General features: G+C 66.0%; 56 protein-coding genes and 3 tRNA genes (2 of these 59 only partly in view). 34 read left to right on the top strand and 25 right to left on the bottom strand.

Annotated features, from left to right (window positions below; all coding sequences use genetic code 11):
* A protein-coding gene (locus H8F24_RS13310; protein ID WP_197153730.1) for an IS5 family transposase crosses the window boundary here: on the bottom strand, positions 1 to 1,132 show its 5' portion. 5 nt of this gene lie to the left of the window's left edge; 1,132 of the gene's 1,137 nt are visible here — the first part of the coding sequence; it begins with the start codon at positions 1,130 to 1,132; its stop codon lies beyond the left edge, outside the window.
* Positions 1,133 to 1,189: 57 nt separating this feature from the next.
* Positions 1,190 to 1,852, bottom strand: a complete 663-nt coding sequence (locus H8F24_RS13305) for a nucleoside triphosphate pyrophosphatase (RefSeq protein WP_197154540.1) — start codon at positions 1,850 to 1,852, stop codon at positions 1,190 to 1,192.
* 157 nt (positions 1,853 to 2,009) lie between these two features.
* Here H8F24_RS13305 and H8F24_RS13300 point away from each other — a divergent pair, with 157 nt between their 5' ends.
* Both H8F24_RS13300 and H8F24_RS13295 read left to right on the top strand, forming a co-directional pair.
* The gene (locus H8F24_RS13300) at positions 2,010 to 2,420 is read left to right on the top strand and encodes an Npun_F0494 family protein (RefSeq protein ID WP_197169924.1); all 411 of its coding nucleotides are present in this window, start codon (positions 2,010 to 2,012) and stop codon (positions 2,418 to 2,420) included.
* Between the two features lie 59 nt (positions 2,421 to 2,479).
* Positions 2,480 to 3,991: a cobyric acid synthase gene (locus H8F24_RS13295; protein ID WP_197169923.1), complete on the top strand. Its 1,512-nt coding sequence runs from the start codon at positions 2,480 to 2,482 to the stop codon at positions 3,989 to 3,991.
* On the opposite strand, the gene H8F24_RS13290 is transcribed toward H8F24_RS13295, so the two are convergent.
* Positions 3,907 to 5,529, bottom strand: a complete 1,623-nt coding sequence (locus H8F24_RS13290) for an apolipoprotein N-acyltransferase (protein WP_197169922.1) — start codon at positions 5,527 to 5,529, stop codon at positions 3,907 to 3,909. The two genes, H8F24_RS13295 and H8F24_RS13290, sit on opposite strands and share 85 nt — an antisense overlap.
* A 54-nt stretch (positions 5,530 to 5,583) precedes the next feature.
* On the opposite strand from H8F24_RS13290, the gene H8F24_RS13285 reads away from it, so the two are divergent.
* From H8F24_RS13285 to H8F24_RS13275, 3 genes are all read left to right on the top strand, one after another.
* The gene (locus H8F24_RS13285) at positions 5,584 to 5,925 is read left to right on the top strand and encodes a phasin family protein (RefSeq protein ID WP_197154534.1); all 342 of its coding nucleotides are present in this window, start codon (positions 5,584 to 5,586) and stop codon (positions 5,923 to 5,925) included.
* Between the two features lie 78 nt (positions 5,926 to 6,003).
* A complete protein-coding gene (locus H8F24_RS13280; RefSeq protein ID WP_197154532.1) occupies positions 6,004 to 6,717 on the top strand; it encodes an FKBP-type peptidyl-prolyl cis-trans isomerase in 714 nt (237 codons plus the stop codon).
* A 199-nt stretch (positions 6,718 to 6,916) separates the two neighbouring features.
* Entirely contained in the window at positions 6,917 to 7,516 is a 600-nt protein-coding gene (locus H8F24_RS13275; protein WP_197154530.1) for a superoxide dismutase, read from the top strand.
* Between the two features lie 248 nt (positions 7,517 to 7,764).
* On the opposite strand, the gene queA is transcribed toward H8F24_RS13275, so the two are convergent.
* The 6 genes from queA to lipB all read right to left on the bottom strand — a co-directional run bounded on the left by queA (position 7,765) and on the right by lipB (position 15,484).
* Entirely contained in the window at positions 7,765 to 8,856 is a 1,092-nt protein-coding gene (queA, locus tag H8F24_RS13270) for a tRNA preQ1(34) S-adenosylmethionine ribosyltransferase-isomerase QueA (protein WP_197172344.1), read from the bottom strand.
* 50 nt (positions 8,857 to 8,906) lie between these two features.
* Positions 8,907 to 10,754: an APC family permease gene (locus H8F24_RS13265; protein WP_197169921.1), complete on the bottom strand. Its 1,848-nt coding sequence runs from the start codon at positions 10,752 to 10,754 to the stop codon at positions 8,907 to 8,909.
* 11 nt (positions 10,755 to 10,765) lie between these two features.
* Positions 10,766 to 12,169 (bottom strand): dihydrolipoamide acetyltransferase family protein, encoded by a 1,404-nt coding sequence (locus tag H8F24_RS13260; RefSeq protein WP_197169920.1) that lies wholly within the window; start codon positions 12,167 to 12,169, stop codon positions 10,766 to 10,768.
* Positions 12,170 to 12,220: 51 nt separating this feature from the next.
* The gene (locus tag H8F24_RS13255) at positions 12,221 to 12,664 is read right to left on the bottom strand and encodes a YlqD family protein (protein ID WP_197154524.1); all 444 of its coding nucleotides are present in this window, start codon (positions 12,662 to 12,664) and stop codon (positions 12,221 to 12,223) included.
* A gap of 102 nt (positions 12,665 to 12,766) precedes the next feature.
* The gene (locus tag H8F24_RS13250) at positions 12,767 to 14,758 is read right to left on the bottom strand and encodes an AMP-binding protein (RefSeq protein WP_197169919.1); all 1,992 of its coding nucleotides are present in this window, start codon (positions 14,756 to 14,758) and stop codon (positions 12,767 to 12,769) included.
* A 30-nt stretch (positions 14,759 to 14,788) separates the two neighbouring features.
* Positions 14,789 to 15,484: a lipoyl(octanoyl) transferase LipB gene (gene lipB, locus H8F24_RS13245; protein WP_231597829.1), complete on the bottom strand. Its 696-nt coding sequence runs from the start codon at positions 15,482 to 15,484 to the stop codon at positions 14,789 to 14,791.
* Positions 15,485 to 15,535: 51 nt separating this feature from the next.
* On the opposite strand from lipB, the gene hpf reads away from it, so the two are divergent.
* From hpf to H8F24_RS13215, 5 genes are all read left to right on the top strand, one after another.
* Positions 15,536 to 16,126, top strand: coding sequence for a ribosome hibernation-promoting factor, HPF/YfiA family (hpf, locus tag H8F24_RS13240; protein ID WP_197154518.1), 591 nt, complete (start codon positions 15,536 to 15,538; stop codon positions 16,124 to 16,126).
* A gap of 80 nt (positions 16,127 to 16,206) precedes the next feature.
* Positions 16,207 to 16,896, top strand: a complete 690-nt coding sequence (gene deoC / locus H8F24_RS13235) for a deoxyribose-phosphate aldolase (RefSeq protein WP_197169917.1) — start codon at positions 16,207 to 16,209, stop codon at positions 16,894 to 16,896.
* Positions 16,877 to 17,671, top strand: coding sequence for a DNA repair protein RecO (recO, locus tag H8F24_RS13230; protein ID WP_197169916.1), 795 nt, complete (start codon positions 16,877 to 16,879; stop codon positions 17,669 to 17,671). Before deoC ends, recO begins: the two co-directional genes overlap by 20 nt.
* Positions 17,668 to 19,062: an MFS transporter gene (locus H8F24_RS13225; RefSeq protein WP_197169915.1), complete on the top strand. Its 1,395-nt coding sequence runs from the start codon at positions 17,668 to 17,670 to the stop codon at positions 19,060 to 19,062. The genes recO and H8F24_RS13225 overlap by 4 nt, the downstream gene beginning before the upstream one ends.
* A gap of 82 nt (positions 19,063 to 19,144) precedes the next feature.
* Positions 19,145 to 20,437, top strand: a complete 1,293-nt coding sequence (locus H8F24_RS13215) for a glycosyltransferase family 4 protein (protein ID WP_231597828.1) — start codon at positions 19,145 to 19,147, stop codon at positions 20,435 to 20,437.
* A 74-nt stretch (positions 20,438 to 20,511) separates the two neighbouring features.
* Here H8F24_RS13215 and H8F24_RS13210 read toward each other — a convergent pair.
* Positions 20,512 to 20,583 (bottom strand) — tRNA-Thr (locus H8F24_RS13210).
* Positions 20,584 to 20,593: 10 nt separating this feature from the next.
* Positions 20,594 to 20,675 (bottom strand) — tRNA-Tyr (locus tag H8F24_RS13205).
* 109 nt (positions 20,676 to 20,784) lie between these two features.
* On the opposite strand from H8F24_RS13205, the gene aroQ reads away from it, so the two are divergent.
* The 3 genes from aroQ to H8F24_RS13190 all read left to right on the top strand — a co-directional run bounded on the left by aroQ (position 20,785) and on the right by H8F24_RS13190 (position 23,259).
* Positions 20,785 to 21,228, top strand: coding sequence for a type II 3-dehydroquinate dehydratase (gene aroQ, locus H8F24_RS13200; protein WP_197154497.1), 444 nt, complete (start codon positions 20,785 to 20,787; stop codon positions 21,226 to 21,228).
* Positions 21,225 to 21,923 (top strand): tRNA-(ms[2]io[6]A)-hydroxylase, encoded by a 699-nt coding sequence (locus tag H8F24_RS13195; protein WP_197169914.1) that lies wholly within the window; start codon positions 21,225 to 21,227, stop codon positions 21,921 to 21,923. The genes aroQ and H8F24_RS13195 overlap by 4 nt, the downstream gene beginning before the upstream one ends.
* 454 nt (positions 21,924 to 22,377) lie before the next feature.
* On the top strand, positions 22,378 to 23,259 hold the full coding sequence (locus H8F24_RS13190) for an HEXXH motif-containing putative peptide modification protein (protein WP_197169913.1): 882 nt from the start codon (positions 22,378 to 22,380) through the stop codon (positions 23,257 to 23,259).
* On the opposite strand, the gene H8F24_RS13185 is transcribed toward H8F24_RS13190, so the two are convergent.
* Together H8F24_RS13185 and H8F24_RS13180 are read right to left on the bottom strand one after the other, a co-directional pair.
* A complete protein-coding gene (locus H8F24_RS13185; RefSeq protein ID WP_197169912.1) occupies positions 23,233 to 25,101 on the bottom strand; it encodes a hypothetical protein in 1,869 nt (622 codons plus the stop codon). The genes H8F24_RS13190 and H8F24_RS13185 overlap by 27 nt on opposite strands.
* A 1,217-nt stretch (positions 25,102 to 26,318) precedes the next feature.
* A complete protein-coding gene (locus H8F24_RS13180) occupies positions 26,319 to 26,939 on the bottom strand; it encodes an acireductone dioxygenase (RefSeq protein WP_231597827.1) in 621 nt (206 codons plus the stop codon).
* A gap of 130 nt (positions 26,940 to 27,069) precedes the next feature.
* Here H8F24_RS13180 and H8F24_RS13175 point away from each other — a divergent pair, with 130 nt between their 5' ends.
* Positions 27,070 to 27,792, top strand: coding sequence for a precorrin-2 C(20)-methyltransferase (locus H8F24_RS13175; protein WP_231598293.1), 723 nt, complete (start codon positions 27,070 to 27,072; stop codon positions 27,790 to 27,792).
* Here H8F24_RS13175 and dusB read toward each other — a convergent pair.
* Positions 27,789 to 28,805, bottom strand: a complete 1,017-nt coding sequence (gene dusB, locus H8F24_RS13170) for a tRNA dihydrouridine synthase DusB (RefSeq protein WP_197169910.1) — start codon at positions 28,803 to 28,805, stop codon at positions 27,789 to 27,791. The genes H8F24_RS13175 and dusB overlap by 4 nt on opposite strands.
* Before the next feature lie 28 nt (positions 28,806 to 28,833).
* Here dusB and H8F24_RS13165 point away from each other — a divergent pair, with 28 nt between their 5' ends.
* Complete coding sequence (locus H8F24_RS13165) at positions 28,834 to 29,313, top strand: DUF1823 family protein (RefSeq protein ID WP_197154485.1); 480 nt, start codon at positions 28,834 to 28,836, stop codon at positions 29,311 to 29,313.
* A gap of 54 nt (positions 29,314 to 29,367) precedes the next feature.
* Here the strand turns inward: H8F24_RS13165 and H8F24_RS13160 are convergent, their stop codons facing one another.
* The gene (locus H8F24_RS13160) at positions 29,368 to 29,682 is read right to left on the bottom strand and encodes a linear amide C-N hydrolase (protein WP_231597826.1); all 315 of its coding nucleotides are present in this window, start codon (positions 29,680 to 29,682) and stop codon (positions 29,368 to 29,370) included.
* Positions 29,683 to 29,886: 204 nt separating this feature from the next.
* Between H8F24_RS13160 and alsS the strand changes: the two genes are divergently transcribed.
* From alsS to H8F24_RS13135, 5 genes are all read left to right on the top strand, one after another.
* Positions 29,887 to 31,530 carry an acetolactate synthase AlsS gene (gene alsS, locus H8F24_RS13155; protein WP_197169909.1) on the top strand — a complete coding sequence of 548 codons (1,644 nt, stop codon included), beginning with the start codon at positions 29,887 to 29,889 and terminating at the stop codon, positions 31,528 to 31,530.
* 13 nt (positions 31,531 to 31,543) lie between these two features.
* Positions 31,544 to 32,398 (top strand): acetolactate decarboxylase, encoded by an 855-nt coding sequence (gene budA, locus H8F24_RS13150; RefSeq protein ID WP_197169908.1) that lies wholly within the window; start codon positions 31,544 to 31,546, stop codon positions 32,396 to 32,398.
* Positions 32,399 to 32,581: 183 nt separating this feature from the next.
* The gene (locus tag H8F24_RS13145; protein WP_197169907.1) at positions 32,582 to 34,276 is read left to right on the top strand and encodes an amidohydrolase; all 1,695 of its coding nucleotides are present in this window, start codon (positions 32,582 to 32,584) and stop codon (positions 34,274 to 34,276) included.
* On the top strand, positions 34,273 to 35,199 hold the full coding sequence (locus tag H8F24_RS13140) for a GTP-binding protein (RefSeq protein ID WP_197169906.1): 927 nt from the start codon (positions 34,273 to 34,275) through the stop codon (positions 35,197 to 35,199). The genes H8F24_RS13145 and H8F24_RS13140 overlap by 4 nt, the downstream gene beginning before the upstream one ends.
* Positions 35,196 to 36,713, top strand: coding sequence for an MFS transporter (locus H8F24_RS13135; protein ID WP_197169905.1), 1,518 nt, complete (start codon positions 35,196 to 35,198; stop codon positions 36,711 to 36,713). The genes H8F24_RS13140 and H8F24_RS13135 overlap by 4 nt, the downstream gene beginning before the upstream one ends.
* Positions 36,714 to 36,733: 20 nt before the next feature.
* On the opposite strand, the gene H8F24_RS13130 is transcribed toward H8F24_RS13135, so the two are convergent.
* Positions 36,734 to 37,117: a L,D-transpeptidase gene (locus H8F24_RS13130; RefSeq protein ID WP_197154467.1), complete on the bottom strand. Its 384-nt coding sequence runs from the start codon at positions 37,115 to 37,117 to the stop codon at positions 36,734 to 36,736.
* Between the two features lie 118 nt (positions 37,118 to 37,235).
* Between H8F24_RS13130 and der the strand changes: the two genes are divergently transcribed.
* The 6 genes from der (at position 37,236) to proC (ending at position 42,021) form a co-directional block, all read left to right on the top strand.
* The gene (gene der, locus H8F24_RS13125; protein ID WP_197154465.1) at positions 37,236 to 38,600 is read left to right on the top strand and encodes a ribosome biogenesis GTPase Der; all 1,365 of its coding nucleotides are present in this window, start codon (positions 37,236 to 37,238) and stop codon (positions 38,598 to 38,600) included.
* Complete coding sequence (locus H8F24_RS13120) at positions 38,601 to 39,557, top strand: energy-coupling factor transporter transmembrane protein EcfT (protein ID WP_197154457.1); 957 nt, start codon at positions 38,601 to 38,603, stop codon at positions 39,555 to 39,557.
* Between the two features lie 22 nt (positions 39,558 to 39,579).
* Entirely contained in the window at positions 39,580 to 39,846 is a 267-nt protein-coding gene (locus H8F24_RS13115; RefSeq protein WP_197154455.1) for a PipX family protein, read from the top strand.
* Positions 39,847 to 39,858: 12 nt separating this feature from the next.
* Entirely contained in the window at positions 39,859 to 40,518 is a 660-nt protein-coding gene (locus tag H8F24_RS13110) for a YggS family pyridoxal phosphate-dependent enzyme (RefSeq protein WP_197154453.1), read from the top strand.
* Between the two features lie 70 nt (positions 40,519 to 40,588).
* Positions 40,589 to 41,161 carry a cell division protein SepF gene (locus tag H8F24_RS13105; protein ID WP_197154444.1) on the top strand — a complete coding sequence of 191 codons (573 nt, stop codon included), beginning with the start codon at positions 40,589 to 40,591 and terminating at the stop codon, positions 41,159 to 41,161.
* Positions 41,162 to 41,223: 62 nt separating this feature from the next.
* Positions 41,224 to 42,021 (top strand): pyrroline-5-carboxylate reductase, encoded by a 798-nt coding sequence (gene proC / locus H8F24_RS13100; RefSeq protein WP_197159195.1) that lies wholly within the window; start codon positions 41,224 to 41,226, stop codon positions 42,019 to 42,021.
* Between the two features lie 65 nt (positions 42,022 to 42,086).
* Here the strand turns inward: proC and plsY are convergent, their stop codons facing one another.
* The 5 genes from plsY to H8F24_RS13075 all read right to left on the bottom strand — a co-directional run bounded on the left by plsY (position 42,087) and on the right by H8F24_RS13075 (position 46,534).
* Positions 42,087 to 42,743: a glycerol-3-phosphate 1-O-acyltransferase PlsY gene (gene plsY / locus H8F24_RS13095; RefSeq protein ID WP_197154442.1), complete on the bottom strand. Its 657-nt coding sequence runs from the start codon at positions 42,741 to 42,743 to the stop codon at positions 42,087 to 42,089.
* Between the two features lie 95 nt (positions 42,744 to 42,838).
* The gene (locus H8F24_RS13090; protein ID WP_370594748.1) at positions 42,839 to 43,885 is read right to left on the bottom strand and encodes a DUF3086 domain-containing protein; all 1,047 of its coding nucleotides are present in this window, start codon (positions 43,883 to 43,885) and stop codon (positions 42,839 to 42,841) included.
* A gap of 68 nt (positions 43,886 to 43,953) precedes the next feature.
* Positions 43,954 to 44,394 (bottom strand): DUF3119 family protein, encoded by a 441-nt coding sequence (locus tag H8F24_RS13085; protein ID WP_231597825.1) that lies wholly within the window; start codon positions 44,392 to 44,394, stop codon positions 43,954 to 43,956.
* A 32-nt stretch (positions 44,395 to 44,426) separates the two neighbouring features.
* A complete protein-coding gene (locus H8F24_RS13080) occupies positions 44,427 to 45,131 on the bottom strand; it encodes an ABC transporter permease (protein WP_231597824.1) in 705 nt (234 codons plus the stop codon).
* A gap of 59 nt (positions 45,132 to 45,190) precedes the next feature.
* Entirely contained in the window at positions 45,191 to 46,534 is a 1,344-nt protein-coding gene (locus H8F24_RS13075) for an MFS transporter (protein ID WP_197172341.1), read from the bottom strand.
* 293 nt (positions 46,535 to 46,827) lie between these two features.
* Here H8F24_RS13075 and H8F24_RS13070 point away from each other — a divergent pair.
* Positions 46,828 to 46,898, top strand: a tRNA-Gly gene (locus H8F24_RS13070).
* A 289-nt stretch (positions 46,899 to 47,187) separates the two neighbouring features.
* On the opposite strand, the gene H8F24_RS13065 is transcribed toward H8F24_RS13070, so the two are convergent.
* Entirely contained in the window at positions 47,188 to 47,472 is a 285-nt protein-coding gene (locus tag H8F24_RS13065) for a hypothetical protein (RefSeq protein ID WP_231597823.1), read from the bottom strand.
* Positions 47,473 to 47,958: 486 nt separating this feature from the next.
* Complete coding sequence (locus H8F24_RS13060; RefSeq protein ID WP_197169902.1) at positions 47,959 to 48,558, bottom strand: hypothetical protein; 600 nt, start codon at positions 48,556 to 48,558, stop codon at positions 47,959 to 47,961.
* A 66-nt stretch (positions 48,559 to 48,624) separates the two neighbouring features.
* Here H8F24_RS13060 and H8F24_RS13055 point away from each other — a divergent pair, with 66 nt between their 5' ends.
* On the top strand, positions 48,625 to 48,915 hold the full coding sequence (locus tag H8F24_RS13055; RefSeq protein WP_197169901.1) for a hypothetical protein: 291 nt from the start codon (positions 48,625 to 48,627) through the stop codon (positions 48,913 to 48,915).
* A gap of 8 nt (positions 48,916 to 48,923) precedes the next feature.
* On the opposite strand, the gene H8F24_RS13050 is transcribed toward H8F24_RS13055, so the two are convergent.
* Positions 48,924 to 49,274, bottom strand: a complete 351-nt coding sequence (locus H8F24_RS13050) for a hypothetical protein (protein ID WP_197169900.1) — start codon at positions 49,272 to 49,274, stop codon at positions 48,924 to 48,926.
* Positions 49,275 to 49,358: 84 nt separating this feature from the next.
* On the opposite strand from H8F24_RS13050, the gene H8F24_RS13045 reads away from it, so the two are divergent.
* The 4 genes from H8F24_RS13045 (at position 49,359) to H8F24_RS13035 (ending at position 53,091) form a co-directional block, all read left to right on the top strand.
* A complete protein-coding gene (locus H8F24_RS13045) occupies positions 49,359 to 49,904 on the top strand; it encodes a hypothetical protein (RefSeq protein WP_231597822.1) in 546 nt (181 codons plus the stop codon).
* 179 nt (positions 49,905 to 50,083) lie between these two features.
* On the top strand, positions 50,084 to 51,427 hold the full coding sequence (locus tag H8F24_RS13040) for an IS110 family transposase (protein WP_231597702.1): 1,344 nt from the start codon (positions 50,084 to 50,086) through the stop codon (positions 51,425 to 51,427).
* Positions 51,428 to 51,526: 99 nt separating this feature from the next.
* Positions 51,527 to 52,036, top strand: coding sequence for a transposase (locus tag H8F24_RS19555; RefSeq protein WP_197157219.1), 510 nt, complete (start codon positions 51,527 to 51,529; stop codon positions 52,034 to 52,036).
* Positions 52,033 to 53,091: an IS3 family transposase gene (locus tag H8F24_RS13035; RefSeq protein WP_231597781.1), complete on the top strand. Its 1,059-nt coding sequence runs from the start codon at positions 52,033 to 52,035 to the stop codon at positions 53,089 to 53,091. Before H8F24_RS19555 ends, H8F24_RS13035 begins: the two co-directional genes overlap by 4 nt.
* A 105-nt stretch (positions 53,092 to 53,196) precedes the next feature.
* On the opposite strand, the gene H8F24_RS13030 is transcribed toward H8F24_RS13035, so the two are convergent.
* Positions 53,197 to 54,438 (bottom strand): IS5 family transposase, encoded by a 1,242-nt coding sequence (locus H8F24_RS13030; RefSeq protein ID WP_231597821.1) that lies wholly within the window; start codon positions 54,436 to 54,438, stop codon positions 53,197 to 53,199.
* A 225-nt stretch (positions 54,439 to 54,663) separates the two neighbouring features.
* Between H8F24_RS13030 and H8F24_RS13020 the strand changes: the two genes are divergently transcribed.
* Entirely contained in the window at positions 54,664 to 54,876 is a 213-nt protein-coding gene (locus H8F24_RS13020) for a DUF3955 domain-containing protein (RefSeq protein WP_197169898.1), read from the top strand.
* Positions 54,877 to 55,131: 255 nt separating this feature from the next.
* Positions 55,132 to 55,593, top strand: partial view of an FAD-dependent oxidoreductase gene (locus H8F24_RS13015; RefSeq protein WP_197169897.1) — the 5' end (the start) only. Its footprint extends 1,161 nt past the window's final position; only the first 462 of its 1,623 coding nucleotides appear in the window; the start codon lies at positions 55,132 to 55,134; its stop codon lies beyond the right edge, outside the window.

Here is a 55,593-nt window from a genome sequence, read left to right as displayed (position 1 = left end):
CCGCCTCCATCGCGGGCTTGAGCAGGTTGCCCAGGCGGATCAGGTTGTAGGCGATCACATGCAGGCCAAACACGGCGCCGACCTTCTCGGTACCGCGCAGTTTGAACTGGCGCAGCCCTCCGAACGCCTTGATCCAACCAAACACCTTTTCGATCCCCCGGCGGGCGTTGATCGATTTGGAGTAGCCCACGTGACGGGTGGTGCGGCCATCAATGGCTGAGCCACCGCTGCGGGCCGTGTTCTGGGCCACGTGGGGCGTGACACCGATCCGCCGCATCTCAGCGACAAACCCTTTGGTGTCGTAGTTCTTGTCGGCGCCGACGGTCTTCTGGTGGGCACCGGTGAGGTCTGCTGCCATCTCTTTGGCGGCATCCCGCTCACCGGTGCCCGTGGCCTGGGTGACGCGGCAATCGACGATCAGGTCGTGGCGGTTGTCCATGAGGACATGGCCCCGATAGCTCAGCTGCGCTGGATGGGCATTCGATTTCCGGGCCAGCCGTGCCTCAGGATCGGTGCTGGAGCGGTGGGTCTCGTTGCTGAGCTTGATGCCGCGAAAGTCCCCTTTGGCGCGCTTCTTTCCCTCTTTGGGAGCACCGAATCCTTCGCCAGGACCTGTGGGCGGAGGCGGAGGATCCTCCTGGCCATCGATCCGCTCCAAGGAAGCGTGTGACGCCCAGGCCTGGAGCAACGTGCCGTCCACCGAAAAGTGCTCGTCACTGAGCAGCGGTTTGACCTCGGGTGCTCCCATCAGCTTCTCCAGGAACAGCCCCATGACGTCGTCAGTGAGGAGCCGATCACGATTCTTGGTGAATGTGGTCGGATGCCAGATCGCATCGTCAGGGCTCAAGCCCACAAACCAGCGGAACAGCAGGTTGTAGTGGACCTGCTCCAGCAGCAGCCTCTCGGAGCGGATGCCGTAGAACGCCTGCAACAACGAGGCCAGCAGCAGCTGCTCTGGCGGCACCGATGGTCTCCCTTCTGAGGCATACAACCTGCAGAAGGTGGGATTGAGTCGATCGAGGGCCTGATCCGCCAGCTTGCGAATCCGCCTGAGTGGATGGCTGGTCGGGATCCGCTCCTCGATCGAGACGTAGGAGAACAAGGAGCCGCTGCGCTCCTGCTGACCTCGCATCAAACCTGGGGCAGTTGCCCTATTTTCGCAGAGGCGGCGGGGTTTTTCAGCAAACTCCTAAGGACGCCTCAGCCAGTTGTTCAGCAGCGGCAGGCTCAGACCGATCACGTTGCTGAAGCAGCCTTGGATCTGCTCCACCAACAGCCCGCCACGACCCTCCAAGGCAAAGCCACCGGCACAACGCAGCGGTTCGCCGGTGGCGACATAGGCGGCGATCTCCGCCTCGTTCAAGCAGGCAAACTTCACGCGAGTGGTGACGGTGGCCAGCTGCACAGCCGCTGCCAGCACTGACGGTGGGGAAACGCAGGAATCAGTCGGAGGGTCAACGGGCTGGCTGGCCCCGCTGAGCCGAATCAGGCAATGGCCTGTATGCAACTCAGCCCAACCTCCGGCCATGCGGCGCCAGCGTTGGCAGGCCTCGTCTGCATCGACAGGCTTGCCATAGACGTCGCCATCCATGCTGAGCACGGAGTCGCAGCCCAGCACCGCCGAGGTCTTCATGGCCTCCGTTGCCTCCAGCACCGACGCAGGGTTGCGTGCATCTGGCAACTGAGCCAGCACCGCCTCGGCTTTCGCCTGGGCCAGCCTCTGGACCAGCTGTTCGGGATTGGGGTGATGAATCGCCTCCTCATCCACCCCACTCACCTGGACCCGATGGGGAATACAGGCCTGCTCCAGGAGGCGGCGGCGGGCAGGAGAGGCGGAGGCCAGCAACAACATGGGGCGCGGCGGAAAGGGCAGTGAGGATCAATCCGGTGCAGGCGATTCCGGTGCCGCGGCCAGGCGCGGGATCTCCAGGACGTCGTCCAATTGAATCAAAGACCCTGCGGATTCAAGGGTGTGGTCTGTGGGGAGGACAAGCGGCCACAATCGCCTGATGCATCCACAGCCGACGAACCACACGGCTCCTCAAGGAGACGACGAGGAACGCGACCAGCGCTCCTGGAAGCGAGCCGAGCGGGCCGTCTGCTCCCTCCCCTACCGGCATACGTTCTATGGCTTGGTCAGCGACCAGGCGATCAGCAGCGCCGGCTTCTGCCAGCGGACCGACCTCGATCGCCTCTTCCGGGGCAGGGTTGCTGCGCCCGACTCGGTCGAGAACGACTGGATCTGGTTGATCCGGCTCGGCGTCCTGCGGCGCGAGGTGGATGGGCAGGGCCTGACGGAGCGGGTCCGGCTGACCCCGATGGGACGCCAGCTGCTGGCCACCTGGACCGGAGAGATCCCGACAGCCACTCCCCTGCAACGCCTCCGGCACTGGGTCAGCCGGTACCGGCCACGGCGATGACCGAATGCGTCGATCCACGATCCAGCTGCCAACCTCCGTCAGCCTCCCTGCCGCCGCTGATGGTGCTGGGCACCAGCAGCGGGGCCGGCAAGTCGCTGATGACCGCCGCCCTCTGCCGGGTACTGAAGCGTCGCGGTGAAACGCCCGTGCCCTTCAAGGGGCAGAACATGAGCAACAACGCCTGGGTGGATCCGGCCGGCGGCGAGATGGCCTACTCCCAGGCCCTGCAGTCCTGGGCCGCGGGGCTGGAGCCCCTGGCGGCCATGAACCCGGTGTTGCTCAAGCCGCGGGGCGACAGCACCAGCGAGGTGATCCACCTGGGCCGCTCGGTGGGCACCGCCCGGGCCGAGCACTACTACCGCGATTGGTTCCGGCCCGGTTGGCGGGCGATCCGCCAGGGCCTGGCGGAGCTTCAGCAGCAGCACCCTGGCGGCCGGCTGGTGCTGGAGGGAGCCGGCAGCCCGGTGGAAGTGAACCTGCAGGCCCGCGATCTCACCAACCTGCGCCTGGCCCAGTTCCTGCGGGCCCGTTGCCTGCTGGTGGCCGACATCGAGCGTGGTGGTGTCTTCGCCCAGATCGTCGGCACCCTGGCATTGCTGCGTCCGGTGGAGCGCCCGCTGATCCGGGGTCTGTTGATCAATCGCTTCCGGGGACGCCGGGAGCTGTTCGATGCCGGTCGGAGCTGGCTGGAGGCCCAGACCGGGGTGCCCGTGCTGGGGGTGATGCCCTGGCTGGAGGAGCTGTTTCCACCGGAAGACTCGCTCGATCTGCTGGAGCGGCGCGGCCGCAAGAGCGGTGCCGAGCTGGAGATCGCCGTGCTGCGGCTGCCATCGCTGAGCAACTTCTCCGATCTCGATCCGCTCGAAGCCGAACCCAGCGTGCAGCTGCGCTGGGTTCGGCCCGGCGAGGCGCTCGGCCGGCCCGATGCCCTGATCCTGCCGGGCAGCAAGCAGACCCTGCGCGATCTGGCCGGCCTGCAGGCGGCTGGCCTGAGCGAGGAGATCGCCGCCTACCTGGCCGGCGGCGGCCAGGTGTTCGGCCTCTGCGGCGGGCTGCAGATGCTGGGCCAGCGGCTGCAGGATCCCGAGGGTCTCGAAGGCGCCACGCCAGGGGTCTCGACCAGCACACTGCCAGGCCTCGGCCTGTTGCCGCTGGCCACCACGTTCAGCCCCGCCAAGACCCTGCGCCAGCGCCTCAGCACCGCCCTCTGGCCACCGGGAGACCCGCTGCAGCTGGAGGGCTTCGAGCTGCACCACGGCCGCACGGAACTCCTGCAATCGGGCCCTGGCCCTGGCCCCTGCGCCCCCCTGGCGGCGGAGGCAGGGCTGGGCTGGTGGCGTTCGGCTGGTGAGCAGGGCGGCGAAGTGGCGGGCACCTACCTGCACGGCGTCTTCGAGAACGGACCCTGGCGGCGGCGCTGGCTGAACCAGCTGCGCCGGCGCCGCGGTCTTCCCCCCCTGAGCGAGCACCAGCCCCACCACGGCCGTCAGCGCGACGCGCTGCTGGATCGCCTCGCCGATGCCTTCGAAGCCCACGTGGACCTGGACCCGTTGCTCGGAACCACCCGGTAGCCAAGCGTGCCCCAGGCCCCTCCAGCCAGGGCGAGCCCCAGCAACGGCAGCTCCCCGAACCGGTCATAGGGGGTCATGGCGTCACGCGGCTCCAGGCCGAGCACCGTCGTGACCGGCCTGCCCGGGGGGAGGGCGGCGCGCAGACGACCGGAGCTGTCGACCACCAGGCTGGGTCCGGTGTTGGCCGCACTCACCAGCCAGCGACCTGTTTCCAGGGCCCGCAGCTGGGCCAGGGCCTGGAACTGGCCCTGGAGCTGGGCGGGGTAGGGGTCGAGATTGGCGCTGGCCAGCAGCCACTGTGCCCCGGCGGCCACCGCGGCTCGCTGACCGACACCGTCGGCGATCTCGTAGCAGATCGCCACCCCGATCGCCCCGCCGGGCCTCTCCAGCAGCCGCGACGGCGCCCCCGGTGTGATCCCCCCCACGGCCGAGAGGCCACTCCAGCGCCACAGGTGGGCCAGGGGGACCCATTCCCCCAGCGGCACGACCCGGGCCTTATCGATCCAGCCGCTGGGCCGAGCCTGATCGCCAGGCGCAAAGCGCAGCACGCTGCTGCGCACCTCCGCGTCCTGGCGACGAAAGCCGCCGCTGAGCACTTCGCTCGGTGCTGGATCAGGCAGGGGCTGATCCAGCGGCAGGGCACCCTCGGGCAACAGCAGCGCATCGATCGGCTCCCAGGCTGCCCCTGCCGCCACGGCCAGCTGTTGTGCTGCCGCCAGCCTCTGCAGCAGCTGCTGCTGCTGGGCTGCTTCGAATTTCTGCCGGGTGGGAATCGCCGGCTGGACCACCAGAAGCCGCTGACCATGGGCCGGTGCCGGCAATGCCGATGGGGACTGGGTGGCATTCGCTGCCTGGGCAGCTGGGGCCTGCTCGGAAGCCCGCAGCAGGGCGGCTCCCACACCATGCAGCAGAAGGACGGCCAGGAGCCAGCTCAGCAGCGCAGCGATCCCTTCAGACCAAAGGCGGCGGACCAACAGCAGCAGAACGCGCCACAGCAGCCAGGCGATCAGGAGCTGCAACGCCGCCACCAGGCCGGCGCCGCCGAGGCTCGCCCAGGCCGCCAGGGCGCGATCACCCGGCAGGGCTGAAGCCCCCAGGCCGATCCAGAAGAGCGGGCCGCGGGCCAGTTGCACCTCGGCCAGTCCCCACAGCGCCGCGGCGGTGATCGCGGCCGCGAGACCACCGGCTCCCCACCAGCCCTCCAGACGCATCAAGACAGCCAGCCACAGGGCCACCAGCAGGGCCCCAGCCAGGCCGCACAACCCCCAGAGCAGCAGGCTGAGGGGCAGGCTGAGGGGCACGGGCACCCCCACCCAGTCGAGGGGATGGAGCCAGAGCAGCCAGCGGTGGCTCACCAGCACCGCCGCCGCGCCCCAGGCCCAGCCGCCGCGCCAGCCAAGCGGCGAACGCGGCAGGGCCCAGAGCAGCGCCAGGGCCGGCCACAGCAGCCAGGGAGCTCCCCAGGGCGGCAGAGCCAACCCTGCCCCGGCACCGGCGACAGCCGCTCCGATCCACCAGCGACACCGGTCTGCTCCCATGGCGGTGGAGCCTAGGAACGGCCAATCTGTTCAGAACAAGAAAGCAGCCGATCCATGGACCAGGGCAACCTGCTGCAGATGCTGCTGTTGCGCGGCCTCGGCACCACATCGCTGGTGGGAGACCGGCTGCGCCTGGTGAGTCAGGACTGGGTCCGCAGCGGTCGGCTCGATCCCGGCCAGGCCTCCGCGTTGGTGGAGGACGTGCTCAAGGCCCTGCGCGGCGAAACTCCGGAGCTGGAGCAACAGGCGGAGCGGCAGCTGGAGCGCAACCGCGATCAATTGCTTGAGGATCTGGGCCTGGCACGGCAGCGGGAGCTGGATGAGCTGCGGGGACGCATCGACCGGCTGGAGCAGGCCCTGCGGCAGCGCCAGATCAGTGCCGACACCCCAGACTGAGCCAGCCGGCACCGCCCGGGGGCGAACGGTTCAGGAGGCAGAATCGGCGCAGCCCACCTGTTCCTTGCCAGCTGCCCCATGCGCGACATCCTGATCAGCTCGGCGGTGTTCGTGGCCTGCCTGATGGTGGCCTTCGTGAGCCAGCTGGTGGCCCCCTCCACCGTGATCGGCGCGGCCAGTGCCGAGTCTTCCGTGGCCGAAGCATCAGCCAGTCCGGCAGTGGCCGTGACCAACGCGGCAGCAGCCAGCACCGGTCTGGCGGCTCAGGCCCTCAACGCCCCAGAGGTGAGCCGGACCGCTCGGGCCGTTGTGCAGGCACCGCTGGAACTCGACCCCAACGATCCCAACCCCACCCTGTTTGCCATGGCTTCTGATTCGCCGATCTCCAGCTCCTCCGATGCGGCCCTGGCCCAGGGAGCGTCTTCCCTCGGAGGTCCCATGGACGCTGCCAAGGAGCGGGTCACCCCCAGTGGCCTGCGCATCACCGACCTGGTGATCGGTGATGGCCCCGAGGCTCAGAGCGGTCAGACGGTCGTGGTCAACTACCGCGGCACCCTGGAAAGCGGCAAGGAGTTCGACTCCAGCTACGGTCGCGGCCCCTTCTCCTTTCCCCTCGGCGCCGGCCGGGTGATCCGCGGCTGGGACGAAGGCGTGGCCGGCATGCAGGTGGGTGGCAAGCGCAAGCTGGTGATTCCCGCTGATCTGGCCTACGGCGAACGGGGCGCCGGTGGTGTGATTCCCCCCAACGCCACCCTGATCTTCGAGGTGGAACTGCTGCGGATCGGCAGCTGAGGCCTTGGTTGCTGGACACTGAACGCCAAGGCCTTTGCCGGAGAGGCGCCTGACATCGAAAACCTGTAGCAATCGTTAGGATGCCTCTGACAAGGCTCCATCGAGCCTGAATCCCGTCCTGCCCTGGCGGCACCGAGCCCACAACTGACCGGCCCGGCCCTCCTGCGGCAGGCTTTTCCCAAGCCCTTTCCCTTCCCCCATGGCTCACACGCTGCCCGCGCTGCCCTATGGACTCGATGCGCTCGAGCCCCATATCAGCAGCCGGACCCTGGAGTTTCACCACGGCAAGCACCACAATGCCTACGTCACCAACCTCAACAACCTGGTGGCCGGCACTGATCTGGAAGGCAAGAGCCTGGACGACGTGATCACGGCCGTGGCCGGTGATGCCAGCAAGGCCGGTGTGTTCAACAACGCCGCCCAGGTGTGGAACCACAGCTTCTACTGGCAGTGCATGAAGCCCGGCGGTGGCGGTGCTCCCAGCGGCGCCCTGGCCGACAAGATCGCCGCTGATTTCGGCAGCTTCGAGGCCTTTGTCGAGGCCTTCAAGGCTGCCGGCGCCACCCAGTTCGGCAGTGGCTGGGCCTGGCTGGTGCTGGATGGCGGCACCCTCAAGGTGACCAAGACCGCCAATGCCGATCTGCCCCTGGCCCACGGTCAGAAGGCGCTGCTGACCATGGACGTGTGGGAGCACGCCTACTACCTCGATTATCAGAACCGTCGCCCTGATTACATCACCACCTTCCTCGACAAGCTGGTGAATTGGGACTTCGTGGCGGCCAACCTGGCAGCGGCCTGATCCCTCTTCCCGAGAAAACTTGGCCGAAGGAAATTCAGCGAAAGTTTTCCCGACTCAAGACTATTTTGCTAAAACGATTGCTGCGAAAGCAGTCTTCAGTGAGCCCCCGAGTCTTTCGGGGGCTTTTTTGTTGGCTCAGTCTGTTTTCAGTTCAGTCTCTGCCTTGATCCAACCAAGCTGTGTTGGCTGTGCCTCAAGGCTTTCCATGTCTTGATTCGTCGTGCGTCTGACCTTGAGTGCCGCCTCGATCAGACCTTGAGCACCGCCTCCGGCGGAATCCACATGGCGTCGCCATAGGAAAAGAAGCGATAGTTCTGTTCAATCGCCTCGCCATACAGATCCAGCAACCGCTGCCGGCCGATCAAGGCACTCACCAGCAGCAGCAGCGAACTCCTGGGCAGATGGAAATTGGTGAGCAGACCCTCCACCACCGCGAAGCGGAAACCGGGTTGGATCACCAGGTTCACCGGGCCGGCATGGGGACGGAGCTCGCCGCCATGCAGGGCGGCCACCCCCTCGAGGCTGCGCACGCTGGTGGTGCCCACGGCGATCACCCGCCCGCCGCGCTCGCGGCAGGCCCGCACCGCCTCCACCAATTCCGGGCTCACCTCCACCCATTCGCTGTGCAGTTCCAGCTGGCTGAGGTCTTCGTCTTCCAGGGGCCGGAAGGTGCCCAGCCCCACATGCAGGGTCACGGTGGCTCGCTGCACGCCGCGGCTCTCCAATGCAGCCAGCAACTCATCGCTGAGGTGCAGACCCGCCGTTGGGGCCGCCACGGCACCGGGCCGTGCCGCGTAGCGGGTCTGGTAGCGCTCGTTATCGCTGGCGTCGTGTTCGTGGATGTAGGGCGGCAGTGGGATCGCGCCGTAGGCCAGCAGCAGCGGCTCGAGGCCGGCGGCATCGGTGCACTCCGGCGGAAACTGCACGATGCGGCCACCGGTGTCGGGATCGCTGTCCAGCACCTCCACAGCCAGGGGCGGCTGCCCTTCGGCCAGCAGCTCCAGCTGGTCACCGGGGCGCAGGCGCTTGGCCGGACGGGCCAGGCAGAGCCAGCGGGCCTCCCCCCGCGGTTCGAGCACCAGCAGTTCCACGGCGCCGCCGCTGCCGGCCCGGCGGGCCTGCAGCCGCGCCCGCAGCACCCGGGTGTCATTCACCACCAGCAGATCACCGGGCCGCAGCTCCTCCTGCAGATCCCAGACCGTGCGGTGGCGACAGCCCGCATCGGCTTCCACTGCCAGCAGGCGGGCCGCATGGCGGGGCTCCACGGGGCGCTGGGCAATGCGCTCGGGCGGCAGCTCGAACCCATAGCTGGACAGGGCGCGATCTTCGGGACCTCCCAGGGGGGACACCGCAGAACGAGAGGAGAGGGGCTGCAACCGCCGATCGGGAATCAGGCCGGCAAGTAATAGCGCACCACGGTGAAGACTCGGTTGTGCTGGGCATCGAGCGCCTGGCGCATGTTGATGGCGCGCTGGTTGAGCAGCAGGCTGTCGAAGCGGTAGCGGGGAATCGCCATCGGCATCACGATCGTGAGGCTGGAGGCGGGGTAGCGGTTCTCCTCGGCTTCCACCACGGCCACAAAGGGTTGGATCAGGGAGGCAAAGGGGCTGTCCACCAGCCGCAGTTCCACCTGGGGTTCGTCCCCCACCAGGCGCAGCCAGTCGGCCTGGATGGCGGCTGGATCATCGTCTTCCGAAAGCACCCACACCGCCACCACCTGATCAGAGACCCGGGCGGCGTAGTGGAGGGCATCGAGGCTGGGGCGGCTGAATCCGGTGAGCCAGACGATGCTGCGGTTCCCGATCGGTTCATGGCGTTGCGGCAGCCGCACCGGCTGGACCTGATCGGGCTGCACGGCGATTTCGGCGTAGACCCGCCGGTAGCGCCGCCGGATCCGGGCCAGCAGCGCCACCAGCAGCGGGATGGCGATGACCACGGTCCAGGCTCCTTCGCTGAACTTGCTCAGCACGATCACCACCAGCACCACGCAGGTGGTGATGGCCCCCAGGGCATTCATCAGCAGCCGGCCGTGCCAGCCGGGGCCGCGCTGGCGCCACCACAGCACCACCATGCCCGTCTGGGACAGGGTGAAGGCCATGAACACCCCCAGGGCATAGAGGTTCACCGCCACGGTGGTGTCTCCCCGGCAGACCACGATGATCACGGCGGTGGCCAGCACCAGGGTGGTGATGCCGTTCTGGAACACCAGCCGATCCCCCAGCCAGCCCATCTGACGGGGCAGGAAGCGGTCCTGGGCGAGCATCGCGGCCAGGCGTGGGAAGCCGGCGAAGGCGGTGTTGGCCGCCAGCACCAGGATCAGCAGGGTGGTGATCTGCAGAGCCCAGAGCAGTGGACTGCCGGCCCCGAACACCCGCAGGCCGATCTGGGCCAGCACGGTGCGATTCGGATCGGGGGCCACGCCGTAGAGGAAGCCGAGGCCGCTCACGCAGAAGAACATCGCGGCGAGCATCAGCCCCATCACCAGCATCGTGGCCCGCGCCCGGGTCGCCGCCGGCTGGCGGAACAGCTTCACCCCGTTGGCGATCGCCTCGATGCCGGTCATGGCGGAACAACCGGAACTGAAGGCCCGCAGGATCAGAAACAGCCCCAGCGGCTCCACCGCCTGAATCAGCGGGGGGGGATCGGGCTGGAAGCCATGGTGAAACACCAGGTCCTGCAGTCCGCCGAGGGCCAGAAGCGCCACCATCAGCACAAACGCGTAGGTGGGGAGAGCGAAGGCCTGTCCCGCCTCCCGGACACCACGCAGGTTCGCCCAGCCCACCAGCAGCAGCAGCAGCAAGGCGAAGGCCACCTCGTGGCGCAGCAGGCCCGGCAGCAGTGAGGAGAGCGCCTGGGTTCCCGCCATCAGGCTCACCGCCGCCGTGAGGGTGTAATCCACCAGCAGGGAGGCGGCCGCCACCAGGCTGGCGGCGGTGCCCAGGTTCTCGCGGGCCACCACGTAGGAGCCGCCACCCTGGGGGTAGGCCTCGATCGTCTGGCGGAAGGAGAAGACCACCACGGCGATCAGGGCGATGATCGCCAGGGTGATCGGCAGCGACAGCTCCAGGGCGCGGCTGCCGGCCAGGATCAGAACCCCCAGAGCGGCCTCGGTGGCATAGGCCACGGAGGAGAGGGCATCGGACGACAGGATCGGCAGGGCTTCGTAGCTGGGCAGCCGTTCAGCTTCCGCCTCGCTGCGTGGCAAAGGCTGGCCGAACAGCCGCCGGATCAGGTCCATGGAGCCATCGCTCAGAAGGCCAGGTTTTCGGGGTTGGTCTCGATCAGCTGGGCCAGGTCCTTGAGGAAGGCGGCGGCGTGGGCGCCATAGATGGTGCGGTGATCACAGGTGAGGTTCACCTGCATCTGGTTCTTCACACGGATCGCGCCATCCTTGCCGGCCACCACCGTGGGACGCGACGCCGCCACAGCCAGGATGGCGCCGGTGCCGGGGGGAAGGATCGCGTCGAAGCGATCCACTCCGAACATGCCCAGGTTGGAGAGGGTGAAGGTGCCGGTGCTGTATTCCTCCGGCTTGAGCTGCTTGGTGCGGGAGCGGGCCACCAGATCGGCCCAGTTGCGGGCGAGAGAATAGAGGTCGGTCTTGTCGGCGGAGGCCAGCACCGGGGTGATCAGGCCGCCGTCTTCCATGGCCACGGCCACGGCCACATTCACGGAGCCGGGGTAGGTCATGCCGGCCTCGGTGGTGGCGGCATTCACCTGGGGATGGCGGGCCAGCACCACACCCACGGCCTTGGCCAGCAGGGCCGTCATGGTGACGCCCTTGCTCTTCACCTGCTTGTAGAAGGCATCGAGCCTGTCGGTGGTGATCGTGTAGCCCACCCGGAAACAGGGCACCTCCAGGCTGGCCAGCATGTTGCGGTTCACCGCCTGCTGGAGGGTGTTGAAGGCCACGCTCTCACCGGGTCGGCCAAAGGCCTGTCCCGCCGGGGCGGGGGCTGCAGCGGGGGCTGCGCCAGCACCATTGCCGGCGGCAGAGCCTGCCGAGGCCACGCTCACCGCGGCGGCCGATCCCTCGGCAACCCGGGGCACACTCACCGGCTGACCGGTGGCGGCCAGCACGTCGTCGGCCTGGATGCGGCCATGGGGACCGCTGCCGCGCAGGCTCTCAAGCGCCACACCCAGCTGACTGGCCAATTTTCGGGCGCGGGGGCTGGCCACAACGCGGCCATCGGCGGCCGCCGCGGAGGAGGAAGCCAGCTGGGAGATCGCAGCGGCAGGAGCAGGAGCCGCCACAGGTGCGGGGGTCGCTGGGGCCACAGCGGCAGGGGCGGCCGGCACGGAAGGGGCTGCTGAGACGGAAGGCGGCGCAGCGGCAGGGGCCGGGGCTGCGGGCGCCGCTGCTGCGGCGGGAGCGGCAGGAGCCTTCGCTGCCGCTTCCGCGATCTCCGCCTCGGATTCCACGATCAGGCCGATGGTCTCGCCCACCGGCGCTGTGCCACCCGCTGGCATCAGCACGGCGGCCAGGAAGCCTTCGTTGAAGGATTCCACGTCCATGTCCGCCTTGTCGGACTCGACCACGAGCACCGACTCGCCGCGCTCGACCCGATCACCGGGTTTCTTGAGCCACTCCACGATCTTGCCCTCCGTCATGGTGGAGCTGAGGGCAGGCATGAAGATGTCGTGGGTGGCCAAAGTCCGCCGCGCGTTTCGCGGATTTTACGAGTCGCGCGGGGAGCCAGCGGTTCAGACGCCTTCGATGGCCTCGATCACGCCATCGCGCACCAGCACGGAGGCCTGCAGACGCTCCACCAGGTTGTCGCCCACCTGCACATCACAGAAGCTTTCGAGCTGGCCCTGCTCGACGATCTGCTCCATCTCCAGGTCACGCACCTGGCGCTGCTGCTCCAGAATCTGTCGCTTCTGTTCTTCCAGTTCCGCCCGTTTCTGCCCCACCTGCTGCTGCACCGAGCCCACCTGCTCCTGGACGCGGGGATCGAGCGGATTGAGGCTCTGGCGGCGGATCTCATCGATCAGCTGCTGGCCTTCCTGCTCCAGCTGGGCCAGCTGCTGATCGCTCATCTGCACGGCGTTGCTGAGCTCGCGCTCGGCGTCCTCCTTCCAGCGGGGCGTGACCACGGCGCGCACCGTGATCGTGCGCTTGATCGAGAGGCTGGGGCCGTTGGCCATGGGCGAGCAAAAGCAGCGTCCACCCTCTCAGCCCCGGCATCCAAGGTCAACGCCGGTTCGCCGCACTGTTAGGCCGCAGGCTGAGCGGCTGGGCTCGCGACGTCAGCCTGCGTAGATCGCCTCGATCGCCGCGCCATCGCGCTCCGCGATGCGGTCGCGCCGTTGTTTGAGGGTCTGGGTGAGCAGGCCGTTGTCGAGCGTGAAGGGGGCCACCAGTGCCACCCCCGCCAGGCGCTCATCGGGCCTTGAGCCTGGCCGCGCCGCCAGAACTCGGTTGAACTCACTCTTGAGAGCCCGCAGCAGCGCTGGATCGACCGGCTCCAGTGGGGTGTCCGGATCCAGGTTGAGCGGGGGCAGGCCCGCCGCCGCGGCAAAGGCGGCCAGGGCCTCCCGGCGCGGAACCACCAGGGCCCCCAGCTGGCGACGATCCTGTCCCACCAGCATCACCTGCTCCACCAGCGCACTCTCCACCAGGGCCTCCTCCAGGGGGCCGGGTTCGATGTTCTCGCCGCTGCTGAGCACGATCGTGTCCTTGGCGCGGCCGGTGAGCACCAGACAGCCATCGGCCAGTAACCGCCCCAGATCGCCGGTATCGAACCAGCCCTCGGCATCGAGCACCTTGGCGGTGGCGTCCGGTTTGCCGAAGTAGCCGCCCATCACCTGCGGCCCGCGGGCCAGCACCCGGCCGCGTTCGCCGAGGCGCAGCAGGGCGCCGCTCTCGGGATCGACGATCCGCAGGGCCGTTCCAGGCAGGGGCTGGCCGGAGCTGCCGCGGCGGTTGAGCCAGGGTCGCCGGCAGGTGAGCACCGGACTGGTCTCGGTGAGGCCGTAACCCACCAGCAGCTCGATTCCGATCACCTCGAAGAAGCCATCCACATGCAGAGCCAGAGCACCGCCGCCACTGATGGCGGTGCGGAGCTGTCCGCCGGCCAGCTGCTGGCGCACCTTCGGCCAGAACAGGGTGTCCGCCAGCCGCTGCAGGGGCCAGCGCAGCCCGACCTCCAGGGCGGCGCTCACGCGGCGCAGCGGCGGCTCCGGTTCCAGGGTGCGATCGAGCGCCTGACGGCGACAGAGGCAGTAGCGGCGGCCGTTCGCCAGGGCCAGGTTCAGCAGGCGCCGGCGTGAGGCGGGCATGGCAGCAAGGGCATCCTCAAACCCAGACAGGAGGGCCTCCCAGAGGCGCGGCACGCTGATCAGGTACTGGGGCCGCACCACCTGCAGGTCCTGGCGCAGATGGCGCAGGGTTGTGTAGGTCTGGCGGCAGCCGCAGGAGAGCAGGAAGTATTCGGCGCTGCGCTCGTAGGCATGCCAGATCGGCAGCACACTCAGCACCCGATCGCCGGGGCTGGGGGCCACCGCCACCCCGAGGTGGCGCAGCTGATGCAGCAGATTGGCGTGGCTGAGCGGCACCCCCTTGGGCTGGCCGGTAGTGCCCGAGGTGTAGAGGAGGGTGGCGAGACGCTGTTCGCCCCCGGCCGGGGGTGTTGGGGGCGGCGCCTGGGCTCCGCGATCCAGAAAGTCCTCCCAGGACAGACAGGGCGGCGCCCCATCGCCGGCCACACCGCCGTGCGCTTGGTCATCAAGGGCCTGGCTGCTGGAGGCTTTGCCACAGAGCAGCACCACAAAGCGCAGCCTGGCCAGTCGTTCCGGGCCGAGATCGAGGCTCTGCAGCAGCGCTGCCGACTCCACCACCAATCCCTTGGCACCGCAGTCGTCGAGGATGTAGCGCAGCTCTTCGGCTGGCGCCGAGCTGCCGCGCACCGCATCGGCAGCGCCGGCGCGCATCAGCCCCTGATCGGCCAGGAGCCAGCGGGGGCCGTTCTCCGCAAACAGCGCCACCACATCGCCGGGTTTCACCCCCAGGGCGGCAAATCCAGCGGCCGCCGTCTCGATGCCGCGGCGCAGCTGGCGATAGCTCAGGCGTTCAGCGGGATCGGCGTGGGGGGCCTCCAGGGCCAGGGCCTCGCCATACAAAGAGTCGAGGGCCGGCCACAGCTCCTCGAGGCCGCGCAGATGGCTCCAGTCGGTGCGGGATTCCAGGGCCTGCCGGTCCTGTTCACTGCCGCTCCAGTGGATCTCGGCGGGCGCAACCATGGTGGAAACGACGGGCGTTGGCGCCCACGATTACCACCCCTGCAGCGCTTCTGCCGGGAGTGGAGGCCGCAGCTGCAGATCGAACACCTCGGCAAAGGCCGCGATCAGCAGGGGTTGCACCGCGGCGACCGTGAGCGGGGGAATCCAGTCGCACAGGCGCCCCACCGGTCGATCGCTCAGGCCGCAGGGCACGATCGCCCCGTACCCCTCCAGGGGCCCGTCCACATTCAGGGCCAGGCCGTGCTGGCTGATCCAGCGCCGGGCCCCCACTCCGATCGCCGCCACCTTGCGCCCGTCCAGCCACACCCCCGTAAGCCCCTCCAGCCGTTCGCCCCGCAATCCCAGGCGGGCCAGCACCCGGAGCACCACCTCCTCCAGCTGCCGCAGGTACTGGTGCAGATCGGCCCCGTGGCGCTGCAGGTTGAGCACCGGATAGAGCACCAGCTGGCCGGGCGCATGGTGGGTCACCTCACCGCCCCGATCGATGCGATAGGTGGGCAGGGGCGGATCGGCCGGGTCGAACCGCAGGAAGGCCGGATCGGCGCCGCGGCCGAGGGTGTAGCAGGGGAGATGCTGGACCAGCAGCACGGCATCGGGGCCGTCGGGATCCTGCAGCAGGCGGGCCTGCAGTTGCTGCTGCCATTGCCAAGCCTGCAGAAACGGCACCGGATCGGCCGTTGCAGCGGCGGTTTCAAAAAGGATTGCGTCGTTCCGGATCTGGGGCACTGGCTTTCGTAGCGTTGGAGCAAGCCGAGAAACCGGAGGCGGTCCAAGCTCATGAAACTCCTGATTCATGGCCGCAATCTTGATGTCACCCCGGCCATCCGGGAATACACCGAAGCCAAGCTGACCCGCGCCATCAACCACTTTGAGGGAATGGTGAAGGAGGCGGACGTGCATCTGTCCGTTGCCCGCAACCCGCGCGTCCCCCAGCAGACCGCCGAGGTGACGATGTATGCCAACGGCACGGTGATCCGCGCCCAGGAGCGCAGCGAAAACCTCTATGCCAGCATCGATCTGGTGGCCAGCAAGCTGAGCCGCCAGCTGCATCGGTTCATGGACCGGCAGCATGACCATCACCACAGCTCCGGTCACCGGGCCAGCACCACCCCCGGCACCGAAGAGATCGTGGGCGAGCTCTCGGTCGATCACTCCCTCACCGAAGGCCGGGAACCGGAGCTGCCTGCTCCCGCTGTGCGGCGCAAGTACTTCGCCATGCCGCCGATGAAGCTGGACGATGCCCTGCATCAGCTGGAGATGATCGACCACGACTTCTACGTGTTCCGCGATGCCGACGATGGCCAGATTCAGGTGGTCTATCGCCGCAACCACGGCGGCTTTGGTGTGATTCAGCCCAGAGACGCCTGATCGACCCTGAGCTGAGCAACCCCCCACCTGAGCGAATCCACGGCCGGCATCTGCCGGTCGTTCCACCGGTGAAATCGGCCATGGCCCGCGATCGCTCCAGCCTGCGCGAGCAGCCCGACCTTGCTCCCCTGATCGACCACGCCCTGCTCGACCCGTTGCAGGGCGTGGCTGCAGTGCAGCGCTGCTGCGAGGAAGCGCGCCATTTCGGCTTTGCCGGCGTCTGCCTGGCCTCACGCTGGGTGGCGGCGGCCCGCGAGCACCTGCCGATCGGAGGGCCGGTGAAGCTGATCTCGGTGGTGGGCTTTCCCTTCGGTGCCGTGCCAGCGGCCATCAAGCGAGCCGAGGCGGAAGCCGCCGCCGCCGCCGGGGCGGATGAGCTCGATGTGGTGCCCGATTTCGGTGCCCTGATCGACCGGGACAGCGGCAGCCTGCACGATGATCTGGCCGCGATCGCGGAGCTGGGCCTGCCGATCAAGGTGATTCTCGAGGTGGGCCGTCTGGAGCCGGAGGCGCTGGAGCTGCTGGTGGAGGTGAGCCTGGATGCCGGTGCCCGCTTCCTCAAGACCGGCAGTGGCTTCGGTCCGCCCGTGACCACAGACCAGGTGGGTCGGCTGCGGGACCTGGCCCGCGGCCGGGCCGCGGTGAAGGCCTCCGGTGGCATCACGGATCTGGAGCAGGCTCGGGCCTTGGTGGAGGCCGGCGCCGCCCGACTGGGAACGAGCCGTGGCGTGGCCCTGATGCAGGCGCAGCGTGCCGGATCGCCGTCTTGAAGGCCTGGCCCTGAGTGCCCGCCCCCTGGGCGAACACGATCGCCTGCTGACCCTGATCAGTGAGGAGGAGGGCCTCTGCCGGCTGGCGGTGCCCGGTGGCCGTCGGCCCCGCAGTCGGCTGGCGGCCGCGGTTCCCCTGGCCCACCTGACCCTGCAGGTGAGCGGAGGCCGGGGGCTGCAGCGGGTGCGGCAGCTGGAGGTGCTGCACAACTACACCCTGCTGGGGGAACGGCTCGAGACCCTGGCCGCCGCCCAGTCGCTGCTGGAGCTGGCCTCCCTGCTGGTGCCTGAGCACCTGCCGGTGCCCGGTCTGCTGGGGGATCTGCTGATGCAGCTGGGCCGTCTGGAAGAGGTGGTGCGGCAGCACTCCCCCAATCCCGAGGCTATGGCCATCGCGGTGCAGGGCAGTGTCCATCTGCTGGCCCTGGGGGGCTACGGCCTGCCCCTGCAGCACTGCGCCCGCAGCGGTGCAGCCTTGCAACCGCCCGTGGGCAACTGGGAGTGGCGCTGCAGCCTGCTGCCGGGCGAAGGCCTGGTGGTGGGGGCGCTGCCGGGCGCCCGGGTAGTGCTCAATGCTTCGGAAGTCGCCCTGCTGCAGCGTCTGCCCCGACCCCAGCTGCCCCGCCGCCGCGATGGAACCCTGCTCGGCCCCGAGCCGGTGTGGCTGCACCTGCTGGCGCTGCTGGAGATCTGGTGCGGCGAACACCTCAGCCGCCGACCGCGGGCCTGGCGCCTGCTGCGTCGGGACGGGCCAGACGGCCCTGGGGCAACATGAAGCCGCATGACACGACCCGCAGCGCCAGCGTGAGCGCCCCCAACGTTCCAGGAGCTGGCGGCCGCGCCACCGGACTGCAGGCCGTGCTGGCGCTGCCGGGCTTCCGGCGCCTGTGGATCGGCCAGGTCTTTTCGCAGCTGGCCGACAAGTTCTACATCGTGCTGATGGTGTTCCTGATCGCCCAGTACTGGGTCACGGACACCCCCGGCACCAATCCGGCGCTGGCGGAGGCCGCGGCGGTGATGCGCATGGACGTGGAGACCCGCGCCCAGGTGATCACTCTGCTGGCCACCGGCATCTACGTGGCCAACACGATTCCGGCCATGGTGCTGGGCACCGTGGCCGGTGTCTGGGCGGATCGCTGGCCGAAACGGCGGGTGATGGTGGCCTCCAACGGCCTTCGGGCCGCCCTGGTGCTGCTGGCGCCGCTCTGCCTGATCCCCGGGCCGGTCTGGTTCGGCCTCAGCTGGGGGTACTGGGGGCTGGTGGCCATGACCTTCCTGGAATCGGTGCTGACCCAGTTCTTCGCGCCGGCGGAACAGGCCGTGATCCCGCTGCTGGTGCCCGGCCCGCTGCTGCTGGCGGCCAATTCTCTGTATCAGGCCACCAGCATGGCCGCCACGATCCTGGGCTTTGCCCTCGGCGATCCGATCCTGCGGCTGCTGCGCAGCGGCCTGGCCCAGTTCGGCATTCGGGGGGGGGAATTTCTGCTGCTGCCTCTGTGCTACGGGCTGGCGGCGGTGGCGATCAGCACCATCCAGCTGCAGGAGAAACCCCAGCTGGATCGACAGACCACGGTGTGGCAGGAAATCGGCGATGGCCTGCAGGTGCTGCGGGCCCGACCGAGCGTGCGCACCGCCATGGTGCATCTGGTGCTGCTCTACAGCTTGCTGGCGGCCCTCTACGTGCTGGCCATCAGCCTGGCCTCGGGGGTGGAGGGGCTGGGCCCCACCCGGTTCGGTGTTCTGCTGGCCATGAGCGGCGTGGGCCTGGCGGTGGGGGCCCTGGCCATGGCGCAGCTGGGCCATGGGATCAACCGGCGGGTGCTGGCCTCCACCGGCCTGGGCACGATCGCCTGGTGCCTGGTGCTGCTGGGCCAGCTGCGCGGCAGCCTGGTCTTCACCCTGCTGCTCTGTGGCCTGCTGGGGGTGGGCGCGGCGCTGCTGGCGATCCCCGCCCAGACCACGATCCAGGAGGACACGCCCGAGGCCCAACGGGGCAAGGTGTTCGGTCTGCAGAACAACCTGATCAACATCGCCCTGAGCCTGCCCCTGGTCCTGGCGGGCACGGTGGTGAGTCGCTACGGCCTGCTGCCGGTGCTGTGGGGACTGGCCGCCATCGCCCTGCTGGCCGCCGTGGTGGAGCAGCCCTGGCGCGCCGAAGGCCGCTGAGCCTGAGCGCCCCCTGGCAGCCGAGCCCTGAGGCAGCCCGATGAACGCTGCTAGCGTCAACCCCTGCTGTTGCAGGTGATCGGTGGCACATATTGCCTGGCTTGGCAAGAAATCACCGTTCTGCGGCAACGTCACCTACGGGCTCACCACCACCTATGCCCTGCGGCAGCGGGGGCATGGCATCAGCTTCATCCACTTCGACACCCCGGCCACGGGCCTGAGCCTGCCTGAGTTCGGCAGTGCTTCCCGCAACCGCATGGCCAATGAGAGGGCGCGCAAGGCAAGCGCCGCGCTGCAGTCAGGCGGGCCGGCGACAGGCGGGGGGGGGAACGTTGCCCTGGTCCAGACCAACCCGACGGTGACCCTGGCAGAGGAGAACCCGGAGGTCGCTCTGCCCTACCTGATGAAGTCGCAGGTGTACACCATCCCCTCGCTGGGGGCCCAGCGAGCCCTGCGGGAATCCCTGGAGCGCCTGCGTCCCGACGTGGTGCACGCCAGTCTCACCCTCTCGCCGCTGGATTTCCTGCTGCCCGATCTCTGCCAGCAGCTGGATCTGCCGCTGGTGGCCACCTTCCATCCCGCCTTTGACGCCAGCCTGCGCAATCTGGCCGGAGGCACGCAGCAGCTCACCTATCAGCTGTATGCCCCGTCGCTGGCCCGCTACGACCGGGTGATCGTGTTCTCGGAGCTGCAGGCCGAGGTGCTGATCCGGCTGGGGGTGCGGCGCGAACGGCTGGCCGTGATTCCCAATGGCGTCGACACAGCCACGTGGCGGCCTGCTTCGGTGTCACCGAGTCCGGAGCTGGCGGCCCTGCAACAACGCTTCGCCGGCCGCCGTGTCTTCCTCTACATGGGCCGGGTGGCCACCGAGAAGAACGTCGAGGCTCTGCTGCGGGCCTGGCGCCTCGTGCGGCCCCGCGGCTGCGTGCTGGTGATCGTGGGGGATGGTCCCGTGCGGGCTGCTCTGCAGGGCAGCAGCAGTGACCCTGATGTGGTGTGGTGGGGTTTCGAGCCCAGCCTGGAGCGCCGGGTGGCCCTGCAGCAGCTGGCGGAGGTGTTTCTGCTGCCCTCCCTGGTGGAGGGCCTCTCCCTGGCCTTGCTGGAGGCCATGGCCAGCGGCACGGCCTGCGTGGCCACCGATGCCGGCGCCGATGGCGAGGTGCTGGCGGAGGGCGCCGGCATCGTGATCAGCACCCAGGGCGTCACCACCCAGCTGCGTACCCTGTTGCCGGTGCTGCGGGATCAGCCCGTGCTGACCCAGGAGCTGGGGCGCCGGGCCCGGGTGCGGGCCATGGAGCGCTACACCCTGGCCGCCAACATCGACAGCCTGGAACAGCTCTATGGCGAACTCTGCCACCATTCCCAGGTGGCCTGATCTGAAAACAGCGATACCCGTCTGAACAGGTCAGAAAAACAACTTCGTCCGTCTTTCGGGAAACGAAACATCAAAGCCCTTGACGAGACTTGAACTCGTGACCTCTCCCTTACCAAGGGAGTGCTCTACCGCTGAGCTACAAGGGCGTGTGGTGGATGGGCCGGGTTGGATTTGAACCAACGTAGGCAGAGCCAGCGGATTTACAGTCCGCCCCCATTAACCACTCGGGCACCGACCCGAACCACACCCCAAGAACTTACCAGCCGGCCTGCCGCCCCCACCGGAGGCCGCGGTCCAGTCCGCCCGGGCCCGATACGATCGAGTCCCATCCAGTGGTGGAACTCTCGGTGCGAGTGCTGGTGCTCCATGGCCCGAACCTCAACCTGCTGGGCAGCCGCGAACCAGGCCTCTACGGCACCCGCAGCCTCGAGCAGATCAATGCATCCCTGCAGGATCAGGCGGTCGCCCTCGGGGTGGAGCTCGACTGCTACCAGAGCAACCATGAGGGAGCCCTGGTGGATCGGATCCAGGCCGCTCGCGACGACACTGACGGAATTCTGATCAACGCCGGGGCTTACACCCATACCTCGATCGCCTTACGGGATGCCCTGCTCGCTGTGGCCCTTCCCTTCGTGGAACTGCACCTGAGCAACACCCATGCCCGAGAGCCCTTCCGCCACCACTCGCACCTGGCCGATCGGGCCGTTGGAGTGATCTGCGGTTTCGGCCACACCAGCTACCGGCTCGCCCTGGAAGGGCTGGTGGATCACCTTCGTCTGACTCAAGCATGACCGTCACCGCTCCATCGGAGTTCACCCGTGTGAAGTGGCTGGCAAGGCCCAGCAGTGACAGCTGGCTTGAGAAAGCGCTGTCCCACCCGGATCTGCTGCTGATCGACCATGCCCACTGCGAGCGCAAAGCAGCCGGCGCGGCCTTGCAACTGATGTTCCGCTATCCCTCAGACACCGAGCTTGCCGCCGTGCTGAGCCCCCTGATTCAAGAGGAATTGCAGCACTTCGACCGTGTCCTGGCCCTGCTTCAACGGCGTGGCATCAGCTTGCGGGCGTTGCCGGCCCCCCCCTATGGAGCCTCTCTCGCCCAGGAAATTCGCCGGCAGGAACCCGAACGCATGCTCGATAGCTTCCTGGTGGCCGGACTGATTGAGGCCCGCAGCCACGAGCGCATGGGGCTGCTCGCCAGCCACACTCCGGATCCTGAACTGTGTGAGCTCTACAGCGATCTGCTGGCAAGCGAAGCCAGACACTTCGGCCTCTACTGGCTGCTGAGCGAACAGCGCTTCGGAAGACCGTTGACAGTGGCAAGACTGGAACATCTGGCCGACCGCGAAACTCAGATTCTCAGCGGAACACCAGCTTCGAGCGTTGAGATTCGCTTTCACTCGGCAGGCATTCAAGAGGACTTCAAGCCCGGCCAAGCGTCACAGGCAGCAGGACAGGTTGACACCAACTGGCAACTCCCCACATAATCTGAAAACCCTGGAACTTTCCCCATGAGCTCCCTTCAGCTTGACATGGCCAGACTCCATGGCTTTCGCCTGGCTTCTCGCAGCTGTGCCATGACGTCCAGCGAGCCAACCGATTCGCCTCTCTGCCTCAGTTCTGCCATCGGAGCAAAGATCGGCGAAAAGGGACCGATATGGCCAACTCCAACCCCAACGCCGTCTTGACTTAACCCCGGTTGACAACGGGATTCGCTTCCCAGGCCAACAAGTCCAGGCACTAAACAAGAACGCCAGAAGCCATAGAGTTGATCCGAGCCTACATGCGCTTAAAGTACAAAAGCGCCTGTAGGCCTCTGCATTCATGTGTTTTCACTTTCTACCTGACGCTTCTCGCGCCCTCAATATCGACCGAGCATTTAGGCGCAGCCTGGCAGACAGCCTTGTCTATCTTTCAGACGTGTGCGCAGAGCATCTGAAAGTGGACCCATCTTCCATTGATGGACTGGTTAATGGACTGAAACAAGGACTTCGGCTTGGACCTGTTCCATTCGGCTTATATAGCCAGCTCGTGCTCAAGTTGTCTGAAGGAGATCAAGAGGGAGCAACAACAATCTGGAACCGACTGGCGGCCTCCCACTCGCCACTTGAATCCATGCAGGTCATCGGATTGGATGATCCCTCTCTGGCTCCTGATCTCAGCATGTATGCCGCATTGATGGGCACGGGAGGCACGGATGATCTTTCCATCCAACCGCCCGATCACGAAAGAGTGCCGAGCTTTCTGCATGATCTCCATGCCGCGCTGCAACTTTTAGACCGAGTCAGCCCTGATCTTTCTGGCGAAATTGCTGCTCTCGTCACCCAGCTAGTGATGGTGAGTGGAAACCCCAACGATTCGTACATTTTTGATGGAGGCTCTTGCTACATGCTTTGGGGGGCGCTCTTCATTAATATCGAACGACAAAGGTCCATCGTAGAACTATTGGAAGTATTGGTTCATGAAGCCGCACATTTACTATTGTATGGCTTCACAATTGAAGAGCCGCTGACAACCAACTCGGATCAGGATCTTTACCCATCTCCACTCAGGAGAGACCCTCGTCCGATGGATGGCATCTTTCACGCCACTTGGGTATCAGCCCGCATGTATTTTGCCATGGACACCCTTCTTCAATCCAACCTCCTGGATGCTGATAGTTGTGCCAAAGCGCAGAAGGCCAAAGCCGAGAATCGTCACAACTTTGACAATGGTATGGGGGTTATTCAGGAGCACGGTATGCTAACAATGACTGGGCGTGCTCTCCTGGAGAGTGCAGCACAGGCTGTTCATCCCTCACTCAGACTCATCAACAATGGGTGAATCCAACTTCGGCCGCATCCAACTGAGCAACGTTTTCCATGATCGGTCGTTTGGCGACGGTTGCCAATCCCCCACGATCTGAAGATGATCGGGCTGGTCGAATGGCAAACCCGTCAAGAATAAGTCTTGATCGGAAACCACCACGATGAGGGCGCCAACATTCTTGCGGCAAAGCAAAGCATGACATCGATCAAACAATCCATGCGCCATCAGGTGCAGCTCGCGACCTGAGCAATCGACGCTGCGCTGATGATCTGTCACCCAACAAGGAAAACCTGAGGAGTTGTACTCCTGCTGTTTCTGAAAAGCCTTATCCCAGGCGGCACTTCTGCCAACAAAGACCTCAATTGGGATTCGTCCATTAGTGGGAAAGTGGCTGGCGAAGACTTTCTCCAGCAACTGTGGGCTATCAGGAGACTGGGGAGAATGATTAACCTCGTTAATCGCCGCACCGTTTCGATACCAGGGTTCTGAGATATCAGTTGTAATCAGATCTATTCCAGCATTGCTCAGATCGAAAAGTTTTGCAGCCTCAATGGCCAGAGAAACATTGTCAGGATGGATCAATTGATCGACGTCCTCCACCACACCGCCCCAAGCTGGTGCATTGAAAGGCCTCAGAGGAGCCCAGTCATCCTTGGCAGGTACTGAATCAAGCGTGAGACCATGGGCCGCGAGGCACCCTACAGCAACATCATCGCAAGGAAATGGCTTCAACCGCTTCCAAGGAGGCAAGGCTTGTTGCTCAGCATTGGCGCGGTCAATCAATTCTTTCACAGTGAGGCTGCCATCACCCCGAACGGATTTGGGTCGACGTCGCCAGGCGCTGATGAGCTGGCCATCACAAACATGAAGACGATGACAGAGGCCGGAGATCTGACGTTCCAACAACAAGCGGGTCGAAAAATGGCGTGCCTCCTGCCAGGCACGTTTCAGCTGACCAGGTTCTCGAATATTGATCGTGACGCCTTCCCCTCGATCGCGATCGGCTGGCTTGAGCACGACAGGCCATCCAAGCTCCCTGGCGGCAACCAAAGCAGCTGCTTCAGAATCAATCGTCCGCTGGACAGGAACAGGAAGACCCGCCGCACTCAGAACTCGAATGGTTGAAGCTTTATTGTGGCTGAGTATAGCCCCAATACTTGAATCCTTATCAATACCACCGCCACGAATCCTGCGGCACTGGGAGCCCCATCCCAACGAATAGACCCCCTCTCCAAGATGCCGAAACGGAATTCGCTGATTATAAGCATAAGAAAGCAAGGGATATGTAGACCTTCCTCGTGGAATCATCCCTTGCATCTGGTCAATATGTTGACATTTAAGCCTGGATTGAAGCTTGGCAATTTCGTCGCTGTCCGGCTTGGTTTTTGCCATGAAAGAGACGATGCGAGCTGCGCGAAAGTAGCACTCGTAATAGACGTCTTCAGGGAAATGGTCAAGAACGGCAGTGGTTGCTCGAATGTTCCACAAACCTGACTGGGAATGATCTTTGCGAACGTGATGAATCACTCCTGGATGGAACACGGGAACTTCCAACATCTGAAGCAGCACCTTGCCGAGCTCAAGAATGTGCCAGGCAGCTCGATCCAAACTGGCCCCTTGTTTGGATGCACTGAACTTCGACTTCGTTTTCAGAGTAGTAGGCTGAACATCGAAGGCGTCTCGCAGCCAGTGTTCAAGGGTGGACAGCGTCTTCACAGGATGGTCGAGAAGAGACTGCGGGGCTTTCCACTGGAGCACGATGAGCCTGCTGGGCTGATCAAACCCATCGAGATGGCCATGGAGCCCGGACGGCGCCGTGCCACGAAGGATTACCCCTGTCATGCTTGACGCAACCAACCCCACTTCAGGCCAATTGAAAGCCCTGGCAGTTTAATGCTGCAGTGCATGGGCTCAATCACCACTATCGGGAACCACTTGTTTTCTAACGGTAATCGTGCTCTGTCCCGCCAAGAGTTATCTACGCCATCGCGGGGCTGGGCAGGTCGGCAGTCTTCCATCAAGAATAAAGATGCAAATCAGATAGAATGATAGGAGCTATGGTAACGCCCCTTTGACATCCGATGGGAACCAGACTCAGTCTCATGAAATCAGAAGTCAACTGGTGAGTTTCTGTTACGTGGTGAGCCATCCGAATGGAGATCCATTCGATACTGGAAAACGCTCTTCGCAACGGGGAAGTCCAATCCGGCCAGGATCAACTCAGCTGGAATCAGGAGACAGTCACGGTTTGGAGCGATCGATTGATTGACAAGCGAGGGAGATAGTCCGAAAATTGGTCAGCCTCTTCTGGGTTCTGATGCAGCCTCTTCAACTTGATCATGTCAAACTTCATGGCTTCCGCCTTCTGGCTCGCCCTAGTCATCAGGGAGAATCTGTCAAGCTGAACAATCAGGCGATCGCCATCGCTGCCAAGATTGGAGCCAAGGTTGGGTTAAAGGGTCCTGGTCCTGGTCCTGGTCCGATTCAGCCTGGTCAAAATTGATGGATGAGCCTGGGGTATCAGCACCCCGAAGCGAAAACCAGTCTTGACTCAGACAATCAGCCCGCCTGCTAAGACTGGATTTCGAGACAAAATCATGGCTTTAGCCTATCGTTGACAATCACCGATAGGCTTTTTTGTGTTTAACCACCATTCACCTGATGCCTATTTCCCACAAATAGAAGTTCACACACAATAATTCTGTCAACATACAAACTCCATCCACTGCCTAGCCGGGCACGATGTCAACCAAAGATCAACTGTGCCTTGTTATTCCTTTTGTCGATCGCGAAGCAGATTCCAGCCAATCCTCCGCTGTGGCGAATTCTCACTGGCCCTTCAAGCCGTCGATTGATCCAATCTGCTTTCTATATATTTTGGGCACGAATGGCTGAGCATCAACATTGCCTAAGCCGTTACTTCTGGAGCAGCGATACTACAAGTTGCCGTTCAACTGACTGATCTGGACAGGTGTGACCAAGCCGCAGATGCTGCAAAGCAAGAACATTGAAGACGTTCGGAATCGTGCTAGGGGAAGCGCTGAACAAGAACAGTGAACCCGACTACGGAGTGATCAGGTACCGCGAGCGGAGGGAATGGGGCGACTCTCGAAATCATGTTCCTCGAACCCTCCACACGCCAGTTCGTCCAGCCTGGGGTAGCGGTCGGCGATCGGGTCACCGGTGAACTGGGCCACCCAGCCCTCCGGGTTGTTGAAGAAGCGCAGGGCGCAGAACGACGGAGCCTCCCCCATATCGAACCAGTGGCGGGTGCCGGCCGGCACGGCAATCCAGTCGTTGCGTTCGCAGAGGATCTGCACGACCTCATCACCAAGGTGCAGGCAGAACAGGCCCCGCCCTTCCACGAAGAAGCGCACCTCGTCTTCGCTGTGGGTGTGCTCCTGCAGGAACTTCTGGCGCAGCGCGTCCCGATCGGGGTGGTCGGGGGTGATGCGGATCGCATCCACGGTGGGGTACGCGCCCCCCTGCTGAACCCGGGCGATCTCGGCGGCATAGAGGCCGAGAATCTCCTCCTGGCCTGCCTGCTCCGGCAGATCCTGGCGCGCAGGCCAGCGCTCGAAGCGGATGCCCCGTTCCGCCAGGGCGCGCTGAATCAGCCGCTCATCCCCTGTCACCAGCTCCGGCATGGGGCTTCCCTGGGCAGGGGTGCTGGGGTAGAGGCTCAGCTGACTCAAGGATCAGGTCCAGGGATTGACGTGGCTCCAGCCTAGAAAGATCGGCGCTGATCGCCTGATGCCCGTGCCGCTGCCGGCCACGTCCCCCCCGTCGAGCCTGCCGCCGGACACCCCAGCGGCTCTCACCCTGGTGGGGGTGGGTCCAGGCGATCCCCGCCTGCTCACGGTGGCGGCCGTGGAGGCCATCAGGGCCGCCGCTGTGGTGGCCTACCCCGTGGCCCGCCTCGGCGCCAGTGGCATGGCCGCCACGATCGCCGCCCCCTGGATCACCCCAGAGCAGCGGCAGTTGCCGCTGCTGTTCCCGATGGTGAGCGACGCGGCGCCGCTGCGGCAGGCCTGGCACGCCGCGGCCGATACCCTCGCGGCCGCCACGGTTGAGGCCGCTGGCCAGGGCGGATCGGTGGTGCTGCTCTGCGAAGGGGATGTGTCGCTGTTTGCCTCCAGCTCCTATGTGCTGCTGGCCCTGCGTCAACGCCATCCGGCCGTGCCGGTGCGGCTGATCCCCGGCGTCAGTGCCGCGGCTGCCGCGGCCGCCGCCGGTGCCTGGCCCCTGGCGCTGCAGCAGGAGAGCCTGCTGATCCGGCCCACGCCGGAAACGCCGGAAGCCCTGGAGGTCCTGCTGGATCGCGCTGCCGCGGGTGCCGAAGTGCTGGCCCTGCTGAAGCTGGGCCATCGCTGGGCCTGGGTGCAGCCGCTTCTGCAGCGGCGCGGGTTGCTGGAGCACGCCCTCTTCGCCCAGCGGGTGGGCTGGCCGGATGCGCTGGTGGCCCCAGCCCGCGAAGTGGCGGCCACAGCCTCGCCCTACTTCTCCCTGCTGCTGATCCGCCAGGGCTGGCCCACTGTGCTGCCCTAGGGCGTGCTGCCCTGATCGGCCAGGGCGCGCTCCAGGAGCTCCAGGGCATCGGCGGGGGTGGGGGCGCGCATGAGGGCATGACGCAGCTGGGGCGCCCCCGGAAATCCCTGGCAGGTCCAGCCCATGTGCTTGCGGGCGATCAGCAGTCCGTGGTCGCCCTTGGCCGCCACCAGGGCCAGCAGCTGCTCGCGGGCCAGGGCGATGCGCTCGGCGGCGCCGGGGGTGGGCGGCACCGGCCGGCCGCTGAGGGCGGCATCGATCTGGCCCACCAGCCAGGGGGCCCCCATCGTGCCCCGGCCCACCATCACGCCGTCGGCGCCGGTGAGCTCCAGGCAGCGCAGCGCATCCTCGGGGCTGTGGATGTCGCCGTTGGCGATCAGCGGGATCCGCAGCGCCCGCTTCACCGCGGCGATCGCCTGCCAGTCCGCCCGGCCCTTGAAGGCCTGCTCGCGGGTGCGGCCGTGCAGGGTGAGCAGCTGGGCGCCGGCCTGCTCGAGCTTGCGGCACCAGGCCACGGGCTCCGCATCGCTGCCGCACCAGCCCAGCCGCGTCTTCACGGTCACGGGGATGCTCACGGCCCGGGCGACCGTGTCCACGATGCGGGCCGCCAGATCGGGTTCGCGGATCAGGCCGCTGCCGCCCCCCTTGCGGGCGATCTTCTTCACCGGGCAGCCCATGTTGATGTCGATCAGGAAGGCGCCGGCGGCCTCGGCGCGGCGGGCCGCGTCGGCCATGGCGGCGGGCCGGTGATCGAAGAGCTGCACGCCGATCGGCCCGCTCTCCTCGGCCAGGTCCTCCACCTTGCAGCGGCCATGGCCCAGCTCGAGGCTGGTGGCGTTCACCATCTCGGTGAACAGGAGCGCATCGGCGCACCAGCGCCGCACCAGGCCGCGGAAGATCCGGTCGCTCACCCCCGCCAGCGGCGACTGCAGCACCCGGCAGCGCAGGCTGCGCGGACGGCCGTGGCCGGGCAGCGCCAGGGGGCCGCGCAGGGGGGAGGGGGCGGTGATCATGGTGATCCGATTGTGATGCTTCAGGCCGATGGCTCCCGATCAGGCCGCCACCACACCCGTCCCCTACCCCCTCAGCCGGGCGCTGCTGGAGGCGGTGCTGGCTGATCGGCTCAGCGACCGCTTCGTGTGTGAACTGATCTGGCCGCGCCTGGGGTATGCGCCCGATGGCTCCGGCACCTGGAGCGCGGGCCCGGCTGCAAGCGATGCCTGGCGGGAGTCATTCCCGATCGAGCCCCAGTTCATCGCCCAGCGGCCGCCCGCGGTGGCACTCACCCGCTCGATTGCCAAGGAGCACAAACAGCTGCTGAAGGAGCAGCTGGGCTTTGTGGGTTATCGCATCGGCGAGCTCTACCCGCGCCGCACCCGCCGGGCGACCGCCGTGAACTGGCTGCTGGCCCATCTGGCCGAGCGCGGCGAGCCCCTGCCCGAGACCGGTCCGATGCCTGAGCTGCTGCCGGCGCCGGCTGATCCGGTGGCCGGCCATCCGGGTGATCTGCCAGTGAGATGAGCTTCCAGCTTCAGGGCTGGAGCACGGTGATCTGCGTTTGCTGATTGAGGAGCATCACTTTGATCTTGCCACCGTCGCGGGGGAATTGATCAAAGTTGAGACTGCGCAGGTCTGGATTGTTGTCAATGTGGTGAGGTTGGTCGGTGCTGAGCGGCTGCACCGCAACGCGCGAATCAAGCGTGAAGTGGAGAGAAAATCGCCTGGCAAGCCATGCATTCCTCCACCGCTGCTCACCGGCGGCATCAGGAGGCCGTTGACGTTCATCTCAGCTGGTGGAGATGCACGGAGATTGGCGTCATTCCCTGCCGTGGCGAGATGATAAGCAACAGGTGGATTGTTGGTGTACTCCCCGGTTGGGTTGTCCGTCATGACGAGTTCGTTGTCCCTTGATGCATTCCACCGAGAGGCTGTGACCAGTGCTGTCGTGCAGGGTCATGGATCTCGGCAGAGGGCCGCCAGGACGGCGGGATTGTGTTCAGCCTTGTCGCCCTTGCCGACCTGTAACAAGGTGACATCCGGGATTGCCCTGATGACACGCCATCGACATGCTTGGTCGATAGCCGAATGCTCAGGATGAACGGCGCCCAGGTTCTGGTGAAGCTGCTGGAGCAGCATGGGGTCACGCATGTCTTCGGGATTCCGGGTGCCAAGGTCGACAGTGTGTTTGAGGCCCTGCTCGATTCCTCGATCGAGCTGGTGCTCTGTCGGCACGAGCAGAACGCCGCCTTCATGGCCCAGGCGATGGGCCGGATCACGGGCACGGTGGGCGTCTGCCTGGCCACCTCCGGGCCTGGGGTCACCAATCTGGTGACCGGACTCGCGACCGCCACCTCCGAAGGGGATCCGGTGCTGGCCATCGGCGGGGAGGTGCCGCTCGACGATCGCTTCAAGCACACCCACCAGGCCCTCGACGGGGTGGATGTGATGCGACCGGTCACGAAATATGCCCAGTCGGCCCTCAACATTCACAGCCTGCCGGAGGTGTTCGCCAATGGCGTGCGGGCGGCCGAAAGCGGCCGGCCGGGGGCGGCGTTTCTGGGCCTGCCCAAGGATGTGGGCCTCGCCGAGTATCCGGGCGAGCTCTCCACTGGCTGGGCCCGGCCGATCCGCCAGGGGCCAGCGGCTTCAACGGAGATCCACCGGGCCGCTGAGCTGATCAATGCCAGCCGCAAGCCCCTGCTGCTGCTGGGCATGCAGGCCTCGCAGCCCTCGATGGCCGATGCCCTGCAGCGCTTTGTGGGCGGCAGCGGCCTGCCCTACTGCGCCACCTTCCAGGGGGCCGGCGCCTGGGTGGCACCGGAGCAGTTCGCCGGCCGGGTGGGTCTGTTCCGCAACCAACCGGCGGATCACCTGCTCGATGGCGCCGACTGTGTGATCACGGTGGGCTTCGATGCGGTCGAGTTCGACCCCAGCCTCTGGAACACGGGCGCATCGCGCCCGCTGGTGGTGATCGATGCCCTGGCCCCCGATCAGGATCAGGCCTTCCTGCCCGCTGCCGAGCTGATCGGCGACATCGGTGCCAGCCTCGCGGCCCTGGCGCCGTTGCTGCAGGTGCAGGTGGATGAAAGCTTCCGCCGCTGCGGCGACCGTGCTGCCGCCGAGCTGCAGGCCACGGCCGACGAGGGCGCCCAGCTCTCCGGCACCCCCCTGCATCCGCTGCGGGTGATCCACGAGCTGCGTCAGGTGGTGACATCTGACACCACCCTGGCGCTGGATGTGGGCTCTCACTACATCTGGATGAACCGCTATTTCCCGTCCGGCCATGCCCGCCAGGTACTGGTGAGCAACGGACAGCAGACCCTCGGGGTGGCGGTGCCCTGGGCGATGGCCACCAACCTCTGCCGGCCTGGTCAGCCGGTGATCTCGGTGTCGGGCGATGGCGGCTTTCTGTTCACGGCCACGGAGCTCGAAACGGCCACCCGCATCGGCAGCCGCTTCGTGCACCTGATCTGGAACAGCTGCAGCTACAACATGGTGGCCTTCCAGGAACAGGCCCACTACGGCCGGACCGCCGGTGTGCAACTCGGTCACTACAACGTCGAGGCCTTTGCCGAGGCCTTCGGCTGCAAGGGCTATCGCATCACCGACGCCGACCAGCTGGGCCCGGTGCTGCGGGAAGCGCTGCAGCAGAGCGTGCCGGTGCTGATCGACATTCCGATCGATTACTCCCAGAACCTGAAGCTGATGCAGGACGTGCATCAGGATTTCATCCACTGAGGGGACCGCATCGATGACCTGCCACCCCGACTCCAGCCATCACCTCAACGTTCACCTCGGCGATGGTCTTTACGCCGCGCTGCAGGAGCGCTGCCGCCGCACCGGTGAAAGCGCCAGCCATGTGATCCGCCAGGCCCTGGCCGATGCGCTGGATCTCGAGCACCACACCATCTATCAGGTGTCCACCTCCGGTGCCCTGGTGCAGGGGGTCTATCAAGGATGCGTGCGGGTGGCTGAGGTGCTGCAGCACGGCGATTTCGGCCTGGGCACCTTCGATGGCCTCGATGGCGAGGGGATCCTGCTGGATGGCACCTGTTGGCAGGCCTGCGGCGATGGCACGGTGCGGCAGGCCCCGGCCGATGCCCTCGCCCCGTTCTGGGTGGCGACCCGCTTTTCAGCCGATCACCGCGAGGTTCTGAAGCATGTGGCCAGCTGGGGCGATCTCACCGCACGGCTCGACGGACTGCGGGACAACGCCAACCTGTTTGTGGCGATCCGTCTCCGTGGGGTGTTCGAGCGGATCCGCTACCGCGTGGCCTGCAAGGCCGAGGCCGGCGTGGATCTCGTGAGCGCCACCAGCGCCCAGGCCACGTTTGAGCTGGAGAACGTGGCCGGCACCCTGGTGGGCTTCTGGACGCCCAGCTTTGCCCGCACGATCAATGTGCCGGGCTACCACCTGCACCTGCTCAGCGACGACCACCGCCATGCGGGTCATGTGCTGGAGCTGCAGAGCCATGAGCTGAGCCTGGAGCTCCATCGCGAGAACCATCTGCAGCTGGTGCTGCCCGAAACACCCGCGTTCCTGAACGCCGACCTCAGTGGTGATCCAGCAGCGGCCCTGGCCAGGGCCGAGGGGGATCACCGTTGAGCCAGGCATGGCCGTCGTTGTGTTGTGCTCCCTCACCGTCTTGATGGCGTCCACGATGGGATCCGGTGACCTCAGCACCGTGCTGCCATCGGTGAGGACAGGCGCCTGGGCGATGAACAGATCTCTCGGTGCGATGACTTGCGCACAGGCTCCGGTTAGCCATGGGCCAGACAACCGGGCTTCATGACCAGCACCCCCGCCGACCTGATCTTCCACGGCGGCCCCATCCTGACGATGGAGGCCTCCCAGCCCCGGGCTGAAGCGATCGCCATCGCAGGCGGGAAGATCGTGGCGGTGGGAGCCAAGGAGGCGGTACTGGGCCATGCCGGGCCCGCCACGCGCCAGATCGATCTGGCGGGCCGCACCCTGCTGCCGGGCTTCATCGACGCCCACGGCCACTTCGCCAATGCCCTGCAGGTGGTGGGCTGGGCCAACATTCAGCGGCCGCCGGCCGGGCCCGTCACCAGCATCGCCAGCCTGCAGCAGGTGCTGCGCGAGCACGTGGCGCGCCGTCCCGTGGGCAAGGGCGAGTGGGTGATCGCCTACGGCTACGACGTCGACGGTCTCTCCGACGGGCGCCCCCTGGACAAGACCGATCTGGATGCGGTGCTTCCGGAGAACCCGGTGATGGTGCTCCACAACTCCAACCACGGCGCCGTGCTCAACAGCGCTGCCCTGGCCCTGGCGGGCTACGACGCCAGCACCCCCGATCCGGCCGGTGGGGTGATCGTGCGCCGGCCCGGCAGCACCGAGCCGGCTGGGCTGGTGATGGAGACGGCGTTCATTCCGCTGTTCGTGCACATGCCGCAGCCCTCGGACGACGAGCGGCTGGCCCAGTTCGAGGCGGCCCAGCGGCTGTACACGTCCAAGGGCATCACCACCGTGCAGGACGGAGCCACGGTGGCGGGCGATCTGGACCTGTTTCAGCGGGCCGCCCGTGAAGGGCACCTCTGCATCGACCTGGTGCTGCTGCCGCTGGTGCTCGAGGTGCCCGGGATGCTGCGCGAGCGCTTCCCGGCGTTTCAGGGCCAACCGCTCGAGCTGCCCCAGCCGGCGCGCGACGCCTTCGGCCCATACCGCGATCACCTCAAGTTCCAGGGCATCAAGCTGCTGCTCGATGGCTCCCCCCAGGGCAAGACCGCCTTCTGGGGCGAGCCGCTGCTCACCCCCGGCCCCAACGGCGAGGCCCACTGGCGCGGCCAGCCGGTGTTCCCGCCCGAGCAGCTGTTCGAGGCGGTGGCACGGCTTGCGGGCCAGGGCATCCAGCTGTTTGCCCACTGCAACGGCGATGCCGCCATCGACCTGATGATCGAGGCCTGCCGCAGAGCCGGCCTCAAGCCCGAGCAGGACCACCGCACGGTGATCATTCACTCCCAGTTCATGGCGCCGGGGCAGCTGGAGCAGTACGTGGAGCTGGGCCTGCACCCCAGCTTCTTCACGGTGCATGCCTTTTTCTTCGGCGACACGCACCTCGCCAACCTGGGGCCCGAGCGGGCCGGCCGCATGAGCCCGATGGCCAGCGCCATGGCCCTGGGGCTGCACTGCTCCAACCACAACGACTTCTCGGTGACGCCGATCGAGCCGATGCGGATGGTGGAAACGGCCATGACCCGCCGCACGCGAACGGGCGTGGTGCTGGGCGAATCGGAGCGAGTGAATGCCGATGCCGCCCTGCGGGCCCTCACGATCGAGGCCGCCTGGCAGATCCGCGAAGAGGACAGCAAGGGCAGCCTGGCTCCGGGCAAGCGGGCCGACCTGGTGATCCTCGATGCCGACCCCACCGCCACCGCGCCCGAACAGCTCAACGACATCGGCGTGGTGGCCACGATCAAGGACGGAGCTTGCGTGTATGGCTCCTGGGAGGGGGCCAGGCCATGAGCCCCGTCTCCGAAGGAGGTTCCCCGCTGACGCCGTTGCGCGGGGTGCCGGCCACCGTGGTGGGGGGCTACCTGGGGTCGGGCAAGACCACCTTGATCAACGGCTGGCTGCAGGCCGGCGCCTGCCCGGGCTGGGCCCTGCTGGTCAACGACCTGGGCAGCATCAACGTCGATGCCGAGCGGCTGCGCCAGGGCGATGGCCGGGTGCTGGAGCTGGGCGGCGGCTGCGTGTGCTGCACCCTGCGCGATGGCCTGGGGGCGGCCCTAGTGGAGCTGGCCCGGCGTGAGCTGCCCCCGGCCCATGTGCTGATCGAAACCAGCGGCATGGCCCTGCCCGAGCGGGTGGCCAGCCAGCTGCAGCTCCACGGCCTGGCCCTGGCGCGGGTGCTGCTGGTGGTGGATCTCGAGCGCATCGAAGCGCTCTGGCACGACCGCTGGGTGGGCGAGCTGGTGCAGCAGCAGTTCGATGGCGTCGATCTGCTGCAGTTCAGCAAGGGTGATCTGCTGCCCCCAGGCGAGGCCGGACGCCGTCAGCAGTGGCTGCGCCAGCAGCTCGAGAGCCGCGCGCAGCATCCCGCCCCGCCGTTCCACAGCGAACGGCAGCTGGTGCGCAGTGATGCCTGGCTGCAGCTCGAGCCGCTGGAGCGCAGCCAGGTGCTGGCCTGGGCCGCCCAGCTGGGCCCCGAGGTACTCCGCGCCAAGGGTGAGGTCTGGCTCACCGATGCCCCCGATGGCCCGGTGCGCTTCGATCGCGCCGGCGATCGGTTGACCCTGGCCGCCGCGCCCAGCCGTCCCTGGAGCCGCCCGCTGCAGCGGCGCGGTCACCTGGTGGCGATCAGCCGCGCCGACGCGCCGGCTCCCCGCTGGCCCTCCACCTTCTTGCAGGCAACTCCTGATCCCTCTTCCCCTTTGATCCCCGCATGAGCGACAAATCCACGAGCGCCCTGGCGGTGCCCTTTCTGGGAGTGCTGGCCAGCCTGCAGCTGATCGATCCCACGGTGGCCAACACGGCCCTGGTGAAGGCGGGGGCGGCCTTGCACATGCAGGGCGCCACCCTGGCCCTGGCGGCCAGCATCTCCACCCTCGCCCAGGCCGCCACCGTGCTGCTGATGGGCTTTCTGGGCGATCGCCTGGGCCGTCGCAAGGTGCTGATGGGCAGCTTGCTGCTCTCGATCGCCGGGGATGGCATCGCCCTGGCGGCCCCCGGCGCGGCCCTGTTTCTGCTGGGACGCGCCCTGGTGGGCATCGGCGTGGGCGCCGTACTCGCCCTCACCTTTGCCTCGGTCCGCTGCGTGAGCCGGCCCGACCAGCTGGGCAAGGCCCTGGGCCTGTGGAACCTTCTGATCATTGCGGGCTTCATCGGCGGCTCGCTGCTGGGCGGTGTGCTGGCCGACACCAGCTGGCGCCTGGCCCTCGGCCTGGTGCCCCTGATCGCGCTGCTGTGCCTGCCGCTGGTGCCGCTGCTGCTGCCCGACATGCCCGCCAACGCGGCCCTGCGGGCCGACTGGCCAGGCCTGGTCAGCATCGCTCTGGCGATGGTGCTGTTTCTCAGTGGGGTCAGCCATGCGGTGAGCGGGTTCACGGCGCCCCAGTTCCTCCTCCCGACCCTGGGCGGTGTGGCGGTGTTCGGCGTGCACGTGTGGATCGAGCGCCGCCGCCAGGAGCCGATCTTTCCGGTGGGGCTCTACGGCCGCGGCTGCTTTGCCGCCGCCATCGTGAGCGGGATCGCCTGGAACTTCGCTCAGGCGGTGGTGCAGCTGCAGACCAGCAACTTCTGGCAGACGGTGCAGCGCTACAGCACCAGCCAGGTGGCTCTGGCCCAGCTACCGCTGTTGATCTGCTTTGCCGCCGGCGGTGTGGTGGCGGGCCGGCTGATGGCGCCGGGGCGTCGCACCAACCAGCTGATGGCGGGCGGCATCCTCGTTCTCGTGCTGGGGCTTGTGTTGCTGGCGGGGGTGCGTGCGGATACTCCCTACGCCTCGTTCATCCTGCCCTTGCTGCTGGTGGGTACGGGTCTGGCCTTCCTGTCGGTGCCCCAGTCGGCCCTGTTCGTACAGGAGGCGCCGCAGCGCTATTTCGGATCGGTGACCGCCTTTCGCACCACCACCGGTCAGCTGGGTTTTGCTCTGGGCTTTGCCGCCAGCGGGGCCCTGGTCAATGGCTTTGGCTTTGCCAGCCTGCGGGACCGCCTGCTCCAGCTGGGCGCCAGGCCGGAGCAGATCCCCGCGCTGGAGGCCAAGGTGCGGGCAGCCCTGAGCAGCGGCGTGCTCACCCACAGCCATGGGGCCCCGTCGAAGGCCATCGAGGTGATCACCAGCTCCTACGCCAGCGGCCTGGCGGGCACGATGCTCGTGGTGGCGCTGCTGGTCGCGTTGTTGGGGGCGATCAGCCTGCTGCTCCTGGTGATCGGCAACCAACAGCGGCAGCTGGAGGCCTGAAGGCTGAGCGCGGTGCGGGTTCAGGGGCGGATCGTCACCGGCGTGCCGAGGGGGGTGTGCTCGAACAGCCAGCGGGCGTGGGGGCTGGGCACGCGCACGCAGCCGTGGCTGCGCGGCACCCCGAAGCGCTGACCGGCGGCCTCCTGCCAGGGGGCACCGTGCAGGCAGATCACCTGATCCGGTGTGACACAGAGGGCCCACGGCACATTCGGCGCCACGAAGCTGCTGCCGCGCATGGTGACGCTGCGGTGCTTGCCGTAGACCTTCCCCTCACCGGTGGGGGTCGGACTCGACGCCAGCCCGGTGCTGACCGGCACGGTGCGCAGCAGCGTGTCTGCCGCGCCGTAGGCGTAGAGCTTCTGGTCGGAGAGGTCGACCACGATCGCGGCAATCAGCTCCACCATGGGGCGTCTCCGCCGGAAGGCGGAGGGCAGAGAGGGTTACTTCCTCCCTAGCCAGATCAGCCAGGCGCGCGGCCACTCTGTAGTGTCAGGAAACGCAATGTCGTTGAGATAAGCCGCTTTGGCGCTACCCGTCGTCGCCATCATCGGGCGACCCAATGTGGGCAAGTCCACCCTCGTGAACCGCCTGTGCCGCAGCCGTGAGGCGATCGTGCACGACGAACCGGGCGTGACCCGCGATCGCACCTACCAGGAAGGCTTCTGGCGGGATCGCACCTTCCGTGTGGTCGATACCGGCGGCCTGGTATTTGACGATGACAGCGAATTCCTGCCGGAAATCCGCGAACAGGCCAACCTCGCCCTGGCGGAGGCCTCCGTTGCCGTGGTGATTGTCGACGGCAAGCAGGGGTCAACCGCTGCCGACCAGTCGATCGCCGAATGGCTCAGGGGTCAGAAGGTGCCGGTGCTGCTGGCGGTGAACAAGTGCGAATCGCCGGAAGCCGGTCTGTCGATGGCGGCGGAATTCTGGGGTCTGGGCCTGGGCGAGCCCTATCCGATCTCAGCGATCCACGGAGCCGGCACCGGCGATCTGCTTGATCGGGTGGTGGGTTTCCTGCCCCCCACCGAAGAGGTGGAAACGGAGGAACCGATCCAGCTGGCGATCATCGGCCGGCCCAATGTGGGCAAGTCGAGCCTGCTCAATGCCATCTGTGGCGAGAACCGGGCGATCGTCAGTCCGATCCGCGGCACCACCCGCGACACGATCGACACCACGATCGAACGGGAAGGCAAGGCCTGGAAAATCCTGGATACCGCAGGCATCCGCCGGCGCCGTTCGGTGAACTACGGCCCCGAGTTCTTCGGGATCAACCGCAGCTTCAAGGCGATCGAACGCTCGGATGTGTGTGTGCTGGTGATCGACGCCGAGGATGGGGTGACGGAACAGGATCAGCGCCTGGCGGGCCGGATCGAGGAGGACGGCCGCGCCTGTGTGGTGGTGGTCAACAAGTGGGATGCGATCGAGAAGGACAGCCACACCATGCCGGCGATGGAGCGGGAGCTCCGGGCCAAGCTCTATTTCCTCGACTGGGCACCGATGCTGTTCACCTCCGCCCTCAGCGGCCAGCGGGTGGAAGCGATTTTTCCCCTGGCCCTGCTGGCCGTGGAACAGCACCGCCGCCGCGTCACCACCTCGGTGGTGAACGAGGTGCTGCAGGAGGCCCTCAGCTGGCGCACCCCCCCCACCAGCCGCGGCGGCCGCCAGGGGCGGCTTTATTACGGCACCCAGGTGGCCAGCCGTCCGCCCAGTTTCACCCTGTTCGTGAACGATCCCAAACTGTTCGGCGACACCTACCGCCGCTACGTGGAACGACAGATCCGTGAAGGGCTGGGCTTCGAGGGCTCACCGATCCGCCTGTTCTGGCGCGGCAAGCAACAGCGCGATGCCGAGAAGGAGCTGGCGCGCCAGCAGAGCCGCAGCCGCTGAGTGGACTGGCTGCGGCAGATGCCGATCGGCCAGTACGTGGCCGACGACGACTCCCAGGCGGGGACGGGATCCGGCAGCTGGCTGAAGCGGCTGGATCCGCGCCTCAAGCTCGGCTGGACCGTGGCTTTTCTGGTGACGCCGATCCTGGCCGGCCCGATCTGGCGCCTGGGCCTGGTCGCCCTGTTACTGCTGATCACGGCGGTGTGCGGCCTGCCCTGGCGCCTGTGGCGCCGCAGCCTGCCGCTGCTGCTCGCCCTGGCTCTGTTCGTGGGGGTGCTGGCCTCTCTGCTGCCGGCCGGATCGGCTCCAGCGGCCCCCCTACAGCGCCCTCCGGACGAAGTACGTCTCGAGCCGGGTCCACCGGGCAGTCCCGCCCCCAGCCGCTCCGGCCAGCGCTGGGAGCTGGTCCACTGGGGGCCGGTCCAGCTGGGCCCCCTTCCCCTGGGACCGCTGGTGATCAGCCGTCGCTCGGCCGAGCTGGGCCTCAACGGTGCCACCCTGCTGTTCACCCTGATCCACAGCGCCAACCTGCTGCTGCTCAGCACCAGTCCCGAGGCACTGGTCTGGGCGATCGGCTGGTTCCTCAAGCCCCTGGCCTCCCTGGGCTGGCCGGTGGACCGGCTCGGCTTCACCCTGCTGCTGTCGCTGCGCTTCCTGCCTCTGGTGCAGGAGGAGTTGCAAAACCTGCTGCGCTCGATCTCCACCCGGGCGGTGAACCTCAGGCAGCTCGGCTGGAAGGGAAGCCTGGCGCTGGTGCTGGCCGTGGGAGAGCGCCTGCTGGCCAATGTGCTGCTGCGGGCCGAACAGGGGGCCGAGGCCCTGCTGGCCCGGGGCGGCCACTGGCTGGCGCCTGACCGATTGCACCAGCCTCCGGCTTCGCTCGGCAGCGCCACCGTGGTCGGCGGAATCGCTCTGGTGGCCCTGCTGCTGCTGCGCTGGCAGGTCGGTGCTCTTTAATGGCGCCAGTCCAACGGACGACGTGAGCGCAGAGCGTTATCTCAACCACCCCACCTTCGGGATGCTCTACCGGGTCGCACCGACCGGTGAGAACTGCGATCTCTATGCGACCCTCTACGCCCAGAGAATCTTCTTTCTGGTGACGCTGCAGCCGCGTGGCGCCAACTTTGAGGTGATCCCCCTGATGGATGCCCGCCACTACGCCGAGCAGAATCTGGCCCGCTCCCGCCGGGAAGGCCCCGAAGTGCACGCCCGCTGGCGCCAGCTGTTCGATCAGACCTTCATCTGAAATCCCCTGGTCATGACAGCGGCAGGGTTGGCCGAACGACTCACGCAGATCCGCCAGCAGCTGCCCTCCTCCACCCAGCTGCTGGCCGTGAGCAAAGGCCAGCCCAGCGAGCAGATCCGGGCAGCGGTGGCCGCCGGCCAGCGCAGCTTCGGTGAAAGTCGGCTGCAGGAGGCCATCACCAAGCAGGAGGAGCTCGCCGATCTTTCAGGGCTGGCGCCGCCCCTCGACTGGCACTTCATCGGGCGCCTGCAGGCCAACAAGGCCCGTGGGGTGCTGCGCCGGTTCGGCACGATCCACTCGGTCGACAGCCTGGGCCTGGCCGAGCGCCTGGCCCGCATTGCCGGCGAGGAGGGCCTCAGCCCAGCGGTGTTCTTTCAGGTGAAGCTGCGGCCCGATCCGAGCAAGACCGGCTTCGAGCCGGAGGAGCTGCGGGAGGCCTGGCCGTGGCTGCGGCCCCTGGCGCCGCTGCGCCCGCTGGGGTTGATGACGATCGCTCCCCAGGGCCTGGAGGCCGCGGATCGGCAGGCCCTGTTCCAGGACTGCGCGAACCTGGCGGCAGACCTGAATCTGGGGCAACTCTCGATGGGGATGAGCGGCGACTGGCGGGAGGCTGTGGCCGCCGGAAGCACCTGGGTGAGGCTCGGCAGCACCCTGTTTGGGCACCGCCCCTGAGGGGAAGCGCTTGCAACCGTTCTCATGGGACGCTATTGAGGTGCCAAGCATCACAACAGAGGCCCCATCCGTGTCGTTGTTCTCCCGCCTGCGTGCCGTCGTTTCCGGTGATGACTATCTCGACGGCGAGTACGACGACGATCTCGACTATGACGCCGGCGACGTGAACGCCACGACAAGCACCAGCAGCAGCACCCGTTCCAGCAGCAGCACCAGCGCCTTGGCCCTGACCAGCGATTTCAACGCCGAGGATCCCTTCGGCGGGACCAATGTGATCGGCATGCCAGGCCTCTCCTCCTCGGCTGCGGAGGTCAGCCTGATGGAGCCCCGCAGCTTCGATGAGATGCCGCGCGCCATCCAGGCGCTGCGCGAGCGCAAGACCGTGATCCTCAACCTCACGATGATGGAGCCGGATCAGGCCCAGCGCGCCGTTGACTTCGTGGCCGGTGGCACCTTCGCCATCGACGGTCACCAGGAACGGGTCGGGGAGAGCATCTTCCTGTTCGCCCCGTCCTGCGTCACCGTCACCACCACCGGTGGGGAGGAGTCGTCGTCTCCGACGGTGGTGAGCAGCCGCGATCATGCCGCTGAGACGGAGGCCGCGCCCAGCCCCGCCTGGGGACGGCAGGATGTGGGTCTCTGATCCCACCCTCCGGCTTGAGCTCCGCTGAATCCCCCCGCTTCGGCGTGGTCGGCCTGGGCCGCATGGCCCAGGCCTTGCTGTTTCCCCTGATCGAGAGTGGCCAGCTGGCCCCCGCCGACGTGCGGGCGGCCGTGGGCAGTGCGGCCTCAGCCGAGCGCCTCAGCCAAGGCCACGGACTGGCAGTAAGCACCGATCCCGCCGAGGCCTGGGCAGCGCCGGTGGTGTTGCTGGCCGTGAAGCCCCAGCAACTGCATCAGGCGGCCACTGCAGCGGCCGGTGTGGCCGGCGCAGGCGGTGCAGCTGGGCAAGGCCTGCTGATCTCCGTGCTGGCGGGCGTGACCCTGGAGCGGCTGCAGCGCCTGTTTCCTCATCGGGTCTGCGTGCGTGCCGTTCCCAACACCCCCTGCCTGGTCCGCCAGGGTCTCACCGGCCTGGCCTGGGGTGGGGGATCTGGGGGCTCCACGCCGCAGCCCACGCCGCAGCAACGCCAGCTGGTGCAGGACCTGTTCGAGCGGGTGGGCGATGTGATGGAGCTGCCCGAGAGCCAGCTCGATGCCTTCCTGGCGCTGACCTCCTCGGGGCCGGCCTTTGTGGCCCTGATCGCCGAGGCCATGGCCGATGGAGCCGTGGCTGCAGGCCTGCCGAGGGTGCTGGCCCATCACCTGGCACACCGCACCCTGGCCGGCACCGCAGCCCTGCTGCACGAGCAGGAGCTCCATCCGGGCCAGCTCAAGGACATGGTCAGCAGCCCGGGCGGCACCACCATCGCCGGCCTGCGGGAACTGGAGCGGGCCGGAGCCCGATCGGCCTTGATCGAGGCGGTGGTGGCCGCGGCCGAGCGCAGCCGGGCCCTGGCCTGAGCAGGCCTCAGGAGCTCCGGATGACTGGAGAAGCCCTCAGGAGCTGCGGATCACTGGAGATGCCCTCAGGGGCGCGGTTGGCCCAGCCGTGGCTCCGTACCGGCCAGCAGGCGCCGGATGTTACTGCGATGGCGCCAGACCACCAGCAGGGTGGTGATCACGGCGAGGGCGAGGTAGGGAAGCCGCAGGCCCATGCCGTTGCCCGCAAACCAGCCGAGCATCAACAGGGGCAGGGAGAGGGCCGCCACCACGCTGGAGAGGGAGACGATGCGGCTGATGGTCAGCACCGTCAGGAAGATCCCGAAGCAGGCCAGACCCACCGGCCAGGTCAGGCCGATCAGCATGCCCAGCCCGGTGGCCACGGCCTTGCCCCCTTTCCAGCCCAGCCAGACCGGCCAGATGTGCCCGGCCAGGGCCGCCAGACCGGCCGCCACCACCCCGCTGTCGATAAACCAGGCGCCGCTGCCGAGCGGTTCGCCCAGGGGCTCGAGCACGGCCCGTGCCAGCACCACGGCCGCGATGCCCTTGCCCACATCCAGCAGGAACACCGCCAGGGCCGGGCCCTTGCCCACCTCGCGCAACACGTTGGTGGCGCCGGTGGAGCCGGAGCCGTGCTGCCGCAGATCGATGCCGCGCAGCCAGCGACCGGCCAGATAGCCGAAGGGGAGGGACCCCAGCAGATATCCGGCCAGCAGCACGATCAGGGGGAGCAGCAGGGGCATGGGGCAGGACGCCGCAAACGACCGCTGCGAGCTTGCCGCAACGCAGGACCAGGACCCTTGAGCTCTGCTCAGTCGCAGCTCAGTGCGGCACAGCCCTAGTAGGTGAGCTCGTCATCAACCAGTTCACCGGGACCGGCCGCGAAGGCGAGCCAGAGGGGGAACTGCAGGATCGGCACCTCCACCACCCGTTCGGCCGCATCGATCACGATGAAGGGCAGCTCACCCCGCTCCTCCAGCCGGTCAGCCCGCTCGATCAGGGCATCGGCCCGCTCGAACAGCACGATGCCGCTGTTGGGGCCGAAGTCTTCCCGACCGAGGCCGAGGCAGTCCTGCAGACCCCGGCGCCATTCACCCAGCCGCTCGGGTTGGCCTGCCAGCACCAGGGTCTGGAAGCGTTCGCCGTACAGCTCCCCGAGGATCGACACCGCCGCACCGGCGATCAAGGCATTGCGGCTGCGGCTGCCGGCACTGGCCTGGGCGCCGCGGCCGCCCTGATTCAGGAACCAGTCCTCCAGCAGGGCGGCCTGTGCAGCCTCGAGGGTGCGACGCAGGGTCCACGGATCCGCGTAGAAATCAGGCTGGCCGCTGTAGCGGTCCAATCGGGAGCGAATCAGGGCGTCGTCCTGGCTGAACAGGCCCGCCGCTGCCACAGGCGCCGCTGCAGGGGCTTCCGGAGTAGCTGATGCAGCGGCCACCTGATCGAGGGGTGAGGGCTGCACCACCAGGGGCTGGGCCACCAGTTCCACCTGCTCGGCCGCCACCACCAGATCCTGCAGGGCCCCCACCAGGTAGTCCTGAAAACCCTTGAGCCGGCGGGCGATCGCATCCGACTGGCCACTGAAGCTGCTGCCGATCTCGCGCTGGATCTGCTCCCGGCGCCGCTCCAGCTGGCGGATCTCCTCTTCGAGGCCGCTGCGGCGCTCGGTCAGATCCTGAAGCGCCAGGGTCAGCAGGGTCTCCAGGGTTTCGTCCAGGGGCTCCGGCTCCCCAGCCACCGATGTCTCCTGGCCCGCTGCAGGCTCGTCGATGCCCATCCCCTCTCCTGTCTGATTCTGCTCAGGAGCTTCGGGGCTTTCCGCTGGAGAGAGCGGAACGCCGTCGAGCGGGGTGGGCGAATCGGGCAGCGAGCGGCTCTCAGTCATCAGGCCAGGATTTCAGAGGCAGGGAATGGAACCCGCGGGGGCGGAGCGGTGGACGTGGCGACTTTGGCTCAGGCGTCGCCAGCGGACGTCTCCGGCGACAGATGCGGAAGATGGCGACGCAACTGCTCAGCCAGGGCCTCGGCCTCGAACAACATCGGCAGCAGGTGGATGCTGCGCTGCTCCCGGAAATAGAAGATCACCGGGACCGGAGGCCAGTACAGCCGCCAGGCGATCCACTCGGCATAGGGGAAGCGGCGGATGCAGGTCGAACCGCGCCACACCAGCAGCTCGGCAGGGGCGAACTGCAACCGCAACAGTGCCGTCTGCAGGGCCAGTACCAGGCCAAACAGCGCCACCGCCACCGCCACCCAGAGGACACCGCCCCAGAGGGGCTGCAGGGCCAGCAGGGCGATGCCCAGGACCACCACGCCGGCGGACACCCAGTAGCGCGGGGCCAGAACGGTGCCGATGGCGGGATCAGGACCGCTGCTGGCGGGATCGTCGATCACCGGTGGTTCCGAGGGACTTGGTGCTGACGCCATTATCCGAACAGCACCTGGGTGAGCACCACGTCCATCAGCGCCACGGTCACCAGGATCATCACCACCGCGCCGGTGGTGCTGGTGCCCACTTCCTTGGGCCCGCCGCTGGTGGTCAGACCCCAACCGCAGGCGAGCACAGCGATCTGCAGCCCGAACACCACGGCCTTGATCAGCATCGAGGGCAGATCGTTCGGCTCCATCCAGGTGCGGACGGAGTTCCAGAACACCGTGGGAGGAATGCTGTAGAGCAGGGCGCTGCTCACCTGCCCGGACCAGATCGCCACGCCGAAGAACAGCAGGCACTGCACCGGCGCCATGATCACCATGGCCAGCACCCTTGGAACCACCAGGTATTCGACCGGGTCGGTGCGCAGCATCGTGATCGCGTCGATCTGTTCGGTCACCTTCATGGTGCCCAGCTGGGCGGCAAAGGCGGTGGCCACCTTGCCGGTGAGCAGCATGGCGGTGAGCAGAGGCGCGATCTCCCGCGACATGCCCAGGGCCAGCAGGCCCCCCACCGTGGCTCCGGCCCCCTGGCGAGACAGCTCCGCCGCCACCTGGATGTTGAACACGGTGCCGGCGGCCAGGCCGGTGATCAGCACGATCAGGAAACTGCCCGGGCCGGCCTCCTGCAATTCCATCAGCAGATCGTTGAAGCCGATCCGCCCGCGGGCGATCGCCGCCAGGGCCTGGCCGCCGATCATGCAGCTCGCACCCAAGCGCCGCAACCAGCGGGGCGCAAGCCAACGCCTGGACAGGAGCCTCATCGGCCAACCCCGCCATCGGCCATCAGGCGATGGGCACCGCGCTCCGGCCAGCGGCGCATCACCACCAGGCCCAGCACGATCAGCACCGCCGGGATGATGCCCATGCAGAGGCGGATGGCGGTGAGGGCACTGCCGGGCTGGTCGACACCACGGGCGGCCACGTAGCCGCTGAGGCTCATCAGATTGCCGAAGAAGAAGAGGGCAAGGCTGATGCAGATCTTCTGGGCCAGCACCATCCAGGCGCTGTACTGGCCTGCGGGCTTCTCCGGATCGGCATCGATCGCGTCAGGCAACAGCGCCCAGGGAATCAGATAGGCCGTGGCGGCCCCCAGGCCCGCCGTGATGATCGCCAGCACCAGCAAGGACAGACGCAACAGATTGGAGGCGGAGCCGGTGGGCTGGATGGCGGCATCGAGGGCCGGCAAGAGCATGGCCATCAGGCAGCCGATGATCCACAGGGCACTGCCCCACTGCAGGGCCTTCACCCGGCCCCAGCGGTTCGAAACACCGTTCCAGATCCACAGACCGAGCAGGGAACTGACGATGAAGGGCAGCAGGATCCAGTTGCTCCAGCCCTCAGGCAGGCCCATCACCACCGGCAGGTACAGGAGGGCGGCGGTCTGCATCAGCTGCAGCGCGCACCAGAGCAGCAGGTAGAGGCCAAGCACGCGCAGAAACCGGCCGTTCTGGCGCACGCGGCGCAGCAACCGACGCGTGGTGCCGCGACGCGACTCCGGCTTCTGGCAATGCAGCGCGGCCGGTGCGATCCCCCAGCCGCAGAGCAAGGTGGTGAGGCTGATGATGCCGCCGGAGATCATCCCCACCCGCCAGTAGCTGCTGGGATCGGAATGGTTGGCCAGCAGCAGGCCGCCCAGTACGAGCCCGATCAGGCTGGCGATGATCGATCCGGTGAAACGCAGGGTGTTGAGCCGCGTGCGCAGGCTGACCTTGGCGGTGAGCTCAGCCGCCAGGGCGGCGTAGGGCAGGTTGACGCAGGTGTAGAGGGTGTTGGCCACCACCGAGATCAACACGAAGATGGCAAAGCGCTGCCAGGGGCCTCCTGGTGGCAGCCACCACATCAGGGCCATCGCGACCCCGAGCGGCACGGCGCTCCAGAGAATCCAGGGAAGGCGCGGACCGGAGCGCGACCGGGTCTTGTCGCTCAGCCAGCCCACCAGGGGATCGTTGATGGCATCCCAGAGCCGCGCCAGCATCAGCACCAGCCCTGCCATCCAGGCCGGCAGGCCCGCAGCCGAGGTGTAGAAGATGAACAGGTAGAAGCCGATCAATGAGGCCGCCATGCCTGTGCCGGCATCGCCGATGCCGTAGGCCAGCAGCATGCGTTGGCGGGGCCAGCCCACCAGATCGTCTGCGTCGCTCACCGGACGCCCCCCAGTGGTGGCGACGTTAGGGCGCGACTGGTGGGGTGGGGAGCTGGAATCGCGCACTCGGCCCTGGACGGCACGCAGGCCATAATGCAGCAGTCGAACGAGGGGCTCACCCCAAGGTCGGCACACCAGCGCAGGACCCAGCTTTACGGCCCAGCCGGGAGCTCAGTCTCGCTGACATCTCCACCGTGACACCCGGCGTCAGCCATCGGCGGCCCTCGGGACACCGGAACAGATGTACTGCTGCGGGCGTAGTTTAGTGGTAAAACCTCAGCCTTCCAAGCTGATGATGCGGGTTCGATTCCCGCCGCCCGCTTCCTGTTCTCAATAGGGTTTTTCGGTTCAAAGCCCTTGCTGCGACTGGCGTTAGGGCTTCCAGCCTTGGCCAGCGCCTGTTTGGCGGTGCCAGTCTGTGAGACAAACAGCTCACCAAACGTCTGACATGCGGGCGGCCCGTGACTGGGAGGTGACGATCAGGGCCGTCGTGTCTCAAGCCCTGTCCCAAAGGGGCTGCCGCAGGGGCTGGAGCCGGATGCCTGCGTTGCCCGGATGCCCCGGGTTGAGGAGCGAGGCGCTGATCAGGATGTAGGCCTCCGATTAGGGGATCAGGCCAGGGCGGCCGCGCCAGGCATCGAGGTGGTGCGCCGCTCCCGGCTCCTGGGGACTGGGATGCGTTGATTGCAGCCTTCCGGGAGCACAAGCTGATCTGTGGCGCGATCAAGCCGTCCACCTGGCACCGGGTCTCCCGGCACCACAGGAACCACCTGCTCGGTGCCGTCGCTGTGGGGACCCCGCCGCAAGACCTCGACGATGCGATTCCGCAGCCGTTCTTGGATCCCCTCAGGCAGGTGACCGATCCGGCGTTTCACCGGCGCCTGCGACAAGGTCACCAGCCTGGTGATGCGTACCCGGGATGACATCTTCAGGCCTCACAGTGCGAGAGCTGATGAACATCAGCAGCGCATCGCCGTGACGCCCACCCACCGCCAGAAGCAGCACACTGGTCTACCAAGGCTAAGCCCGTTGAACCGAGGAGCCCGCTTGTCCCCCCTCGGCCAATGGGCCTCGGTAACAGGTGATGCCAGCGCCGCGATGGGTCATGGCCACCACCACCAGCAGCGACCAGAAGGAGCTGCTCAAGCCAAGCCCTTACGGCGACGGCCCCCACCAGGCAAGCCCGGCTACCGCCACGGCCGGGAAGGCGGCTCTACGGCTGAGATGCTGGCGAAATTCAGCCAGCAGGCCTGGATAGGCGGCGTTCTTTGGGGTGGCGTTCTCGAAAGCCCCCAGCCCGATGTCCATCCCGATTCCATGGGCAGCTGCAAAGGCCAGGGCAGAGAACCCGGCCAGGGCAAAGCAGGCGCAGGCGCGATCCCTTATTCACCATCCCCCAGGAAGATCAGCGAGTCCCGGTTCACCCACAGCACCCGGCCGCTCTGGCCGGGGTAGCCCACCCGGCACCAGGTGCCCTGGCTGTTTGAGGTGCACGCCAGCTTGTCGAGCGTTTCCCCCGACACCCCCATCCCCGCGATCGCGGCACCGTAGTTGGGGTTGGCGTACAGGGTCACCGTTGGCTGACCATGGCCGCTGAGTTTCACCTTGCTGTGGGCCTGGTGATCCACGGCCGCTGCGGGCCGACTCTTGACGTTGGAGACGGCGATTCGGTTGCCATCGCCGTTCTGCTCGCTGAGCGTGAAGCTGTGGTGGCCGCTCATCAGCCAGATGCGGCCCTGCTCATCACGCATGCGGCGGTTGTCGGTGGTGGGTGGACCGGCCGGCACGAAGCGATAGATGGCACTGCCGCTGAAGCTGATCTCAAATCCCCCGTTACCCCAGGGCTTCACCTGACAGGTCTGCTTGCTGCCGTTCATCCAGCAGTCCAGCGTCTGGGCGGCCGTGGCAGGACGCACCAGGGAGGCCCCGGCGATGACACTCGCGCTGACAGCAGCGATGGCGAGGAAGCGGCGGTGGAGCATGCAGGAGCAAAGGAAAGCCAATCGATTATCCAGGTGGGTGTAGCAATCCCCCGCCACCAGCAGGCCATGACACACCCGGACATCCCTGCCCTGGAGGCCCTCAGCCGCGACTACAGCGAGACGCCCCGGCGGGTGCTGTTTGTGCTGGGTTCCGGGAAGAGCCCAGCGGTGGAGGTGTTTGAGGCTGCAGCGCAGCAGCGCTCCACCAGCATCGATCCCCAGCACCTGGCGGAGATGGCCGCCGGCAGGCGCCGCTCGCTGACGCTCTGCACCCCGATGCAGATGGTGCCTGAGATCGTGCGCTCGCTTGCCCACTGCAATGTGGCCGTGTACCAGGTGCAGCTGCTGGAGGAGTGAGCCCAGACTCACTCCATCGTGCGCACGGGGGTGGTGCACCAACGGCTGCGGCCGATGCCGGCAGCACTCTGGAAGCGATCGTCGCGGAAGTCCGCTCGGCCGCTTCTGGGCTCAATGCGGGCCACCCGCCAGAGCTCCTGCTCGCAGTTGATCGTGACGGTGATGCGGGTGCCGTCGGTGGCGTTGATCCGCACGAAGCGCACACCGTCGTAGAGGCCCAGGGGCTGGCCGCCCGCTGCCTGAAGCAGCACCGCCAGGTTGCTGCCGGCCGGGGCTGCCCATGCGGCAGCCGGGTGGCTGACAAGGCAGCCGGCGATGGCCGTGAGCAGCAGGGGGAGCCGGGGGAGCAGGCTGGTCATGGGGAAGAGGCGCGGCGACTCGGAACAGCAGCATCCAGCATGACAATGTGTCTGGGGAAAATGCGTCTGGAGAAAAGCCTCACGATGCGCACCTGTCTCCACCTGCTGCTGGCCGTCTCCCTGGTGCCGCTGCCGGCACCAGCAGCGGAGGTCTGCACCCCATCAGAAAGCACCGTGGCCGAAACCCGCTGCGTGATGGAAGCCCTCCAAGCCAAGGATCGGGAGCTGGAGAAGGCCTTGGTGCGGGTGGCCAGCGAGGCCAGGCAAGTGCCCAGCGAAACCTTCCAGACGCTCTGGCGCGACAACCTCACCGGCTTCTACGAGTTTGCTGAAAAACCAACCCACGAGCCAGTTTTCCACAGGCATCAGTGGATTTCCGGCTCAAAAAGACGGATCGGCGGCTATCAGAGCCGCAAACAGCCCGATTTCGGCATCGTTGGCCTCTCTGCAAGGCATTGGTTGAGGCCTATTGGGCACACCTCTGGACAACGGGCTGTTCATGCCGCCTCCATCCCCCAGTGTCAGCAAACGAACCAGTACGCGCGTACGCCCTCGCGCCCGAAACACCCACGGCCAAGCCAGAGCGCCCTTGCCACTCTGGTCATGAGGACATCGGGCCATGGCCGATGACATCTTTGGAGGCCTGACCCCGAAAGCAAACGTGGCCTGGGATTCGAATTGCGCTCCCTGCCCTGGCGACGGCTCGACTGACCAATGAGTTAGTCGGCCGATCCCGATTAGGAATTTGCTGATTTTAGTGCGCGAATCCTGCCTGATGCCCTCCCGATCACCTAGTGAGTCCTTAAGCCATGGGAGAACCAATTTCAGCAGGCAAGCGCCGAGCTCGTCTGAAAGTCATTAACCCTCGTTCCGCTGGAATTGATGTCGGCAGTAGATTCCACGTTGTTGCTGTTCCTGTCGAGCTTGATCCGAATCCCGTCCGCAAGTTTTCAAGCTTCACAAAGGATCTAATCGCACTCGCCGAATGGCTGCTGGCAGTTGGAATTAGCACCATTGCCATGGAGTCCACTGGAATCTACTGGGTTCCGCTTTACGAGATTCTCTCTGGCAAAGGCATTGACGTCTTTCTTGTTAATGCCAGGCACGCCAAGAATGTTCCGGGCCGCAAGACGGATATCAACGATGCACAATGGCTTCAGCAGCTCCACAGCTACGGCCTGGTGAGAGCAAGCTTTCGTCCAGACCAAAAAATCACAGAACTACGCTCATATCTGCGGCAGCGTGATCAACTTGTTCGATACCGCTCGTCTCATCAGCAACACATCCAGAAGGCGCTGATGCTTATGAATCTTCAGCTTCATCATGTTGTCAGAGATATCAGCGGACTAACCGGTAGGCGAATCATCGATGCCATACTTTCAGGTGAGAGGGACCCCGAAAGACTCGCTTCTCTCCGAGACAGACGCTGCAAGGAGAGCGCGGCAACAATTGCGGCTGCTCTTGAGGGGAACTACCAAGACGATCACTTGTTCTCTTTGAAGATCGCAGTTGAGCTCTTTGACACCTATTCAGAGAAGATCAGGGCCTGCGAGCTTGCGGCACAATCATTGATGACAGAGCTTGCCGGCTCGGACTATCAAGATCCAGGCAGTCAACCTGGGGATTGGAAGATATGCGGACATGGCTTTGCATTTAACCCAACCCACCTAATTCAAGCCTTGTCAGGCCACAATCTTCTAAGGCTTCCGGGATTAGGACCAACAACAGTTCTCACGCTCATTAGTGAGTGTGGGTTGGACATGAAGCGCTGGCCCAGTGCCCAGCATTTTGTGTCATGGCTGGGACTCAGTCCTCAGAACAGGATCTCAGGGGGAAAGGTACTTTCTTCACGAACACGACAGGGCACTACGCGAGCAGGTAGTGCCTTTTGGATGGCTGCCGTACCGCTGGGAAGAACGAATACTGCACTGGGTGCTTTTCAACGTCGTCTGGCAGCACGTGCCGGAAAGAGTAAAGCATTAATTGCTACTGCCCGAAAGCTTGCCATTCTTTACTACAAGACGCTCCGTGATGGTTTGGTATATCAGGATCCCGGTGCTGCCGCATATCAGGAGGAATCAAGGGATCGTCAGATTCGTGGTCTCCAGCGACGCGCCATTGCCCTTGGTTTTCAACTTGTTGCCTCTGCTTGAGGTGTGGTCAGTCAGCCGAGATCCCTGTTGGCCGTTGGTGTTTCTTAGGAAGAAGTCCGCTCGGTTTGACCCGTCCACCTGGGGGCCCAACCGACGACTATGCAACCGCCCTATGACGCCGCTCTGCGGGAAGCCGTCCGCCTGCGGATGAGCCCTCCGAACCTTGAGAGCGTGGCTGAGATCGCCCGCGACACCGGGATCACGGCGCAGACCATCTACAACTGGCGGAGCCAGTGGCAGAAGCAGGGCCAGCTGGTGCCTGCCACGAACCGGCCGCCGGAGCAGTGGAGCGCTGCCGACAAGCTGGCAGCCGTGATCCAGGCCGCAGGACTGAACGGAAGCGAGCTCGGGTCGTTCTGCAGGGAGCGGGGGCTGTACCCCAAGCAGGTTGCCCGTTGGCGCCAGGCCGCCGAGGATGCCAATGGCCCCAGCGCGCCGAGCATGGCTGATCAGCGGGAACTGCAACGCAAGAATCAGGAACTGGTCCGGCGGAATCGCCAGCTGGAGCGTGAATTGCAGAAGAAAGAAAAAGCACTGACAGAAGCGGCGACGTTGTTGATGCTCTCAAAAAAGTTCAACCAGATCTTTCAACCGGACGAGGATCCTTGATTCCGTCTGGCGATCGCGGTGCGATCGTCGCGCTTCTACAGGAAGGCATCAGTCGTGGCCTTTCGGCCAAGGCCATTGCTGATCTTTTCGGCCTGGCGACACGCACGCTGAGGCGATGGGGCTTGATGATTCGGACCCAGGGATTCAGCTGCGATCAACGCAAGGGAGCGTCCAGGCATGTCATGCATCGTTTCAGCGAGGAGGAGCGCCAACAGGTGTTGTCCACTGTCAACGATCCACGCTTTGCCGATCTCACGCCTGGTCAGATCGTGGCGATCCTTGCCGAGGAGGGAGTCTACGTGGGATCGGAGTCAACGATTTACCGCATCATGCGCCAGGAAGGCCTGTTAAATCATCGCGGCAGGAGCCGCCCACCGCGGGAGCCAAGAGAGCCACCCGTGCTGGAGGCAACGGGCATCCATCAAGTGCTGGCCTGGGATATCACCCTGTTGCCGGGGCCTGTGAAGGGTCAATTCTACTACCTTTATATGGTGATGGATGTGTGGAGCCGGCGCATCCTTGGCGTTGAGGTGCACGATCGTGAATGCGGCGAACTGGCCAAGCACTTCTTTGATCGTGTCTGCCGTGATGAAGGGATCAGCTCGGGGTCGACCACGATCCTGCACGCCGATAACGGAGCACCCATGCGCTCCTACACCTTGGCCGCCAAGCTGGCCGAGCTCGGCATCTCCCTGTCATTCTCGCGGCCGCGGGTGAGCAATGACAACGCCTACGTTGAGTCATGGTTCCGAACCATGAAATATCACCAGAGCTATCCAGTGCGTCGTTTCCGGGATCTTCTCTCAGTGCGTGCCTGGGTCGATGGTTTTGTTGACTGGTACAACGCTGAGCATCGTCACAGCGGCATCAAGTATGTGACGCCCAATCAACGTCACTACGGAGAAGCTGACGCGATCTGCAGAGTCCGTCAGCAGACCTATGAGCAGGCGCGTGCGCAACATCCACGCCGCTGGGCCAGGCCACCTCGCGATTGGGCTCAGCCAACAGTCGTGCGGGTCAACCATCCCAGACCGCAGGACACTGTCGCTGCTTGAAGATCAGAAACCCAGGCCCCAGGGGGTTGTGGTTGGACCGCCCGCAAGAGGCGGGCCGGCCTCAGCCTCCGACCGGGGGCCGGCCGCTCAAGCCTGCGCTCCTGATCAACGCGCGATGACGATCAACATCCGATCTCGAAGCCCATGATCCTCCATCCGGAGTAGGCTTTCTGAGGTACTCAGATCAGTACCCTGAGCGGACATCTTTGCTGATAGGCGCCGCATCGCGGGCTTGAGCAGGTTGCCCAGGCGGATCAGGTTGTAGGCGATCACATGCAGGCCAAACACGGCGCCGACCTTCTCGGTACCGCGCAGTTTGAACTGGCGCAGCCCTCCGAACGCCTTGATCCAACCAAACACCTTTTCGATCCCCCGGCGGGCGTTGATCGATTTGGAGTAGCCCACGTGACGGGTGGTGCGGCCATCAATGGCTGAGCCACCGCTGCGGGCCGTGTTCTGGGCCACGTGGGGCGTGACACCGATCCGCCGCATCTCAGCGACAAACCCTTTGGTGTCGTAGTTCTTGTCGGCGCCGACGGTCTTCTGGTGGGCACCGGTGAGGTCTGCTGCCATCTCTTTGGCGGCATCCCGCTCACCGGTGCCCGTGGCCTGGGTGACGCGGCAATCGACGATCAGGTCGTGGCGGTTGTCCATGAGGACATGGCCCCGATAGCTCAGCTGCGCTGGATGGGCATTCGATTTCCGGGCCAGCCGTGCCTCAGGATCGGTGCTGGAGCGGTGGGTCTCGTTGCTGAGCTTGATGCCGCGAAAGTCCCCTTTGGCGCGCTTCTTTCCCTCTTTGGGAGCACCGAATCCTTCGCCAGGACCTGTGGGCGGAGGCGGAGGATCCTCCTGGCCATCGATCCGCTCCAAGGAAGCGTGTGACGCCCAGGCCTGGAGCAACGTGCCGTCCACCGAAAAGTGCTCGTCACTGAGCAGCGGTTTGACCTCGGGTGCTCCCATCAGCTTCTCCAGGAACAGCCCCATGACGTCGTCAGTGAGGAGCCGATCACGATTCTTGGTGAATGTGGTCGGATGCCAGATCGCATCGTCAGGGCTCAAGCCCACAAACCAGCGGAACAGCAGGTTGTAGTGGACCTGCTCCAGCAGCAGCCTCTCGGAGCGGATGCCGTAGAACGCCTGCAACAACGAGGCCAGCAGCAGCTGCTCTGGCGGCACCGATGGTCTCCCTTCTGAGGCATACAACCTGCAGAAGGTGGGATTGAGTCGATCGAGGGCCTGATCCGCCAGCTTGCGAATCCGCCTGAGTGGATGGCTGGTCGGGATCCGCTCCTCGATCGAGACGTAGGAGAACAAGGAGCCGCTGCGCTCCTGCTGACCTCGCATCAAACCTGGGGCAGTTGCCCTATTTTCGCAGAGGCGGCGGGGTTTTTCAGCAAACTCCTACAAGACGAGTGCCGACCCAAACGAGCAGGCGCGTGCTTTCCGAGCCGAACGCCGCAAGGTGTGCGCCTACGCCAAGTCGGTGAGCTTCCAGGGGACGGGCTACGGCATCTTCACGACGCGCTGTGAGCTGGCGCTCACCCAGACCCTGCTGGAGCAGCTGCGGCCATGAAACGCCCGCTCATCCGCCTATCGCTGTTGCTGCTCGCTGGTTCAATGGCCTGCTGGGTCGCCTATCGGCTGATCGGCGTTCATGTGGATGCAGATGGCATCCTGCGGGAGGCCTTTCCTCTGATCCCTATCGGTTATGTTCTGGGCTTAGGTGGCGTTGGGGCTGGGATCGCTGGCCTGCTGTGGAGAGAGCCAGCAAAGCGCCGGTAAGGCTCAGGACCGAGCCACCTCCGAACGCTGCTCCTGAGTGGCAGGCAATGACTATCTGGCACGTGAAGTGAGCTTGTGGTGGTCTGTCCACTCAAGGGAAATGTCAGCCATGCCGCTACACAGCAAACAGAGGGGGCATGGGCTGATGAGCGCAACCGAACGAGATCGCACCAATGCGATCAGTGTGCGACTGACAGGCAAGCTCCATCACTCTTTGAGTAACTTGCAAAAGATGAGCCGACGTTCGTAGCAGCCATGCCAGACGAGACCATGCCCGGCGGAAGACCATCCCATGTCGTCGTCATCGGAGCCGGATGGGCTGGTTGGGGCGCAGCCAAGGCACTCTGTGAAACCGGTCTTCGTGTCAGCTTGATTGATGGGATGCCCGATCCAACAGGCAGCCAACCAATCACAACCAAAAGCGGCAAACCGTTCGAGGCAGGCACCCGAGGTTTTTGGAAAGACTATCCCAACATCAATGCCCTGACTGATGAACTCGGCGTTGGTGATATCTTCACTGACTTCACAACCAGTGCCTTCTGGTCTCCCGATGGGTTGGAAGCAACAGCACCTGTCTTTGGAGAGACACCCCAATGGCCAAGTCCGCTTGGCCAGATGGTGGCGACAATCACCAACTTCACACGACTACCCATCCAAGACCGGCTCAGCATCGCAGGGCTTTTCTATGCAATGCTTGACCTCTATCGCAGCGACAGG

This window comes from Synechococcus sp. CBW1002 (genome assembly GCF_015840915.1).
Classification (GTDB): Bacteria; Cyanobacteriota; Cyanobacteriia; order PCC-6307; family Cyanobiaceae; genus CBW1002.
This window is presented reverse-complemented; position numbering and strand designations above follow the sequence as displayed.

Bases quoted from the DNA above. Each gene is read 5' to 3' on its own strand.
- H8F24_RS13275 (WP_197154530.1), top strand. From the start codon at position 6,917: ATGGCTCACACGCTGCCCGCGCTGCCCTATGGACTCGATGCGCTCGAG.
- H8F24_RS13280 (WP_197154532.1), top strand. From the start codon at position 6,004: ATGCGCGACATCCTGATCAGCTCGGCGGTGTTCGTGGCCTGCCTGATG.
- dusB (WP_197169910.1), bottom strand. From the start codon at position 28,805: ATGATCACCGCCCCCTCCCCCCTGCGCGGCCCCCTGGCGCTGCCCGGC.
- H8F24_RS13055 (WP_197169901.1), top strand. From the start codon at position 48,625: ATGACACACCCGGACATCCCTGCCCTGGAGGCCCTCAGCCGCGACTAC.
- H8F24_RS13130 (WP_197154467.1), bottom strand. From the start codon at position 37,117: ATGGTGGAGCTGATTGCCGCGATCGTGGTCGACCTCTCCGACCAGAAG.
- H8F24_RS19555 (WP_197157219.1), top strand. From the start codon at position 51,527: ATGCAACCGCCCTATGACGCCGCTCTGCGGGAAGCCGTCCGCCTGCGG.
- H8F24_RS13030 (WP_231597821.1), bottom strand. From the start codon at position 54,438: ATGCGAGGTCAGCAGGAGCGCAGCGGCTCCTTGTTCTCCTACGTCTCG.
- H8F24_RS13060 (WP_197169902.1), bottom strand. From the start codon at position 48,558: ATGCTCCACCGCCGCTTCCTCGCCATCGCTGCTGTCAGCGCGAGTGTC.
- H8F24_RS13165 (WP_197154485.1), top strand. From the start codon at position 28,834: ATGGCTCCCGATCAGGCCGCCACCACACCCGTCCCCTACCCCCTCAGC.
- H8F24_RS13290 (WP_197169922.1), bottom strand. From the start codon at position 5,529: ATGGGAGCAGACCGGTGTCGCTGGTGGATCGGAGCGGCTGTCGCCGGT.
- H8F24_RS13050 (WP_197169900.1), bottom strand. From the start codon at position 49,274: ATGACCAGCCTGCTCCCCCGGCTCCCCCTGCTGCTCACGGCCATCGCC.
- H8F24_RS13020 (WP_197169898.1), top strand. From the start codon at position 54,664: ATGAAACGCCCGCTCATCCGCCTATCGCTGTTGCTGCTCGCTGGTTCA.
- H8F24_RS13195 (WP_197169914.1), top strand. From the start codon at position 21,225: ATGACCGTCACCGCTCCATCGGAGTTCACCCGTGTGAAGTGGCTGGCA.
- H8F24_RS13040 (WP_231597702.1), top strand. From the start codon at position 50,084: ATGGGAGAACCAATTTCAGCAGGCAAGCGCCGAGCTCGTCTGAAAGTC.
- budA (WP_197169908.1), top strand. From the start codon at position 31,544: ATGACCTGCCACCCCGACTCCAGCCATCACCTCAACGTTCACCTCGGC.
- H8F24_RS13045 (WP_231597822.1), top strand. From the start codon at position 49,359: ATGCGCACCTGTCTCCACCTGCTGCTGGCCGTCTCCCTGGTGCCGCTG.
- H8F24_RS13225 (WP_197169915.1), top strand. From the start codon at position 17,668: ATGAAGCCGCATGACACGACCCGCAGCGCCAGCGTGAGCGCCCCCAAC.
- proC (WP_197159195.1), top strand. From the start codon at position 41,224: ATGGCCCAGGCCTTGCTGTTTCCCCTGATCGAGAGTGGCCAGCTGGCC.
- H8F24_RS13285 (WP_197154534.1), top strand. From the start codon at position 5,584: ATGGACCAGGGCAACCTGCTGCAGATGCTGCTGTTGCGCGGCCTCGGC.
- alsS (WP_197169909.1), top strand. From the start codon at position 29,887: ATGAACGGCGCCCAGGTTCTGGTGAAGCTGCTGGAGCAGCATGGGGTC.
- H8F24_RS13295 (WP_197169923.1), top strand. From the start codon at position 2,480: ATGGTGCTGGGCACCAGCAGCGGGGCCGGCAAGTCGCTGATGACCGCC.
- H8F24_RS13305 (WP_197154540.1), bottom strand. From the start codon at position 1,852: ATGTTGTTGCTGGCCTCCGCCTCTCCTGCCCGCCGCCGCCTCCTGGAG.
- H8F24_RS13265 (WP_197169921.1), bottom strand. From the start codon at position 10,754: ATGGACCTGATCCGGCGGCTGTTCGGCCAGCCTTTGCCACGCAGCGAG.
- H8F24_RS13110 (WP_197154453.1), top strand. From the start codon at position 39,859: ATGACAGCGGCAGGGTTGGCCGAACGACTCACGCAGATCCGCCAGCAG.
- plsY (WP_197154442.1), bottom strand. From the start codon at position 42,743: ATGCCCCTGCTGCTCCCCCTGATCGTGCTGCTGGCCGGATATCTGCTG.
- H8F24_RS13255 (WP_197154524.1), bottom strand. From the start codon at position 12,664: ATGGCCAACGGCCCCAGCCTCTCGATCAAGCGCACGATCACGGTGCGC.
- H8F24_RS13160 (WP_231597826.1), bottom strand. From the start codon at position 29,682: ATGACGGACAACCCAACCGGGGAGTACACCAACAATCCACCTGTTGCT.
- H8F24_RS13080 (WP_231597824.1), bottom strand. From the start codon at position 45,131: ATGATCGGCGGCCAGGCCCTGGCGGCGATCGCCCGCGGGCGGATCGGC.
- deoC (WP_197169917.1), top strand. From the start codon at position 16,207: ATGGCCCGCGATCGCTCCAGCCTGCGCGAGCAGCCCGACCTTGCTCCC.
- H8F24_RS13090 (WP_370594748.1), bottom strand. From the start codon at position 43,885: ATGACTGAGAGCCGCTCGCTGCCCGATTCGCCCACCCCGCTCGACGGC.
- H8F24_RS13250 (WP_197169919.1), bottom strand. From the start codon at position 14,758: ATGGTTGCGCCCGCCGAGATCCACTGGAGCGGCAGTGAACAGGACCGG.
- H8F24_RS13135 (WP_197169905.1), top strand. From the start codon at position 35,196: ATGAGCGACAAATCCACGAGCGCCCTGGCGGTGCCCTTTCTGGGAGTG.
- H8F24_RS13140 (WP_197169906.1), top strand. From the start codon at position 34,273: ATGAGCCCCGTCTCCGAAGGAGGTTCCCCGCTGACGCCGTTGCGCGGG.
- H8F24_RS13300 (WP_197169924.1), top strand. From the start codon at position 2,010: ATGCATCCACAGCCGACGAACCACACGGCTCCTCAAGGAGACGACGAG.
- hpf (WP_197154518.1), top strand. From the start codon at position 15,536: ATGAAACTCCTGATTCATGGCCGCAATCTTGATGTCACCCCGGCCATC.
- H8F24_RS13075 (WP_197172341.1), bottom strand. From the start codon at position 46,534: ATGCTGCTGGCCTACGGCATCGGCGATGCCGGCACAGGCATGGCGGCC.
- H8F24_RS13145 (WP_197169907.1), top strand. From the start codon at position 32,582: ATGACCAGCACCCCCGCCGACCTGATCTTCCACGGCGGCCCCATCCTG.